Origin of the sequence: uncultured Salinicola sp. (assembly GCF_937921195.1) — a bacterium.
Lineage (GTDB): Bacteria > Pseudomonadota > Gammaproteobacteria > Pseudomonadales > Halomonadaceae > Salinicola.
This window is the reverse complement of sequence record NZ_CALFQK010000099.1, coordinates 54053-109128: the sequence shown is the minus strand read 5'-3', so window position 1 is coordinate 109128 and position 55076 is coordinate 54053. Positions and strand designations below refer to the sequence as shown.

Here is a 55076-nt window from a genome sequence, read left to right as displayed (position 1 = left end):
TCTGCTTTCAGATGTAGAGCCAGTCATCCGATGCTGGAATCCCGGATACCATCCCATCGGAGAGATCATGGACCGTCGAAAGGGCCTGATCCTGGATGCGGACGCATACGATGATGCCTGTTTCGTCGAGAACATCGCCGAGGAATCCAAGGTCGCGCCGTCCAAGACCTTCGGGCATCCGACGGTGAAGCCGCTGGAGATCATGCGGCGCCTCGTCCGGACGACCAACGGCGAGGAGATCGTCGATTCCTTCATGGGGACCGGAACGACCGGTGTCGCCTGCATCCTGGAAGGCAAGCGCTTCATCGGTATCGAGAAGGACGAGAAGCACTTCGAGACGGCCTGCAGGCGTATCGAAGACGCGCTGCGCAGTCTCGAGGCCACATGAAAACATGATGCAACCTGCGAAAATGTGGTAGACTCCATCCTGAAACCACATATTCAGGAGAGCCCGCGTGGATCCGGTACAGAGCGCCAAGACCTTCATCCGTCAATACGAGCGTCTTGAGGATCTCGACATGATGGCGAACGCCAAGGCGGGCGAGGCGAGACGAACCCACGATTTCGTCCGCATCGACCTGCCTCTCATGATCGATGCCTCGGAAGGACGCGATCCTCGCACGCGCGACGATCTGCACCCGCGTCAGGAGGCGCTTCTCGAGCTCTCACCCGCCGACATGTCGAATCGCATCAATTCAGACATGGAAACGGCACGCAGGGTCCTCGGCTGGAATGCACCGTTCGCCAAGGACGAGACCAGGGACTTCATCCTCGGCAAGGAGACCTTCACGCACGAACTCCGCAACGACTTCGTCGCGAAGCAGGAGATGCACCGCGATGCCGATCGCAGCGCCTCCTACGTGAACAGCCCGGAATCCCCACTCGATCCGGAGATGTTCGAGCAGGTCCGCTCGCAGGAGGCCCATGGAGGCTACTACCGGCCGGGTGACAGCGTGATCGCACCGCCCCGGGACAGGCAGCCCGACGAGGATCCCTTCTCCTTCTCCTCGAAGAAGATCGAGGAGGTGATGCTCTCGAGAGTGAGCCAGGATTCCCCCTCCTACTATTCCAGTTACAGGCTCGAAGGCGAGACCGACTACCGCAAGAGGTCGGAACTTCTCGACCCCCGGGGCACACAGCACTCCTATGGCGTCATCGCCGAGGGGGCGGGGCGTCTCTACTACATCGAGACGGAATCCCCGTTCGGACCGGTCGAACCCGAGAACATGGTCGCACGCGAGATAGCGGGCATCGAGAAGACCATGGTCGATCGCATCGAGAGAGACATACTCGACGATCGCAGCGACGCCCTCCAGAACGGCCTCTACACGCAGGAGGACATCCACGGACCGCAGATCGTGCCAAAGGACATGCGTGACGTACTCGGATTCGATTCCGCGACCAGAGAGCCGATCGCGGGTGAATTCACCTATCACGGGGTCGACGGCCCGAACGACAGGACCGGACCGATCGTCATCGAGGCCAGCTCCTGGCAGTCGGGTGCGGGAGAGGACGAGCGAGGGTGGGCCACCAAGGTGATCCGTGCCCATCTCGAGAAATACGAGTTCCCGTCCATGAGTATCGCCGAGAAGAGCGCCAAGGACCGTCTGAGCGGCATGAACACCATCAACGAGCCGCGCACGGAGACCATTCGCCACACCAGCCAGCAGATGGCCATCGCCGCCCAGATGGGCCGGGGAATGTGAGATCAGCGGGGCCTGCCCATCCTCTCCACCAGGAAGATCTCGCAGGCCCCGTCTCCTTCGTCCAGCCGTGTCATCGATGTCCGCATCATCCCTCCATCGGCGCGGCGCGCATCGACCAGATAACCCGAAAGACGCACTACCTCGCCTTCCTCCACATTCATGATGTCCCGTGATATCGAGGCGGACGAAGGTACGATGTGCCAGTTCGCCGAACCATGCCGGAACACCGACACGTCGATCGGTTCCGGGTCTCCCTTCTGCGACGGCACCTCGTATCGCCAGGAATAGCGGCGCCAGGGCTGCTGGATGCGGAATTGACTGCGCACGCCGAGCCGGGCGGCATCGCCCCACGCCACTGCGAGATCGACAGGGGAATAAGCGGACAAGGGATCATCCGCCCTCGTCTCGTATTCTCTCCTCGATAGCACCAGGACCTCCGCGTCGAAACGAGCGACGCGTATCAGACCTCCCTGCTCGATGGATTCCGCGGATCCTTCCCCGATCTCCACCTGGTGCGGATCCGGAAGAGGCCCGTCCCATGGGGACGAACATCCCGCCAATGCAATACCCGACAGAAGAATGAGGATGCGTTCCATCCTCCCAGAAAGGAAAAAACATGACCGAAGTCAATCTCAACGAGAACGGTGACGCCATCTTCGAGATCGTGACCACAACGAGAGTGATCGCACCCGCCGGCACCACATACGAGGAGTTGCCCGGAGGGCATGGCGCCCTGATCCTCCCCGACGGGACGCGTATCAAGAGCTTCGTCGTGTTCGAGCGCGGTGAGGAGGAGGACCTCGACCACGAGCAGATGCTCGAACTGGGATGCGAGGCCGAGGACATCTCGCGCGTCATCACGGAACGGGACTGAACGATGCGCGTCCACGAGGCCCAGGTCGTCATCGCCTGCACCTACAGACGGACACCCGACGAAGACGATCGCGGATTTCCCGATCCTCCCGACCCATGGGCGGGTGAATGGTCGATCAAGGACAAGGCCGCGGTCTCGGTCCACGACGATGCCCACGAATGCCTGATCGTCTACGAAGGCGTTCTTTCCGTCTGGGAACCCAACCGCGCAAAGGCGATCGAACGAGTCGAGGAATGGTGCAAGACGCTGTCCTGGAGCGAGACCGCACCGCAGCGGTTCGTCGCGGATCGATGGAACCGCAAGGACATCAGCGTCGTCTCCTGTCGCATCACCGGCACGAGGAAAGTCTCCATGGCGCACTCCATAGGACTTCCCTGGAGTCTGCTGGCCGATCCGACGCTATCGATGCACGGCAGTTCGGTGAAGCAACGATACAATTCGGTCAGGATCGACATCGCTCTCCAGGCGCTGCACGATCTCTATGTCAGCGCGGAGGGATACGACGAGGACGATCGCTGGGTGACATGGACCACCAGAGGCCTCCTGAGCGGCGGATGCCAGGAGCACGGCTTCGGCTACGGATGGAAGGTCGCTCCCGTCACTTCCCTGGACAGCATAGGCAGGCGCTTCCAGTATGCCCTGATGGCAAGAGGGCGTGAGGCCAGCCGGCGATGGAAGTCGGAGAACGGCATCACGCACGACGGGGCACATGTCCTGTCCCGAGCCGTGCCACGGGAGACGAAGGAGGGGACAAGTGCATCCGCGATCCAGACCCTCATGTCGATGAGAGGATGCCGCCTCGGGCACCAGCTGAACGGGATGCATCCAGGAGCGCGGATCATAACTGATTTCGGCATCGGCCTGACCGGGGAGGGAATCGTCGTCATGATGTCCTACGGTTACCAGGGGTCGTCCTGGACACAGATCCTGGCCAGTAGCCGGCTGGGCGAGCCGTTCATGGAAACACTCTCTCGGGGTGCAAGGCTCGCCAACGCACTCGTCCCCGATGCGAGACAACAGGTGTCGGATCTGGCATGGAAGAGAAGAGACGAGGAAAGGGAGAGGGAGTATGCATAGGAAAGTCGCACTGCTGGCGACCATGGCGGCCGTGACGATCGGTGCTGCGGCAGCAGCCGTCGCATTGATGGCGCTGAGCCGTCTCGACATCGACTTCGACGACATCGACTGGGGATGATCCTGGCAGGGGTGTTCGGACTCGAACCGAAGGCCTCTGGTTTTGGAGACCAGCGCTCTACCAACTGAGCTACACCCCTTCAGGATTTCTGGTCGGGGAGACAGGACTCGAACCTGCGACCCTCCGGTCCCAAACCGGATGCTCTACCACCTGAGCTACTCCCCGATAAACGGAAGAGCACGATTTCGCTGTCTGGTCTGGGAATTCTAACCGGACACGCTACCGACAGACGCGGGGCGTGCGGTCCCGCGTCTCAGTGGCTCGGTCGCCAGGGGAGGTTCCGGTTCGTGAACATGGCCGGCAATATGACCCGATGTCGGCTCTTCGTCAACACTCTAAATTCGTTAAGGGAAAAAGAACCCATCCTGTTAATAGGCTGTTTACCTCGTCCTCATTTTGAGGCTAGCATTCGTCGGGCGGGCAATTCCGCCCGTGAGCTACAGAAAGGTCAACACCATGCGTGAACTCAGCCAGGACGAACAGCGTCAGGTCGCAGGCGGAACCGGCAACACCGGCGCCAACGGCGGAGTCATCGGCTAAGACCGATAACCGGACCAAGTCCGACAACGAGGGGCGCGGGACCACGGTCTCCGCGCCCCTTTCCTTTTCCCCGTGCAAATCGTCTCACGGAGCGGCTTAGGGAAGAGGCGCGGATCATCCTATAAGCGCCCCATGAGCGACGACGAACTCTTCCGGAACAAGGCGGTCGAGGCCCAGAACGTGATGAACGGGAGGGTCCGTGTCGCGCCGCCGACGAGTTGGACGGCGACCACCGTGTTGTTGGGCGTCATCCTCGCCGGAGCCATCGCCTTCGCCTCCATGGCGACCTTCTCGCGCACCGTCGAGGTCAAGGGATCTCTCGATACCGTCGCGGCATCCATGCAGATCGTCGCTCCGGCACGAGGCAGGGTCAGGCTGTCGCACCGACAGGGGGACGATATCGAGGTGGGCGAGACCATCGCGGTGACAAGGCTGGAGACGCTGTCCGGTGATGACGGTCAGATCGATCGACGCAGGGACATTCTTCAGAGTGAGATAGATGATGCCCGAAGGAGGGCGGATGCCGCACGTCAGGCCGGAGAGGCTCGGGCAAGCGCGAACATCTCACGGGCCCGCGCGGCGCGACAACGCGGAGACGCGCTGGCATCCCAGCTCGAGCAGGCCCGCCGACAGACAGCGGTCGCGATCACCGATCTGGATCGGGCGAGGAGCATCGCGGAAAGGGGCTTCCTCTCCAAGAGGGATCTCGAGTCCCGCGAATCGGAAGTCAGCCGCAGGCGCCAGGAGGAGGCGCGCATAGCGGAGGAGATCGCGCGGGCTCACGGGGAGGCGCTGGAAGCCGAGGCACTGGCAACCCAGGCAAGGAGCGAATCCGTTTTCAGCGCCGAGGACGCACTGCAGGCCGCGAGTCGCGCACGCAGGGATCTCGCCGCTGACGAAGCCGTTCGCGAAACCCGTCACGACAGTGACATCGCAGGACGGATAGCCTCCTTGCCGGTCAAGGACGGGGAGACCGTCGATGCCGGACAGATCATCGCCATCGTCGTCCCGGAGGAGGACGACATGGTCGCGGTCATGCGGATGCCGGCCGGCTCCATGTCCGACCTCAGGGAGGGCCAGGAGATAGGCGTCTCGGTGGATGCATACCCCTATCAGACTTACGGGATGATCAAGACCAGGATATCGAGGATATCGAGGTTCGCAGTGGAGGGAAAAGACGGGCCCGAATACGAGATAGAAGCCAACATGCCGAAGACGATGATGGTCTACGGCGAACCAGTGGCGCTCCTTCCCGGTATGACCCTGACGGCCAGGATCACCACACGCAGGAGATCCATCATGGAATGGATCCTCGAGCCTCTCTATGCGGTCGGCAGACGATGAGCGTGCGTAGCGACATCCTCAAGGACGGTCCCATCGTCACCCTCAGACGCACGCGCAGGATCAGGACCATCCAGCAGACCGAGGTAGCCGAGTGCGGCATCGCCAGTCTGGCGATGATATCCGCCTACTGGGGCAAGGATCTCGGCATGGACGAGATGAGGCGCCGCTACCCGGTGACCTCCAGAGGGACGAGCCTGTCCGATCTCACCCGGATCGCCAGTTCGCTCCATCTCTCCACCAGGTCGTTGAAGCTCGAGATGGAGCATCTTCCCGAACTGTCCTACCCCGCCATCCTCCACTGGGGCATGAACCACTTCGTGGTCGCCGAGAAGGAGAAGGGCGGAAGGCTCTACATCCACGATCCCGCCCACGGCACGGGGTCCTGGCACGGTCGCGATTCGATCGATCGAAACTTCACCGGCATCGCGATGGAGGTCGAGCCCTCATCGGACTTCGAGCCCGAGACCCAGCGCCGAAGGCTCGGGCTGAGCGAACTGTGGGGAAGGGCCGAAGGTCTGGCCGCCACCATACTCCAGGCACTCGTCCTGTCCCTGGTCCTCCAGGCGTTCGTGCTCGCATCACCCTATTTCCTGCAGGTCGCCGTCGACGAGGCGATCCCGGCCGACGACACCGACTTCATCACCGCGCTGGGTCTGGGTTTCGCAGGGTTCGCCGTGATAACGGGAATCGCCTACGCCATGAGGGGCTTCGTGCTCCTGTCGGCCGGCACCATGCTATCCTATGCGATGTCGACCAACGTCGCCAGGCACATGCTCAGGCTGCCCGTGTCATGGTTCGAGAAGCGGAGCGTCGGAGACGTCCTCTCCCGCTTCCAGTCGATACAACCGCTCAGACTCCTGATGACGGAAGGAATGTCCGCAGCATTGCTCGATGGACTGATGGCCGGTCTCACGCTGGTGGCAATGATCGTCTACTCACCGATGCTCGCGACAATACCGATCGTCTCGATCGCAATATACTGCCTGATCAGATGGTTCACCCTCGACAGGGAAAAGGCGACGGAAGCGGAATCGATCATCGCCCTCGGGCGTGAGCAGAGCGCCATGATCGAGACCCTCCGCGGAATGACCACCATACGGCTCGCAGGACGTGAGTCCCTCAGGCAGGCCGCCTGGCAGAACAGGCTCACCGACCTGCTCAGCGAGCGGTACGCGCGCGAGAAGATAAAGACCGTGCAGCAGGCCGGCGGACACATGCTCGAAGCCATCGAGACGGTGGCCGTGGTCTGGTCAGGGGCGTTCCTCGTCATCGAGGGCGGCTTCTCGATCGGCATGCTCTTCGCCTTCGCCGCGTGGAGACTCCAGTTCTCGCTCGCGGCCAGGAGGGTCGTCGATCAGGGTGCGGAGTGGCGCAAGGCCAAGCTTCATCTCGCACGACTCTCCGACATCGCCTTCTTCGCTCAGGATCCGGGCTTCGACGAGCCGGAGTTCCAGCGCGACCCCCTGGAGGGCCGGATCGAACTCAGGGGCGTATCCCACAGATACGGGGAGTTCGAGGCCGACGTCCTGCAGGACATCGATCTACTGATCGAGCCGGGAGAGAACATCGTCATAACCGGGCCGAGCGGCAGCGGTAAGAGCACACTCATCAAGATAATCCTCGGTCTGGTGGATCCGACCGGAGGAGAGGTGCTCGTCGACGGACAGCCTCTCTCGCGATACGGTCGCAGGGCCTACCGATCACAGGTCGGAGCAGTGCTGCAGGAGGACACCCTCTTCACAGGGTCAATCGCGGACAACGTGAGCGGCTTCACCGGATCCGACCCCCAGCGCGTCCGAGAGGCGCTTGCGGGAGCATCGGTCCTCGAGGATGTCGAGGCGATGGCCATGCGCGAACACACTCTCGTGGGGGACATGGGGTCGACGCTGTCCGGAGGGCAGAAGCAGCGCATCCTCATAGCCAGGGCCCTCTACCAGAAGCCACGGATACTCATCCTCGATGAAGGCACGTCGCATCTCGATGCTGCGCATGAGTCAAATGTTAACGCAACTCTGGGAGCGATGGGGATCACCCGGATAGGGATCGCCCATCGCCGAGAGACCATAGAGGCCGCCGACCGGATCGTGACGATCGGGGGCGGCAGGATCGTAGAAGACAGAATTTCAGATACAAGGTGCTGAAGGGAAAACCCTTTCGGTGCCACAGAACCGAAAGGACCCGACATGCAGATCCTCAGAGCGCATGCCATCAAGAAGGCCGACAACATCGCCTATGCCATGGCGTTGATAGTCGCCCTCCTGTGTCTCGCCATCGGCTTCGGGACACAGATCGACGACATGCTCCGCGAACAGCGTCAGCAGATCCACAAGAAGGAGCCCACCGGGAAGATCGGCATCATCGCCATCGACGACCGCAGCATCGAACAGATCGGTGCCTTCCCATGGTCGCGCGCGACGCACGGGCGATTGATCGATAGCCTCCAGGGCTCGGGCATCGAGCGACTGGCCTTCGATGTCGCCTTCGTCACCGAATCACAGGATCCAGCGGCCGACGACAAGCTGGCCGCCGCCATCGGCGATTCGAATTTCCCGGTCGCCCTCGCGCTCCCCACCATCGACAGCGGCGACGTGGACAGCTCCGCCATGCAGGGCAACCATCCGATCGACAAGTTCACCGACAGGGGCGGCGTTCCGGTCTCCATCTGGTTCGAGATGAACGGCGAAGGCGCGGTCGAGGACATCCCGACGGGCTGGATGATCGACGAAAGCCTCACCCCGACAATCTCCGGATGGCTCGCCGACGTCCCGACACGGGTCGCCACGCTACCGATCGACTGGAGCATCAACGATCGGAACATGCCCACCTATTCCTATTCGGACATCCTCGAGAACGGTCCGCGACCGGAGATGGAGGGGATGTCCCTCATCGTAGGAGCGCACAGTTCGATCCTGGGCGATTCCTACGCGATCCCGGGTGGACGCATCACCCCGGGAGCCCGCATCCACGCAGTGGGAGCCGAGACCCTCATCAACGGGGCCATGCCGGTCGCTCCGGTATACGCGGCCGCCCTGGTCGCGCTGCTCCTGGCGGCCACGGCAATGCTCACCAGCCAGACCTACAAGCACTATGTCACCTACGGCGCAATCCTGGCCCTCCTTCCCATCGCGCAATGGGAGCTGGCCCGCAACGAGATCGTGGATATCAGCGTCGGATCGGCGATGGTCACCATGGTGTTCCTCCTGGCAGTCACGGCTCTGATCCACATGATCCGTTACTTCTACAGCCGGATGACACAGAACGAGGGCACCGGCATTCCCAATCTCACCGCCATGAAGCTCGGGTCGCACGATCTCGGATCCACTCTCGTGATGAGCATCAAGAACCATGTCGACATCATCTCGGAGCTGGGCCCCGAGGGGAGGGACCGCGTGATGGCAAAGGTCGCCAAGATGCTCGAGATGGGAAGCAACGGGCGGGCGATCTACCAGGTCGACGCCTCCACCTTCGCCTGGCGGGGAGGCAACGACATCGAACACGAGGTCACCCAGATCGAGAGCCTGCTCGTCATGCTCCGGAACGGCGTGAGCTTCGGGAACGGGAAGATCGACATCCACGCCGTCGCGGGAATCGAGAAGGACCAGACGCTCGGCATCGAACGGGCGGTCTCCAATGCGGCCATCGCGTCCAACCGCGCCGCCGAGCGCGGCATCTCCTGGGAGATCTACGAAGCCCATGACACCGAGGAGATGTGGAAGATCAGCGTGGTCTCCGAGATCTCCACCGCCATCGAGAACGAGGATCTATGGGTCGCCTATCAGCCTAAGGTCGACAGCAGCGACGGCACCATCATCGGCGCCGAAGCCCTCGTGCGCTGGAAGCACCCGACACGCGGTGACGTGAGGCCCGATGCATTCATCCCTCTGCTCGAGAAGGCGAACCGCACCGACGATCTCACGCGCTTCATGCTCAACCGTGCCGTCAGCGACTTCAGTCAGATGCCCGGCTGCACGGTGGCCGTGAACGTCTCGCCGCTCATGATCGGAACCGGTAGGCTGTGCGCCATGGTGAAGGAGGCCATCGCACGCAGCGACTTCGATCCGTCCTGCCTCACGGTCGAGGTCACCGAATCCGAGCGCTTCACGCGGGAAGAATCGATCAGGGAGCTGGAGGACATCAAGGCTCTCGGCGTGAAGATCTCGATCGACGACTACGGGATGGGCAATTCCACGGTCAACTACCTCAAGATCCTGCCGGCGGACGAACTGAAGATCGACCGGTCCTTCATCTCCAACATGCTCACCAGCCACAGCGATCGTATCGTGGTCGGCTCCACCATCCGGCTCGCGCACGAGATGGGCCTGAAGGTCGTCGCGGAAGGGGTGGAGAGCGCCGAGATACAGGCCTGCCTGCGCGAGATGGGGTGCGACTTCATCCAGGGCTACCACACCGGCAGGCCCGTGTGCATCGAGGAGTACATGGACTTCTCACGCATCGTCAATTCCCATCGGAGGAAGACGGCCTGAGGAAAAACGATCCCGGCCACTTGGCCTAACAGCATCGGACGTCCTAGAATACGCCCCTGAACACAGGACAGGGGAAGACGTTGATAAGGGTCGCATCCGATAATCGGGACAATCTGCGCTTGCGCTGGAAGGGTCACAGACTGGACGTGACGATGGAGAATGACGGATATCCCGTCATGACCCACGGCCTGGTCAAGGAGTATCGCGATCTCCAGACGGGGTTCTCGGACAAGCCCGATACCGCTCCGCACTGGATGGTCGTCTCCTCGCCCTCCGGCAACGGCTTCTGCTACGGGGGAGACGCGGGGCTCCTCATCCGCAGCGTAAGGAACGGAGACAGGACCCTCCTCCACGACTACGCGCATGACTGCATAGACATGCTGCTCGACAACCTGAACGGTGCGGACGCCGATGTCATAACCATCGGTGTGGTCGACGGAGATGCCTTCGGTCTCGGATTCGAGGCCGCCATGAGCTTCGACTACCTGGTGGCGACACCGCGTTCGCGCTTCGCCTTCCCCGACACAGAGTTCGGTCTCTTCCCCGGCATGGGCGCTCAGATGTTCCTCTCGCGGAAGATCGGCATGGCCGCGGCGAACCGCATGATCAACGAGGGCATCGTCACCGGAGCCTCCGACATGTGCGACCATGGCATCGTGACACACATGTCGGAGCCCGACGATATCGAGGCCACGGTGGGAGGCATAATCAAGCGCAACGAATCGCGTCGGAGCGCGATACTCTCAGCTAGGAGGGCCATGTCGAGAGCGTGCCCCATCGGTGAGAGCGATCTGCGCGACATCGTGGACATCTGGGTCGACAGCACCATGAAGACCAGCGGCGAGAACCTCGATCGCATCGAGGGCGCCATGAGGAATCCGGGGAACGCTAGCGCGATCTGACCATGCAGGGTCGATACGAGAGCGGCCGGGGCCCCGAAGCCGAACACGAGGTGGCGAGACGGCTCGAGTGGGATCCCTCCATTCTCCTCGCCCACTCCATCGCCACGATTCTCATCGTGGCCTGTGGCTCCCTGTCCATCTTCCTGTCAGAAGGGCCGGTCCTCGATCTCGTGGGAGCCGGATGGAGAACAGGTGCCGCTATCCTGCTGTGCTCCGCCGGTCGAACGGCCATGATCTCATGGAGGAGATGGAGCCGTGTCATTCCATCTCCCTCCTCCTTCCTTCTCCACCGCCTGCGCAGACTGGCACCGGTCCATCTCGTATCGTTCTCCCTGGTGGTCGCCGTGGTGTCGGCCTTCTCGCTCATGGGTATGCCGGATGAGGCGAGCTCCACGGGAGTCGCTCTCAACATCATTCCTCTCTGGCCCAACGCCTTCGCCGCACAGAACAATCCCTCCTGGTTCGTTCTCCAGGCACTGATCATCGGAAGCATCGCCGTCCCCGTCGTGTCCATGCTTCGAAGCGTGGCATCCAAGGTTCTGATCATCATCGTAATCGTGGCGACGGGGTCGGTCGTCCCCGAAGGGACGATATGGTCCGTCACGACCTTTCTGACCGCGACCTTCGTCATCGGAGCGCTGATAGAGAAGCAGGAGGGCTTGAGGCCCATGGCCCGGGCAGGGTTCCTCATCTTCTCCACGATACTGATGACAGCGGGTCAGGCCCTGTCCGAATTCCCCTCGCTCGGGACTTCCGGATCCATGGTCACAGCAATGGGGGCGGGTCTTCTCATCGCGACGATCCCCGCGGTCGGAATGATCGGCTCCATCAGGAAGCTGACCCGATACGCATATCCCGCCATCATGCTGCACTACCCCCTCCTGCGTTTCGGCGCGGTGACTGGCGGCCCTGTCAACGTGACGACCTCGGTCCTTGCCTTCATCATCCTCACATACGCAGCAGGACGCCTACTCGAGAAGCCCCACGCCAGGCAGAACCTGCGCAGGGCCATGATCCAGGAAGCCGGGCATAGAGCCATGGGCGACGAAATCACCGGGCTTCCATATCATCCTGAAAAAGGCGATAATCCGGGTGGACCGGAGAAGAGGAGTCGCGGGTCATGAGAAACAGGAAAGACGTCTACGGAGATCCCAGCGGGCGTGTGTTCGTAGCCCCGTTCGAGGACGAGGACGAAGAAGCCGCCTGGGTTGAGCAGGAAAAGCGCATAATGGAACAGCGGCCGCGTGCAGACGAAAGGCCGATCGCCGCCTGAGGAGCGCGGCGGCATACAGATACAGGACGGAAATACGGATGACAAAGAACGCGATCGCCATGGTCATGGCGCTACTGCTGGCCGCCTGCTCCTCGGAGGCGGAAGATCAGCAGGCAGCCGAAAATCCATGGACCGCGCAGGCAGGCGGCGCCGGGCAGTCCCAGGCTCCTTCCCAGGATTCCGCCGAGGACGAGGAAGGCGAAGACGGGGAAGATGGAGAGTCCGCCCCACGGCATCCCGCTGCTGACCCACCGAGGAAGAGCGGCAATTTCGGGAACTGCACGCACATGTTCCCGGGTGGCATCCCGCCGAGGATCGTCAACCCGGAATACGCCAATGCCATAACCCCGAAATACGACGAGGTCTGCTACCGCGCCTTCGCACTGGGTCATTCAGGTCTGACGCGGACCGCGATATGGTCCTCGGAGGTCCTGGACCCCCAGCGCATGAAGATGGCTTCGGGCATCGATCGCGACTCTAGCTTCGAGGCCGATCCGCAGATCGCAGAGGACCGTCGTTCCGAGCTCGACGACTACCGTCGCTCCGGATACGATCGAGGGCATCTCGCGCCGTCGGCGGACATGCCTTCACGCGAGGCCCAGCAGGAGAGCTTCAGGCTCTCCAACATCGTCCCTCAGGAAGGATCGATGAATGGCGGGGTCTGGAGGGAGCTCGAGATGAATGTCCGGCGCGAGGCGTGGAAGGGCAAGGTCTACGTCACCACCGGACCGATCTTCGAGAATGCCAACAAGGCCCTGCGCAAGCGGGTCCTCGTTCCCACCGCTCTCTACAAGGCCATGTTCACCGTCGACAAGGGCGCCGTGGTCTTCGTCATCAGCAACGACAAGGCCGCCGATACGAGAACGCTCAGTCTCGAGCAGTTCGCCACGATCTACGGGATCGATCCATTCCCCGCACTGACCGGACTGGTCCGACGCCACAACATCGCACTGGGACCCATACCCGAACAGGCCATCGCCGCGGACAGGGATGACGCAAGATCCGGATCGTCCTCCGGCAGGAAGGAATGCCGGGAGTTTCAGAGCGATTCCGGAACCTGGTACAAGGAGGACTTCTTCAAGATGACCTATGGGTCCGATGCGACGCCGAGGGGCATCAGGCCCTGTCAGACGCGATGATCAGAAGCAGGGAGAATACCTGATGAAGGAAAAAACCGAAATGTTCGAAAGGGCCCGACAGGAATCCGTGCAGGACATGGATATCACCTACGCACCCGAAGGTCTCACTCTCAGTGGTCACATGCGGATGCCAGCAGGACCGGATGGTGCACGGGTGGCACGTGAAATGGCGCGCCGGCTGGACGAGGCCGCAGACGGTCTCGAAGCCATGGAAGAGGTCAAGGACCTCCCGGCCGACACTGTCGATCCGAGATTCGGCAGGGCCTTCGACTAGAAAAAACGAGATCGGATTTCCGAATCCGGAAGAATCATCCTACAACCTCGTTAACCAGCACGGGAACACAAGCATGGCAACCGCAGCTCCCCACCCCTTCATCAGGGGGACGAAGGTCCACGGCATACGCCGTGAAGAGCCCCGAGTGGTGCCCTTGGCACAGACGCGTGAAGCGGAGCCCGTCCACTACGAGACCGAGGTCCAGCGTCCGGCAGGTCGAAGGGTGATCCATCTGGCAGGCGCCGCCGCGATCATGGTCGCTCTCGCGGGAGGGTCCTATGCCGCCTACAGCTACGGGAGCATGCCCGACGCCGGAATACAGTCGGCACAGGCCGGCGGGGTGGAACGCGTGGAACTCGCTGCGGCGGTTCCTGCTCCTGCCCTCGTCGGCAACCGGATCCCAGACGACTACCCGGCGATCTATCCCGGGGAACAGCTCGTCACCTATCATCTCACGCCTCTCCCCGGCGAGAGCACACTACAGGAAACCGACGACGACGGATGCCAGTGGCTCAGGGTCCAGGACAAGACCGAAGGCATCCTCGTCTATCCGATGCTCGGCACGGACGGTTCGCATCTCTGTAGCGATCCGTCACTGGCCATCCAGCCCGAGACAGCCCGAATGGTGGGCGGTTCCATACCCGCAGTCGCCGGCTCGTCAGTGCGCGTCGTGCAGATCAGGGAGGCCGCGAGCGGAAAGCTCTTGGCGGCGGACGGGACGGCACGGACCAACTCGACCCCCTTCCTCCCGAACTTCGCCGATCAGGGTTCGACGCGTGACATGATACGCCAACAGGTCGCACACCAGCTCTCGGCCGAGGGGTCTCCTGCTGCGGCCAGCGTCACGAGTCTGCCCTCGCAGGCCGCACCGGCCCGTGTCGCACGCATAAGCACTGCTTCGGACGAAGAGGCCAATCCGGCGCCCCGCGCCAGGACCCAGGTCGCAGCCGTCCGGAAAGAGACGCAGCGACCCGATCCGCGTCCGATGGAGCCGATCCGGCGTGCGCCGGCATACGTGCCCCCGGCCGATGACGAGATGGTCCCGATCTCGCAGAACCCGAACTACGCGAATGACACCAAGGTCCCCATGACGGACCAGGGGAGCGGACTGCGCGCCATACGGCCCGGGGATCCGCCGCGTCTTCCCGGTCAGCGACAGGCGGACAGCCCGGCGGGAAGTCCGCTGGAGGGATACGCCAGCATATCGGGCAACTGATCCGCCATTCATCCAGGAGAGGCGGGAGACCGCAATCCTCAAGGTGAAAGGAAAAGGAAATGGACAAGTTCCATCTGTCTGAACGCGAGTGCGTCGCCCAGGCAATCGAGGCCGCTGCGGCGGCCCCCGACCTCGGAGCCCTGTATCGCGCCATCCGGGACTACGAAGGACACGATCTCGCGGCCGGCAAGGACTACACGCCTTCCCAGCTTGCCGACACTCCTGACCCGATCATGATCGTGACGGAGAAGCCGGAGGACGAGGACCGCGAGGAGGGCCGTCCCTTCTCGGGGGAATACGGCACCATCATGCGCAATGCCGCAGGCCTCGTCGGTGTGGACCTCGACGCCTGCCATATCGCCTACGCGATCCACTGGACGCCCGATGAGGACAAGTCGCCGAACAAGACGCAGATCGCAGCGTCACGCCCGTTCCTCTACAGGGAGATCGAGCTGGTGCGACCACGGGCAATCCTCGCCCAGGGTCGCGCCGTCATCGAGTCCCTCGCACACTATCGCGGCAGCGTGCTCGAGATATATGGGCAGACGATGAACTTCCGCCGCGGCGATGTCGACGTGCAGATGTATATGACGGCACACCCTGCATACTGCATGTATTCGGGGACCTACTTCTCGACCTTCGTGAGCAATCTGAAGGAGTTCTTCTCGCGCTACGGACGCGAGGACGAGAGGACCCTGCCCGGGACGTTCGAGCAGAAGACCAGCGTCCATCTGGACGACGGCCCCATCTTCCCGAGGATCAAGGCCGCCTGAAGAGCGTCAGCGACCCTGGTCCATCCCCAGCGCATGCATCGCCGCCAGGCGCGACTGCCGCGTCTTCTCGCTCTTCACCATGAGACCGCCACTCTCCAGGGACGCCTCGCGGACGAGAATGTCGGAACGCTCGTATCCGCCGACTTCGGCCAGTCTGTCCAGGACGGGATTGAGGGCGTTACCCTTACCCTTCGCGAACAGCTCCCTAGTGCCTTCGGGCAGGTGGTTGTATCCGGCGAGCCACTGATCATAGTCCCTTCCGACGACCATGTCCTGCTCGATGGACCTCGCAAGAGCGCGGGCCTCTCCCGGAGAATCCTCCGATCCCGACCGATCCATCTCGACAGCGGCCGGGATATGCTTGTAGAAGAGACGAGCGAGGGAGGCATCCGTCATCGGAGAATTAACATCGCGTTCGAAGACGCAGAAATGGAGGGCGACCTGACGAGCACGATCGTTCCAGCCATCATCGAGAGAAGGGCCCGACCGCCCGCCTACGCCTTCGCCCATCCTGACAACATTACCCATCCGAAACTCCTGCGAACCCGCCCGCACAGGGCATGAAACTTGCAACCACCGGCATTCTAGCACAGATACACCGGTAATGGACAAGGGCTTAAACGTCCTCTGCGAGCACGCGAAACGCCGACGATCATCCAGCAATACATGACAAGGAAAAGAGGAATAATGCCCGAGAATCCCAAGGACTGCAGCTTCTGCGGCAAGAACGAGAACGATGTCACTCTGCTGGTGGCTGGCCCCAAGGTGAACATCTGCGACGAGTGCACGGAGCTCTGCGTCGAGACCATCGAGGCCGAGACGAGCAAGCGCATCAAGCGCAACGGCAAGAAGCCGGCGAAGTGCGAGATCGAGTTCGACATGCCGAACCCCCGCAAGATGGGCGAGATGCTGGACGGCTTCGTCATCGGGCAGGAGGATGCCAAGCGAACCCTCAGCGTGGCCGTCTACAATCACTACAAGCGACTGCGCAGCGAGAACGAGGACGTCGAGATCGACAAGTCGAACATCCTGCTCATCGGGCCGACCGGCACCGGCAAGACGCTGCTCGCCCAGACCATCGCAAGGCGGATCGGTGTTCCCTTCGCGATCGCGGACGCGACCTCCCTCACCGAGGCGGGATACGTCGGTGACGACATCGAATCCATCCTCACCAAGCTCCTGGCTGCATCCGAGGGCAATGTGGAGAAGGCCCAGCAGGGCATCATCTACATCGACGAGATCGACAAGATCGCACGCAAGTCGGACAGCCCCTCGATCACGCGCGACGTCTCCGGAGAAGGCGTCCAGCAGGCGCTGCTGAAGCTCATCGAGGGGACCATCGCCAGTGTTCCGGTAACCGGAGGGCGCAAGAACCCGCAGGAGACGATGCACACCATCGACACCAGCAAGATCCTCTTCATCTGCGCCGGCGCATTCCCGGGGCTCGAGAAGATCATCCAGGGACGAACCGCGAAGAAGGGAATCGGCTTCGGTGCGCACCTCGCATCCAATGACCAGGTCGCGAGCCTCAACGGCGCGACACCCGAGGATCTGGTGAAATACGGGCTGATCCCGGAATTCATCGGCCGTCTGCCAGTCACCACGGTCCTGAACGAGCTGACCCGCGACGACCTGCGCACGATCCTCACCGAGCCGCGCAACGCCCTCATCCGCCAGTATCAGGAGATGTTCCGCCTCGACGATGTCGAGCTGGAGTTCACGGAGGAGGCCATCGATGCGATCGCCGACGCCGCAATCAAACGCAAGACCGGCGCACGCGGACTCCGCTCGATCGTCGAGAACGTATTGCAGCGGCCCATGTACGATGCGCCGGACAGCGACATCGCCCGGGTCGTCATCACCAAGGATGCCGTCACAGACAACGGCGTCAACGTCGACGGCATCGAATATCACAACCGGCTGAAGGCCGCCTGAGGAGAATACGAAATGGCAGTTCCCAAGATGCCCGAGACCGGTCTCGGGCTCATGTTCATCCACGCCTCCTGGTGTGGCCCCTGTCAGAAAACGAAACCCGGCATCGCCGAGATCGACACAGAGCGAGATGACCTGACCGTCGTCATGATCGACGGGGACGAGGACCTCGACACGCCTATGGCGGTAGGCCTCAAGACCTATCCGACCATCATCCTCACCAAGGACGGTGAAGAGCTCGGAAGGCGCGGTTCCGGCGACAAGGCGGAAATCGATGCTTGGATCAAGGATACTCTTCCCGATTGATCCCAAGGAGGGGTGAGAGAGAGATAGAAGGAAAAACGGATATGCATCTCCCCGCAGGCGGTCATCCCGATGTCGGGAGATGCATCAGAATGCGAAGCCCCGCTCCATGAACACGGGGAAAGCACCGCCGGCGAAACGGCCGATAGCGAGACTCGCACGCATCCTTCTCGAGCATCTACGCGATACGCAGTCCGACGCCTTCCAGGACATCGTCGACCAGCTACGCACGACCGGTCACGGCTCGATCGATCTTCCAGGCTATTCCGTCTCGATGAGTTCGATCGTCCAGCGAGAGGGTGAGATCACGGCAGTCCTCTCGGCTGCCGGCACCGCCTGGCGAGGCTTCGATTTCGGCGATCGCTCTCCGATAATCAGGGACAGAGGTGGCGCCATAGTCGTGGCCCTGCCCTCGACCATGGATCTCCCGGCCGCCTTCAGGACGAAATTGCTGGAGACCGGAGGAGACGGCACCCTCCTGGGACATGTCTACACGACGGGACTTTCAGCCCTCGATTCCCTCGAGGTGGATCGGGTCTCGGAAGACAACGGAGACCTTCTCCTGCATAACGGAGACGAACAGGAAGGATAGGGCATGGATCAAAGGATCTGGCGAAGCGCATGCCGTCACCATTCCATACTGACCGGGGGCACGCCTCTCTTGTTCGGTCTCACCCAGAGAATACTCGATGGCATCCAGAGCGCACAGGGAGAGACCAGGAAGGCGATCCACGGGTCGATCATGCGGCTCGTGGATCGTCGGATCGAGAGGTGGCATGAAAGATCCAGTGGAGCGGTAGAGTCCAAACGCTTCACGAAGGCGATTTCACGGGCCGGGGGGACGCCTCTCGTATTCCGTCAGGACGTCTCCGGCAACATCACGGTGTCGATCGAGATCGACGGGAGTATCATCCGGCCAGGATCCATCCTGCTTCCCATAACCTTGCCCCAGACCACGGTGGCAGGACTGATCGGAAAGCCGATCGCCACCGTGATCGATGACGCCACCGGCCTAGTCGACACCGACAGGATCATAACCTCGCATCACGAGCGCAACGGCTGGAAGCGCCGCAGTTGTCTCGTGACGACATCGGAACCGGAGGTAGAGGCCGCATATCGCGATCTGATCGACGACCCGGAGTCACGCTACGACGTCGGTGACCACCTCGCTCTCTGCGCATGAACGGGAAAGACCCGCTCTCCTTCGAGAGCGGGTCCATTCGGGCCGACCGGTTCCCTCCGGCCCTGGAGTGTCCGAATTTTCCTGATCAGTCGAGGACGGTTACGGCCCGACGGTTCACCTGGATGTCCCCATACTTGTCGATGACGGGGCTTTCCTCGCCGAAGGTGACGACGGTGATCCGCTCGGAACGGATGCCCTTCGAAATGAAGAAGTCCTTGACGGCTTCCGCCCTGCGCCGACCCAGTCCCAGATTGTAGGTCGAGGTCGCACGCTCGTCGGCATGCCCCTCCACCTTGAAGTTCACGTCCCGGTGGGTCACCAGCCAGAGAGCCTGGCGCTCGAGCACATCACGTGCCTGCGGCGTGAGGACGGATTCATCGGTGTCGAAGAAGACAGTGTTGGTCCCCGCCGCGGCGAAGAAGTCCTCGTCAAGGGCGATGTCGGGGACATAGACCTCAGGGACATACTTGCCCGGAGGCGCTACCGGCCCGGAGACGTAGTAGTCGTCATCCATGCCGCCGACACACCCGGCAAGAGCGACGGACGGAAGAATGATAGCCAGAAACTTCGAACGCATGGACTGCCTCGCTAGACGTTGAGAAACCTGTTCGGAAGTTTTAGGATGAAAAGACCGGAGCGCCAAACGCCCGGACCAAAAAAATCACAGCGTCCTGTATGCGACGTAGTCCGAACCGTCCTGAAAGCACCCGAGGGCGCCGACGGGTTCGGCTGGAATGCCTTCCACGAGAGCCCTCGCATTGACGGAGAGGCAGACCCTTTCGTCGACGCCCTCGATGACGGCCGACGGAACCGTGCGCCCCTCCACATCGAGACTGCGCCATTCGTTGGACCACGAGCCGCCATGCCTGACGGGAGGGAGGTTCTTCAGGGCGCCCGAGCCCGTCTCCGGCAGGATCGCGGCCATGTCCGCCGGACGGCTGCCGGTCCTCATCTCATGCACGCGATAGGCGGTCAGCACGTTCGTCAGGCCGTTCTCGACGTTCATGGCGTCGCCGTCGTTGTAGGCGTCGAGGTAGTAGTCCCCGCCATAGTTGACGACGATGAGGGCCGCCGCAGCAGCCAGCATGATACCGATAACGCCGAGAATGAGATGTGACATGGTGCCATCATATGCACCATCATCCTGAAAACGACAAGCGGAATAGACCCGAAGACATCGATTCCCGGAGGAAACGAGTGGAAAGGAAAAGCCAGTGGTCCTGACAGCCAAGATGCCGACATCCGAGCCCCTCGCCCATGCCAATGACGACACGGAGGAAACGATCGAAGTCCAGGGTCTGACCTTCACCCGGCGGCAGATCGAGGACGGATCGCTCTACGACGAGCACTGCGATCGCATCGCGGACTCCATCGCGGAGAACATCTGGTTCGAGCGCTATCAGCCCGAGAACCGGGTGCGGGACCTGGCGGAGACGGCGGAGGTCGCGGAGGCGCTCTTCGACCGGCACAGCAGGGAGCCGCGGAACGACGCCCTGCGCAAGCTGGGCCAATACGGCAACTGCACGCACTGGCTCTGCGAGGAGGAGATACGTCCTGCCGTGACATCGTTCAGGGAGGAGATCGAGTCGAAGTCGGACGATCTCGACTGGAACACGGACTTCGAGATGGACGAGGACGAATTCGACTGGGCACTCGCCGATCTCGTCCAGGACAAGGTCCTGGAAAGAGACAAGAGCAAACCGACCGACATGCTGTCGAGCTGCGACAGGGTCGAGGTCGCATTCGTGTTCATGCCCAGGGCAAAAAATCTATACCCAGATGACTACCATGTCAGCAGCCACAAGGCGTGGTCCGACTGGGAGCATCTAGGCATCGACCAGGGGCTGCTCGAGGCGCTTCCCCGATTGGGTTACACACTGGGTGAATATCGTAGGCACAGCGGAAACCGGCACAAGCGCCACGAAGCCCTGAGCCATTATCCTCGCCGGCGCCCCATGGCGACCCTCGACGAGCTCCAGGAACTGGTCGAGAACGCCTGCTCGAGCCACTTCAACTTCGCGATCTATGCACAGGTGCCGCTGGAGCAGCTTCTCAATACGGACCTGGACCGACCGGTCGTCCTCGATCAGCACTCGCTGTCCGTCTTCTCGGGAATTTCAGGCACCTTCCACAGTCTCGATCAGAGAGGTCCGGTCGTCCTCAATCCCGAGGACGGCATCTGGAGATCGTTCGGAAAGAGCGGACCGAGCAATTGGTGCGGAATGAGCGGACGATACCATCACGCAGACATCCGGAACTAGAGAGCATGCAACTAGGTCCTGACACATTCAATTAGGTTCGGACACATAGAACTAGGTCCTGACACATCCTGATTCCACCATCGAATTTGGTTCTGACATCCGGCAACCGACACGAACCAGTCCAAGGAGACGAACATGGCGAAACGCGAGATCACGCAGGCGCAGATGCGCCGCGAACTCAAGGACATGGGCTACGGTGTAAGGACCCGACAGGGATCCGAATTCAGCACCGCCACCGTCACGCTCGATGGAGACAAGATCAACGGCGGCAATGTCCTCACTCCCGAATTCCTGAACGAGCACCGCGAATTCTTCGACTGGAAGAACTCCGTCAGCGTGATCGATGACGGATGGAGGACGATCCTGTGAGCGGCGTCGCATCGAGGAAGGTCGACGTCGACGAGAAGGCCGTACTCCGGACGCTCGTCGACAACACCTATCAGGAGACCGGCGATCTGCACGGTATATCCCGTGGCAAGGTGTACAGCATCGCCCTGGCGCATAACGCCCGCAAGAACGAGGAGCGCATAGCCGAACGGAAGGCCGAGCGCCTGAACAGGCAGCGGGAAATGCTCGAAGAGATGATGGAGTCCACGCAGAAGGCCGACGTGATGGACTATCTCGAGAGCCTCCCTCCCGCCTGCACGGATCTCGTCGTCACATCGATCCCCTACGGGCTGGGGGTGAAATACGGCGGGCACCGGGATTCCGATACGATGGCCTTCGTGAAATACGTAGGCTGGATGACCATGATCATCTCGGAGATGACCCGCATCCTGAAGCCGGGCGGAGTGCTATTCCTGCAATGCGGATCGACCAAGGACGACGAAGGCACGCTCATGCCGCTGGACATCCTGCTCTTCGAGACGGTGCGCAAGACAGGCCTCGACTACCAGAACCGCATCAGCTGGATCATCCCGCACGGCCTGACGCCCAGGCGGCGTCTGTCGGAGCGACACGAATCGGTCCTGGTCTTCTCCAAGGGGCCTCCGGCCAGTTTCAATCCGGACCCCGCAAGGACGCCGCAGAAGCAGCCTGAGAAGCGGGCCTACAAGGGACCGAACCGCGGCAAGCTCTCCGGGCATCCCTTCGGCGCGTGGCCGAGCGATGTCTGGCAGATACCGAACGTGGGCCACAACTGCGGAGAGAAGACGGGACACCCCGCACAGTTCCCCGAGGCTCTCGCCATGCGCGCCATACAGCTCTACACCAGACCGGGCGATCTGGTCATCGATCCGTTCTCCGGAAGCGGCACGACCCACGTCGCATGCAAGCGCAGCGGCAGGCGCTTCAGCGGTGCGGACCTGTTCTACGACGAGATGGCCAACGAGAGGGCCGGACATGCGACGATGGACGACGCGTGCGTCCTTCCGGGGGTCACGGACAAGTCGATAGCGGTATGGCAGGCCGAGGCAAGAGCGACAGGGATGACGCCCTCGTCAATCGCGGAATCCATGCAGGAGGAACTGTTCACATGAGGAAGTGGGGCCGCGTGGAGATCGGGACCGTGGCGACGATCTCGACCGCACACATCTCGCAGGACGAACTCGACATCCTGAATGACGTCTATGAGCACAGGACGAGGGAGATCGACGATCCTGATCACTGGATAAGCGATCTCGTGTGGGCCAGCCACCCCTACGGCTACATGGTCACCACGCCCGGTCTGATCAGACGGGCCAAGGAGAAGCCGGACGAAACGCCGCGGTTCCTAATCGAGGCGGCGGAGCTCGCAAGTGATCTCGGTCTCGCCTGGATCGTCTACGACCAGGACGGAGAGACGATCGAGGGAATGACGAACTACTACGACGAGCAGCACTGACGCAACGCAGTTCCGCTCGTCGGCCGAGATGACGCTCCCCATGAGGAGCGGAACGTTCACCCGAGGATGAACGGAAAAAACACGGAGGAAGAGCGAGGGCGAGAAGGCGGAAGGGCGTGCGGGACGAGAGCGCGACGATACAGGGGAGACCTCCCCGATAAAGGACCATAACGGAAGAGAATGACGATCCACGGCTTGCATGCCGGGATCGGAGAATGCAGAACTTCTTTGAAGAACGGATTGGGTGATCCCCAATTCCGGGGGGAAAAGAAGGATGCAGTAAAATGGATATCCTGCAGGGCGGCGTAGCCGTAATAGCAGTGATCGCAGTGGCAGCCCTTGCCTTGGGCGCCCTGGGAATGATCTTCAGAGCCGGCGTGACCGCCTATGTGTGGACCGGCATGGCCTTCACCATCCTGGCCGTGGCCGTCCAGATCCTGCCCGGCCTCCAGGCCGGAGACCGCGCGATGGCACGCCTGGCGCAGGCGGACCAGACCTCGGACAGCCGCGCAGTGGACCGCATGAGGGAGAAGGTGCGTAGGGACATCGTCGCCCGCACCGGCATGTTCCTCGCCTATCCGCACGAGACCGTCCGCGTCACCAACCACATCCGGCGCGGGTGAGCACATGGCGATGAGGACCGGAAGAGGCACGCATCCTCGCCGACTTCCGGTCGATTCGCTTGTCGAAACAAGAAGACCCATCCTATAAGCGTTCCTGCAATGCTATGCAGGAGCCTCAGATGGAATTGAAGAAGGGCGACATCGTCGCCGTCGTCGCAGAAGTGGTCGCAGAACGCGACGGAAAGATCATCATCTCGATTCCCGGAGCGACGGTGAGCGAAGATCTCATCATCGCCCCGCGCAAGCCCATAAAGATCCTCGACCGGGCGCCCTCCCCGGGGGACGAGGTCCTCTACAAGGGAGACATGCGCTGCATCTTCCGCAGGAACGAGACGCAGAGCGTGGTCAGTCTCGTGCGCGATGGAATGCCGCACGACGACCCCTCGTCCTATCTCTTCGCGAACATCAGGGACATCCGCCGTGTCGACCAGTCTGGCACGGTGAAATTCGTGTCGGTCGAGAAGCCGGTCCCCAATTCGGAAACCGGCCGGGAGGTCATGGACCGCCTGACCGCCGCAGACGAAGATGCGACCGTTCCAGCCGTCCCGGAACAAGCTCCTATCGAGAAATCGTTCGAGGTCGACGATCAGGCCTTCACCCGCCCCCAGGCGGATGTCCTCACCGAGGATCGGACGGACGACACGAGGCCCCGCGACGAGGCCCTTCAGGAAGACACGCTTCCGGACGAAGTCGTTCAGGCTTCCCCGGAAGGCCTCACGCTCGATAACGAGGAGGCCCCCACACCTGAAGCGGAGAGGCCCGAAAGCGAAAGCGACAGCGACAGCGACAGCGACAAGATCACCATCGAGATGCCGGAGGGATTCGCTCCCCGGTATCCGGCCCCAGTCGATGCTCCCGTTCCGGCTCCCGTCCCGGAAAACCCGGTGAGCACAAGGTCGGAGCCGGAAGATCAGGAGTCCGCCGATTCCGAAGTGATCTCCAACGAAGCGTCAGAAGACACCGTCACGACTTCCGACGAAGCAGTCGAGGATACGCAGTCCGAGAATGGCGCGGAGGAAACCGATCCCACGGATTCCGTCGTGGATGATTCCGTAGTCCATGACGGCGAGGAAGAAGCCTCGACACATGACGAGATCGAAGAACCCGCACAGCCGGAGATGACCGAGGAGGAGCGCCAGCAACGCGAGTTGAGGCTCCAGAAGCTGCGCGACCAGACCCTGCCCCAGCTCAACGGCAATGGCGACGCACAGCCGACAGCCGACAAGGGCAACGACATCTTCGACGACATCGACGATCTCGACAACTGATCGTCTCATCCGAATGCAAAAAGGGCGGCCAGTGGCCGCCCTTTTTGATGCCGCACTCGCCTCACATGAACTTACGCGGGTCGAGCGCCTCTCCGCGGTATCTAACCTCGTAATGGAGATGGTTGCCGGTCGACCTGCCCGTCGATCCGATGCGGCCGATCATCTGCCCCTTCCTCACGCGCTGCCCAGGCTCGACGAGAATGGCTGACAGATGCGCAAATCGTGTCTCATGGCCGGAGGGATGCCTCATGATGACGATCAGACCGTAGGACCCCCAGGAATTGGCACGCTCCACCCATCCGTCCCCGGTGGCATAGACCGGTGTGCCATAGGGCGCGGCCATGTCTATCCCCTTGTGAGCGCGTTTCCCTCCATGGAAGGGATCGGCACGCGTGCCGTACTCAGACGTCACTTGCTGGGCGAGACCAGGCAAGGGAATCGACACGAGGACAAGCGATAGACCCGCGACCATGAAACGACGGAATGACATGATCGATTTTTAGGATGAGAACCGGAATACGAGAAGCATTCCTCAGACAGGTCTGCCTGCCTATGGACAAGACGTGCATTTATAGCGATGAGGCGATCACGTCATTCGGAACCAGCGGACACACGGCGAATCGCGCCAGCGAAGCAACGATGGCCTATGGCATCCAGTGTGATGATCTGAAAGGGAAAGGTGGCGGAGGCGAGATCTGACCTCCGCGTAGTTCCGTCTTTATCGCATGCCTAGCATGGGACTTCGAATTTACGTCGATCCCTGACGCGGAACTCCTCTCGTATGCATGATGACTTCGGGCATTGCAAGAGAATTCTTCTGCCTTCCTGCCGAAGGCGGCGAATCCGTGAGGGGATAGGAAAAATTGAACCTCTACGGGCTCAGGCCAACCATACGCACCAGGAGGGATCCATGATCCTGAAAGAGAATGCGTCGGGTTCGGCTCCGGGATGCTGCGGCGCAAGGCTTAGACGCTGGACCGCGCGCGGGCGTCCCGGAGTCCCGTAGACCGGCACCGAGACCCACATACAACAGCGCCGCAACGCATTGTGGTGCACAAGGTTCCCACCGGAACTGATAATTTTCCGGATGGAACGGTTCGCATAGGCGACCAGTCGAATCCAGACTGGTCGCCTTTGTCGTTCTTCCATCCTAAAAACGCAAGCAGGTCCTCCCGACCCAACAAGCAGTCACGACATTCAATCAGGGAGCACCAGACGCCTTGGAACCGCGCGGGCGGTCATTCGGACGAGCCGACATGACCGTGACCGTTCGCCAGGGCGCAATGGACTTTTCGAGACAATGAAATTCACTGCACTCGCAATCGCGGCCGGACTGGCCGCGACACCGATCGCCCACTACGTCGCCGACCAGGGCCCGACGGAGGGAGCCGACGCACAGATCGTCCTCCCGTCCGCCGAAGAGACTCCATGGTATGAGCAGGCGGAAGCGCTCGAGCAGGACGGACATGGTATCGTCATGGTCCGCAACGAGGTCGTCCAGGCGATTCCGGAGGAGACTGAAGAGAACCTCACCGTGCATGCCACGGAAGCCGAGATAGAATGCCTGATGTCGGCCGCCTACCATGAAGCGAGGGGAGAACCACGCGAGGGAAGGGTCGCGGTCGTCGAGGTCGTCCTCGCACGGCGCGATTCGAATCGCTGGCCCTCCAATGCATGTTCCGTGATCGCGCAGCGGTCCCAGTTCAGCTTCGTCAGGCGGGGGCGCATCCCGGATGTCCCCGATTCGAGCGAGAGCACACTGCGCAGCCTCGTGATAGACGTCCTTTCGGGACGCGAGAGCAGTTCGGCGAAGGGCGCCACTTTCTTCCATGCGACCTATGTGAGACCGACGTGGAGGCACCGCCTGAGGCAGGTCTCACAGATCGGCCGGCACATGTTCTACACGACCTGATCAGTCGGCCGCGAACGCCCTCGTTCCCATGAAGCGGGCGCCCTCGGCGTCGCGGCCGACCACGAACCGGAGCTTGCCCAGGATCCGGTCGGTGCCCACCATCCCTATGCCTCCGGCGGACACGGGATACCTCGAGTCCAGACTGTCGTCCCTGTTGTCACCGAACAGCGCGACCTTGCCGTCCGGGACCGTGAACTCGTCTATGAAGTCCGAACGTGCCGGCGCGATGTCGAGAACGGGGAACGACGTCCCGCCCGGGAGCGTCTCCACTTCCCTCAGGAAGCGGCAACCCTCCTCCCCCGTCACCGTCAGAGCTCTCTGATCCACGACCGACGGGACCACGACGCAGTCTATGTCGCTGTCGAGAGGAGCGACGAAGTCCGCGATCCGACGATGGCTGACCTTCCTGCCGTTGATCGATATCACGCCATCCTCAACCGCGATGCGGTCGCCCGGTAGCCCGATCACCCTCTTCACGAAGTTCACATCAGGATTCGACCGGGGCGAGAACACCACGACATCACCCCTGGCGGGAATATCCGCGAACAGTCTCGGTGACCATGGCGCCATCGAGGAGAAGGAGCGGGGGGAGATCCCGTAATCCCATCGAGAGGCGATGAAGAAGTCGCCTTGCCTCAGGCTGGGCATCATGGACGAACTCGGAACGTAGTAGGGAGCGAAGAAAACGGAACGGAAGAGCCAGGCGGCAAGCGTGGCGAAGAACACGACCCGCGCCAACAGCGCGATCCGTGACCCGAGACCCGCGGGCCCGGAGGATGTCACAGATTCTGAAGCCAGTGTCGCCAATGCGATCCCCCTTGGAAGAGCCGGACGCTCTCCAGTGGAACATGCATACACCCATCAGGGTCCGAAAGATACGGAAAGTAGTTGAGAAAGGAAAAGCAATGGAAACTCTGCAATCCCGACGTGCACACCGTACCCCCGTCAACCTCGAAGTCGATGTCGAGACGGTCCTGGAACGTCATCGCGGTCGCATCACCGATCTCAGCGAGAACGGCGCGAAGATCGAGGGCGACCCCTTCCAGGTCGGTCAGAAGATCAAGCTGACCGCCGAACAGGGGGTCATGTGGGCCAAGGTCCGCTGGGCCGAGGCCGACCGCTGCGGCGTGGAGTTCGAGACGCCCATGCCCGAGCAGTTCCGACGCTTCCTCGACAGTCAGGGCGCGGCGAACGACCGCGCCAGGCGCGTCTTCGGTCGCAAGGTCGCCTGAGCGTCATGACCGACATGAGGGACAGGAAGACCATCCTATCGGTGGCATACGGAGGACTGCTCGTCCTCTGTCTGCTGCTGGGGACGAAGGTCATCTCACTGGGCCCGCTCGCTGCGGACGGATCTCAGCTTCCCTATGCACTGATCCTGTCCATCGTGGCGATCGTCACCGAGGTCCAGGGCGAGAAGGCGGCCAAACGACTGATATACGCAGGTCTGGCCTTCCAGGTCGTAGCCCTGTGCATGATCGGACTGACCATGGCCATGCCATTCTCATCTGATGCCGATCCCGCACGTGTGCGGGCATTCGAGCTCCTCGTCGGTCAGAATGCGAGGATGATCATCGCCGGAATGACATCCTATCTCGTGGTTACGACCATCATCAGGAAAGTGCAGTCGGCGCTCTCCCGCAGCAACGCGATGACACTCGGCAAGCGCAGCATGGCCTCAAACCTCATAGGTCAGGCGGCAGATACGGTCGTCTACCTCGGGATCGCCTTCTACGCCATACATCCCCTCGGCCCTCTCATGGCCGGGCAGTTCATGGTCAAGGCCGCGATCGGCATTCTCCTTGTGCCGGTCATCGTTCGGTTCGGGAGCCACTGGTTCGCAGGAACGGGCGAACTTCCGAACCGGAACTGACAACGAGGAACCGCCATGGACGAAAATCCCTTCACCGCACCCGCGCGGCCGAGGATCATCGTCGGACTACCTCATCTCAGTGACGGAGCTCTCCTCGCCAACGCAGAACGGAACGGCTGGCCCGTCATGGTCAGTGCCAGCAGTCTGGCGAAATGGCAGACGCTCGAGCACAGAGGGCAAAAGACCAGGCAGTGGACAGGCTGGAACAGCAGGCCTCTCGACAGGATGACCGAACGGGACGTCGAGATACATCTCGATTCCGCGGGATTCGTAGCGATGGCGCTCAGGGGCGGATACGACTGGACTCCCGAGAGCTACGTGTGGGATCTGGCCAGCCACCCGGCCATCTCCAGATTCTCCTCCATGGACATGTGCGTCGAACCCGAGGTCGCACCGGACAGGACGGAGGTGCGCGAACGCATCGCCCGGACCATCTCCCTCAACCGCCGCTGCTCGAGAGCGGCTCACGACATCGGCGCGAACGATCGCTTCATGCCCGTCATCCAGGGAGCCACCGCACGGGACTATCTGTCCTGTTACGAGGCTCTCGCCGATATCGTTCCCTCCCATGGAACGATCGGCGTGGGATCGATGTGCCGAAGGCCCACTTCCACCCCAGACGGCAGCATAGCCATCGTGGAGGCCCTCGACAGCGAACTCCCAAAGAACATCACGCTCCATCTCTTCGGGGTGAAATCCGACTCCTACGAGGCCATGGCCATGTTCGGATCGAGGATCGCGTCGGTGGACAGCCAGAGCTACGGCACCAGGGCGCGCTGTCTCGCCAACGAGAAACGGAAGACGGATCCCGCATTCTCCAAGACCGACGCCTTCGTGGCCGGAGTCATGAGCCAATGGCACGCTAGACAGTCCGCCAGATTCGACAGTCCACGACCCTTCCACAGGCAGACGTCATTGCCGATAGAAGCAGAAGACGCCCCATCGACGGTGCTCGATGCCGCGATCCTGAAGGCGAGAATGCAGATAAGCGACCTGATCGAGGATGGCGGCATGGATCACGATGCGATCGTGGGACCGAGAATGCTCGAGGAATGGGTGGCCGACATACTGCAGGACCTGGCCCCGGGGGTCGGTCCGACGGATCCATGGCAGGGCGAATGGCAGATACCCGAGAGGGTCGATTGAAACGATACGCCGTATGGGCGGAAAAAGACATCTCCCGAGGAGGAAGACATGAGAGACATGAGTGAGTTGCCGATCGACGAGACCGGCAATGGCGAGCGCCTTCGCACGCTGACCTATGATTTCGCCGATGCCGCCATGCTCTACCACGCGATGCTGATCGGCGCCAACACGGTCCTCATGTGCGGAGGCGGGAAGGCCGAGAACCGCATGCGCTATTACCAGCAGAGGTTCCGTGAGGCCTGCCCTCCCGGCTTCGAGCACTTCAAGCGAGAGGAGGACATCGCCAACATCGCCATCATGATGATGGACGCCGACAGATGCACCTTCCAGCGCATCAAACGATGGTCATCGGATAAGGACGCCGCGGTGGAGATCGTCATAGGCGACAGGAAGTGGACCAACTGGAGCAAGCCGCTCGAGGAGTGCGAAGCGATACTCTCGTGCCTGCGTGCGATCTGCCCGATGACCTGCGAGATCGAGGTGCTCGAGGACAAGGTGGAGGGCCGTTGGTGATGGATCTCTTCGGACTGGGCGAGCCCGCCAACGACCAGGGCTTCGACTCCTCTCTCGGACAGTGGATGACTCCGTCATGGGCCGCCCAGGCGATCGTCGAACATGCGCTGCCTACGTTCGAGGACGGGGCCGTCGTCATCGAGCCATCCTGCGGCATCGGTCGCTTCCTCGACGTGCTTCCGCGCAGGTATCGGAATATCGGAGTCGAGTTGGATCCTCAGCTCGCCGCGCTCGCCCGCGATGCCGGACACGAAGTTGTCATCGGGGATTACCGCACGGCGAGACTTCCCGTGGATCACGCCGACGCCGTGATCGGCAATCCGCCCTTCGAGTTCGAGGTGTTCGACGGATTCCTCGACAGGAGCCATCCGTTGCTGGACGACGGAGGACAGGTCATCATGCTGTTGCCGGCCTACTTCTTCCAGACCGCTGCCAACGTGGTGAGATGGAACGATCGATGGAGCCTCAGTCAGGAGATGATGCCCCGCAACGTGTTCAAGGGTCTCTCCAAGCCGCTGATGCTCGCGCGCTTCACCCGGGACCCTGCTCCTCGCCTCTCCGGCCTGATCCTCTATCACGAGGCGGCAGCCGTATCGGACATGCCGAGAATATACAGGACTGCGCTCGAGGAGGGCAGATCGGGGTGGGCTGCGGTGGTCGACAGGGCCATCGAGAACCTGGGCGGTCGCGCCGGTCTTCCGCAGATCTACCGCGAGATCGAACCACGCCGGCCCACGAGGAATCGATTCTGGAAGGAGAAGATCCGCCAGACGCTCCAGCGGAGCTTCTCGAGGGACGTCGACGGGCTATGGCTGAAGGCCGCTTGACGGTTCCATGTCGTATTTCAGCGAACTGCAATAAAGTTTCTCCATCCTGAAACTATCCGATTGACAGTCTTGCGGCGCACGCTAGATGGGCGGCCACAAGACGGGCACAAGCCCGCATGACGGGAGAGGGATTCAGCAACCCCGAAGAGGAGAATCCCTCATGCGCAAGTATCTCAACAGTGCCGTGGTCCTCACCGCATCTGCCGCGATCTCGCTCTCGATGATCTACGTCATCGTCTGAGACTTCGCCGGCACGGCGATCCGACATCGTGAACGACAGGTCCGGCGCGGGAAACCGCGGCCGGACTTTTCGTATGCAGCGGTTGGATACGACTGACACAAGGGGAAAAGACATGGATCAGACAATCAGCCGACCTCCCGAGCTCAGCACGCAGGCACGAAGGCTCTCGGCGATACCCATGATCCAGAATCTCGGACGGCACCGCGCCGAGCTCTATCGCGCGCCGCGCGCCTTCACTGCCCAGGCCTGCCGGGAAGTCATCGCGTTCGCGGACGGACAGAACCGCCCGAGCACGGTCGCGGACTCGAACGGAGACCACGAATTCCGCACCAGCACGACCAGTGACATGCCCAATGATCATCCCGTCGCACAGCACATGGCCGAGATGATAGCCCGGCTGCTCGGTCTCCCTCTCGGGAACGCCGAGCAGATGCAGGCGCAACGCTACGACGTCGGCCAAGAGTTCAAGCCGCACTGCGACTGGTTCCGCCCCGGAAGCGAGAGCTATCGGGAGCAATGCCTCAGGAGCGGACAGCGCACCTGGACCGCCATGGTCTACATGAACGACGTGGAGATGGGAGGAGAGACGGCCTTTCCCCGTCTCGGCGTCGTCCAGAAGCCCGAGGCGGGCACCATGCTCATGTGGAACAACCAGACCAGCAAGGGAGAAGTCAACCCGTGGACGATCCATCACGCCATGCCGGTCCTGCAGGGCAGCAAATACGTCGTCACCCTGTGGTTTCGCGAGAAGTCATGGCGATGAGCGTAGACCGGGTCGCGGCCGAGCTAACGAGCATAGGCATCGAGACGATCAAGACACCGGACGCGAGAGGCTTCCTCGAGGACGTCCGGATCCACGAAGGACGCATACTCTACCGCCCTGGTGCCCGGGTATCTAACATCCTGCACGAAGCCGGTCATCTGGCATGCATCCCGCCCATGTTCCGCAAGCAGGCCAGCGACGACCTCGATGACATAGCGATGGCCATGTGCGATTACGCCGAGGCACGCATGGCGCACACCCATGATCCGGAGGAGCCTCTCCTCAGGGCCATCATGCAGTGCTCCGACACGGAGGCGACGGCATGGGCATGGGCCTTCGGACGGCATCTGGGTCTCGACCCAGAAGAGATAATAGAGGACCAGGACTATGATGGCGCCGGAGCGGATGTGCGACTGCAGGTATCCACCGGGATGCACCTCGGGATCCACGGTCTCAGGGCAGCGGGAATGATAGGAAGCGTGCGCGACTGGCCCCGCTTGTCGAAATGGCTCCAAGACGCCGAGGAGGAAGAAACGAATGCATCGTGATCATCATCTCGGCTATCTCCCCGAGGAGAAGGAGAACATCGTCCGCTGCGTCAAGGAGACGGTCCGTCGGTGCGGCGAGACCATCGCGGACGACGAGATAAGCTTCCCCGGACTGAAGAAGGACGGATATTCCACGGATTGTCTCCTCCTTCAGCACGAAGCGACCAACCTCTATTGCGAGCACCCTCTCGCCTGGCGTGAGGGCGACGGCCCCAAGGTCCCGAGACCCGATCTCCACGAGACCGTCTTCAGGTATCTCCAGGAGCGGATCTGGAGGGACCTCAAGAGCAGGTGCCTCGCCAACGACTCCACGCCGCATGCGCATGACGATGGAACCCGGAACACCATATGGAACGAGCGCCACATCTCCAGGAACCCCGACCTCCAGACCGGAATGAGCAAGACCGGCGGAGAGATGCGCATGACCACACGGATGGGAGCCGATGGATCGATACTGGTCGCGCATGATACGATCTCCATCCGGTCAGACATTCCCGAGTCCGCCATCGTGGGACACACCCTCAGGCCCCTGAAGGATATAATCAGGCTGCCTCATTGCGGAGACGACCAGGTTCAGGTCGACTTCGAGGAGCAACTGGTCTTCGCGATGGAGCGCAGCGGCGACACCGTGATCCTGAAGACGAGCGGAATCCTTCTTCCCGTCATGGGCACGCAGGGAGTCTATCCTTGGCGCGATATGCGCAAGATGGCACGCGATCAGATGGTGTTCGCGACCAACCATGATCCGGTCACATACGACATCGAGGGCGACATAGCCCGATACATCAAACAGACCGGGGACTTCTTCGAGAGACACGGCATACCCGAAGCTCATTATCGCGTCAGGATGGCGGCATGAGCCGGCCGGACAGCCGCTTCTACGCGGCCGCCAGGGAGCGACCGATGCTCGTCGCCCGGATCTGCGGATATCTCAGGCGGGGCACCGATTGTTCTATCTGCCAGGACGAGATAGTGGACGGAGAACGGTATCAGCCGGCATGTAGGCTACTCGCGGAGGAGGCAGTCGCCGTCGTTATGGAGGCCGTCGACCGGGGCCCAGAACAGGTGAGGCAGGACCGATGAAGCTCAGATCGCCCCACAAGCCATGGACGCACATGGTCCGCATCGTCGATGTCGACGAATGGGCAAACAGGATGCTCGTGCAAACCCTCGAGGAAGGAGGCTCCGAAGGGCCCGAGAAGGTCATGGGCTATCCACGCATGACGATCATCACGGAACTTAAGGGGCAGACCGTGCCCGTGGCCATCGAGGAAGACGACTGGATATCGCAGATCCATCCCGGATACACCTCCATCGATTCGGTATCCCTGTCTCTCATGAGAATGCTCGGCGTCCCGATGCCGGCACTCTACCGCTTCTGGATGACGACCGACTGCATATCCCCCAAGCAGCTGTTCGATTGCGATGACGAATCATCCATAGAATACGCAGGACGGCGCTATCACTGGAAGGGCGAGAATCGCGGAATCGTCTTCCAGACCAATTCCGTGAGCTTCGATGGCGAAACGCCGCAATCGACACTCCTCTCCTGCAAGATGAAGACGCTGCGCGAGGTCGTCGACCATCCTTCCATACCCAGGAAGGCGATAGCCACCGGAGGATGGAGCTCGGAGGGAAGGACGACGATCACGTATGACGTGGAGGACGTCTACCTGGAGGAAGTCTTCGGAAGTCTCACCCGACACGCGATGATGAGAGAGGGCCGAATCTTCGAGAGCGAAACGGAAAAAGAAGGAAATTCGAAATGAACATGCATGCAGGAAGCCTCGACCAGTTCCTGCTCATGAGCCGGATGCAACGCGAGATAGAAAGACAGAAGGACCTGCCACCGCGCTGGAAGCGGCCCATGATCTTCCGCTCGCCGGAGCAGGCCGCGGATTTCGTGGGCAGATGCATTGCGCGCGAGACCATGCATGGAGAACCCTGGAACCGGGCCAAGGCCATACTCGCATGCACCTACGGATACTATTCATGGCCGCAACAGGCGGAAGAAGTGATGCGTCGCATCGCCGGAATGGATGCCGATGAAGCCTCCGACGAGGTCACTCACGGCGGAATGAGGATAGAGATCCGACGCATTCATGACGAGACCGAGATCGTCTTCCATGTCGCGGAGGAGGTCCACCCCTACAGGTTCCTCGATTACGAAGGAGCATGCGTCCCCGTCCAGTGGGAAGTTGGACCCGACGATGACCCGTCCTAGAAGAACGTCATGCCCCACCATGTGAACAGGAACAGCGCCACGGCGGATATCTGGTCCCAGCGGAATGTCGTCATAGCCTGCGTCGCCATCGCTGCCGCCATGCTGTTCGGCGCATGGATGATCCTGCATGACACTACGGCCGAGGCACGAGACATCCGGAATCGCATCGACAACCTTCCGGCCGAATGCCGAAGCTACGCATCAATGAGTCTGCGCCTGGGGATCATCACGAACTCCGGCCCCATAGACAGAGACCAGGTCTCGGACATCCTCGACTCCATAGAGGAACTCGATCCGCAGGACTGCACGAGAATAAACGAACAGATGGACGCCATCGCGCAATAGGAGAAGACCATGTGCACAAGCGGGATATCGAGGAACATTCCCGCTTCGCACAGGAGCCCTCTGCTCGATCGAGCCTCGGACATCTCCAAGTGGCCGGGAGAGCGGCGCATAAAGGCCGTGGTCACGCAGGGGAGACTGAGGGTGACCTATGATGGTCAGGGCGGCTACGCCTGTCTACGGATACATCCGGATGACGATTTCGAGGAGAGGCTGATCGCCATCGATCGGCTCATCGAGCACGACAGGCGAATGGCACGCATCAGGGCCAGCCTCCTCAGAATGAGACTGGAATGCGATCATGATCCGCTCATCGAGCAATGGGTCGATGACGACATGCCCGATATGGATGCCCCTCTGTGGTCATGGAGCGTCCCGGAGGAGATGGCGGCGGCATATCGCAGTGACACACCCGGCGGGACCAGGTCCTGGATCGATCGTGAACTGGACAATCTGCGAAGGCACGTCCGCTACAATCCCATCAGCGAGACATTCGGCGATACGCGTCTGACCCTGAGAGCGAGCGCCTGGGGCCAGATGCACGAGAGAAACGGAGAGATCGAACTCTTCTCGGTGAAGAACGATGCCGGCATCCTCTCCTGGAACACGAAGAACAGATATCTCAAGATCAGGACCGACCTTCCCCAGACTATCGTATCGTCCCTCGAGGGAAGGACGATAAGGGGCATCGTCGAGCATCCCTTCCTCCATCCCGAATCCGTGGTGCGACGGGCGCGGAAGGAGAAGGACGGTCTGCTCATCGAGCTCTGGCGTCAGGCGGACACACTCCAGGACGCGCCGGTGCGAACGCTCGACGAGACCCTCTCCATACATGCCGAATACAGGAGCGCGGAATGACACAGACCATCAGCTGCTGGAATGCCAGGCTGTGGCGCCATCTCACTTCCGCAGAGCCGCTCTCCGGAAATGCTCCGACCTTCTTCGGGCATCTCGTGGTTGACGATGAAAGGGTGCGACCCGAGGGAAGCTACATCATAGGCGGCATCGTCCTCGAGATACGTGATTCCTCCCTGAGTATCCCCGCCACGTCACAGGCCCTGGCAATGGCATGCGAGGGCCGCCTGCTCCGGGAGATCATCGAGATACCGCCCTGCGGCATGGAGGCCGTCGACACCGGAGCCGATCAGGCTCTCGTCAGCAGCGCCTCACATGACAGGAAGAAGAACTCACTCAGGCTGACCTACGTGAGCAGGAGGCTGCCATGGAGCGACATCATCAAGGAGAACACACCATGAGGGACTCCGGCATCACGCAGGAACGCTATCGCGAGACCAAGGCGATGATCGACGATATCATCGTCGATGGCGATTATCGACGGTCCGACGAACCCTACTACGATCCGGACGTCACCATGCTCGAGGTCCTCCGGGTGATGTTCGCCTACAACATGGCGAAGAGCTCGAAGAAGCTCCGCTCGCGCGAGCAGCTCGAATCGTTCGTCGACAAGGAGGGCATCCGGACATGGCTCGACTGGGTCCACAAGACACGCAACGGTGGAGTCGACAACGGGTACGGGCATCTGATCGAGAGCCCGGAAAGCTATCGTCATAGCCCCGGCATTACCCGGTGGGTCAGCTTCGGGATGTTCATGCACAACGGACAGATCTCCGGACCGGGGCGCACCGACCTCTATTACAATCGCATCCTCAAGCGATTCCAGGAACAGCGCTGCCGGTTCGACGATGACATCGTCACAAGCATGACGCACGACATCGAGCGGGGCGTTCGCGAAGGTGCGACCCCAGGACTCGTCATTCCCGACATCAAGCAGATCCGTGAGAATTTCCAGGACCTGATGAAGGAGAGCTATCGGAACAGCATGGCGGACGTCAGGATCCCGTTCGGAGCCAGAGGCGCAACAATGTCCCTGCAGCATGACCCCTTCCTGTTCGGATACGGGGATCTTGTGAAACAGGCAAGGATACAGACCTCCGAATCCGAACGGTTCAGGATGCTGTCCGATACGATCACGGATATCGTCTCCACCGCCAAGTGGCCGGACGACGCCCGGTATGAGGTCACCTTCAGCGTGACCGGCGCCACCTGCGGCGAGGCGGACGACGCCGATGCGACACGAAGGATGGTCATCCAGTTGCGCTTCCGGCAGCTCGACCATCTCCTCGAGAGCAGGGACATCATCCACTACCTCGGTGGCATGGACTATTCCATCGATCTGACGGCAGGGCAGCTCGTCGAGAAATTCATGTCCCAAAAGGACCGCGGAACCCTTCTCAGCGACGAGATCGCCAAGACGGCCAAGAGAGAGGCCAGCAAGATGGCGCGGCGCAAGCGAAAGGCCGACCGGATCGGATCCGGCAACATCGACGTGGATCATGTCGCCGTGCATCTTCTCGATCTCGTCAAGCAATACAATCCCGAGGCTCATGAGGAGATAACGGCGGGCAGGAGGGTCAGCATCGGCCTTCCTCTCGATATGCTGGAAGGCTTCATCGGTGGCAGGAGCCCGAAGGACAACGCGAAATCCAGGAAGAAGAGGAAGAAGGAAAACATCTCCTTCATACTCCACGAGGGTCAGATGCGTTCGCGCTTCCACATCAATGACGACATATACTGGGACAAGGGTCGCATGAAGGTCGGAAGACTGCCTGAGACAGCCATGGCCGGCCTCATCGGAAAGCCCGCGAGAGCAGTGGTCGACCATCCCATCGCCGACCTTCTCGGTACCGTCAGCAAGGCCTATCCGGCAAGATGGGGCGACTCCACGTGGATCACATTCACGCCCCTCATCGAGACGACGTCGGTCAGTTCCACATGAACGACACGCTCAGGCACCGAACCCTGTATGGACGCATCCGCAGCGGCATCACCGAGGCGTGCGAGACCATCAAGATCCAGTGTCGACGCGGAAACGGCCCGATGGACGGTAAGAGGATCGATCAACGCGTCCTCGAGCACTTCGATCGATACAGCCATGAAGAGATCGATGAACAGGCCCGCAGTCTGCTCTATCAGGCCGACGACGGGACCGGGCGCATGCGGGAGAGGATCGAGATGAACAGAGGGCAATGGTGGCACCAGGCACTCAGGACGCTGGACGAATCCGCGAAGCCTTCCATAACCGATATCGCGAGGTGGAGAAGGCATACGACCATCTGCGCCTTCAGGCTGGAACGGACCGTCTCCACGCTCCTCGTCAGGGCAAGCCTCGAGATGACCGGGACCCGTGAAGAATGCGAGGACGCCTGCAGGATGCCGGGATGGGCCCAGAAGGCCGGCGTGGTGGCAAGAAACGCCGCGGACTACGACATAATGGGCCTGTCATGGAATCATGGCAGCGACATCAGCATCGCAGCGGACACGGTCCAGATCCGTAGGACGCCCCCGTCCTCCTACGTCGCCTCCCTTCCGGGAAGACATCTCGAAGAGCTGGTGGATGCGCCTTTCCTCAGGGATTCCGGCATCAGGATAATCACGGCCGAGCAGATGAACGAGATACTCTTCGTCGAGACGGACGCACATGATGAGCACAACACGGTATCGTTCCTCGATGACCCCGAAGGAAGGCTAGCGGCCTAGCCCCTGACCCAAGGCAGCCATCATGCCCGGCCGCTGCATGCGGGAATGCCGACCTCCGGTCAGCGCATCGAGATCGCGTTTCTGATCGCTGTCCCGGGCCGCCTTCTCCATCGACTCCGCGAGACGCTCCGCGCCCCTGCCTTTCAGGATCTCCTGCCCCGGCACCGGATGGTAGCGGATCTGGAAACCAGCGCCATAACGCTCGGCCGACTTCTTCGCATGGAGAGTCGACCAGCCTTCAGCCTTGCTCCACTTCTCGCGGCCCTCGTCGGTGAGGGTGCGCATGTCAATGCGCTCCACCGAATCGACGCGCACCACCACCGACTTGCCCTCCATCTCCCTGTCCTCGTAGAAGCGCACGAGGTCCCCACGCTTGAGCTTCCCCCAGCGGTCGGAATTCTTCCACTTGTCGAAACGCGTCGTCGAGGTCCTCTCCCCATCGAGGATGGCGTCGAACGTCGTCTGCGACTTCACGTCGGGGCGTGCCTCCCACCCGAAGGCGAAATACATCGAACCCTTCTCGGCGATCGGCTCGCCCTTGAACGTCCTCTCATCCTCCTCCTTCTGACGGAGCGGATCGCGGGCACGCTCGGCCGCCGCCTTCAGCTCGAGATCCGGATCGGCCGCCGTCAGGTCCGCGAAATGGGGATCGACCATAACCCTAGGCGACGGAGACCTGGAAAGAAGACCCGAGACCGGGATGCGTCCCTCCGCCATGCGCGCAGCGACGAAGCCCCATGCGCCGGAACGGCCACGGGCCCAACGACCACCCAGCGTCACGTCGGCTCCCTTCTTGAGACGGTTCAGGTCCGCGACCGCGCGATGCGCGTCACGGTTCTCCATCTCGTCCGACTTGAAGTGGACCGGAATCGCCCGACCACCGGGCTCCTCCTGGACCGACATGGCCACCACGACCTTGCTGCGGCCGGCAGAGAACGCCGTGTCAAAAGAGACATCGGGCTTATCCACGATCTTTCCGAGCAGGTTCTTGCGGATCTCCCCGTCGCGCTTCTTCGCGAGAACAGACGGATTGTCGGGGGCCGGCCCATCCATCCCAGTATCTCGGGAGACCATCGCACCGGACGGCTTGGCGAACATCGCCACATCGACACCCTTGAGAGCCTCGTGTACGAGCGGCTCCACTTTCTTCCAGTCCAATCCGCCGTTACCGCATCCTGGCGGCGTGATGGCGACGGACTTGTATCCGCCTTCCCGGAGCTTGTTACCAAGCTCCCTCAGGCCGCTCTCCACCCATTCCATCCGTGAGTCGCTCTGCCAGTCGTCCTTGGTGGCGAGCGCCGCCCACTTGCGCCCATCGGGCAGATCGAACAGGATGGCCCGACCGGGACGGAGTTCTCCGGATCTGATCGCCGCCTCATAGGGCCGCATGACCGCGGCTCCCCATTTCTCCTTGAACGCCTTAGCCACCCCGGCGCCCATGACGCCCTCACCATTCCTCTTCAGCCTGCAGTTCACGGTGTTGACGAGAACTTCGGCGTCGTGTTCGACGATATTGCCGGAGGTGTATTCCAGCGTCTCGAGCGGCTGTTTCTTGAAGGCCATCGGAAATCCCTGCGTCAGATCCATCCTGAAAGCGCAAGTATGACATCCCGACGGGCGACGAGACAAGGATATTGATCAGGCAAGAGAAGGAAAAAACCGTGTTCGGTGAAGACAGACTCCTGAAGGAAGACCAGCTACGAGCATATGCCGGCGGTCTCCAATGCAAGACAGACGACGAGCTCGTCGAGGAATCCCGAAGTCAGATCCACAGCGCCGCCCTTCTGGTCCGGCATTCGACTCACGACCAGAAGGCGACGAAATGCTGGGAGGAGAGCGAACGCCGCGGGCGTCCCTGGCTCTACCAGCGCGGATACAACCGCGCCGTCAAGGAGGCCGGTGGAGAGATCAATGCATCCGATCTCTTGTGCGCCACCGAAGAACATCATGCGGAGAAACGGACATGAAGACATACCTGCAAGAAGCCGGGAGAATAGCCCTCGGTCTGATCATCATGGGGTTCGGTGCCGCGATGACTACGATGATGATCGAGATGGGCATTCATGCTCACTGGGAGATCGCGACCATCAAGGACATCGCATCCTACGTCTTCAGTCTCGGCATGGCGATCGCGATCCTGGCCGGCGGATCTCTGCTGACCGTGAACCCGAAAATCCACGGCGCGAGGATATGGGAATGGGAATGACGGGAGAAGCACACGAAGCGCGCGAGGCCTTCCTTCCACAGGACATCAGGAAGGTCGCAGCCGGCACCTATGAGGCCGATCTCGTCAGGGAGGCGTTCGAGAGCGGACATGCCGTCGACAGAATAGCCAGGACCACATACAATCCCAAGAAGAGACTGCCATTGGCACCCTTCGGGTTCGGAATCGGCCTGGTGATATCCCTCCTCGGCCTGATGCCTGTGCTCAAGTATCTCGTGGAGGACGGAAGATCAGACATGGCCCTCGTCGGACTGGGAATGGTCATGGCCGGCACCGTCCTCCACGTCTTCTGCATGATCGTCGACGGACGACAGGAGAAGGACGATGAAGCATCGTTCCTAGAACATCATGGGCAGGTCAGGCAGAACCTGCTCTCACGATTCATATGCGAGGACGGCCAGATGACCGGACCGCGGAAAACGGAGGAAACGACGAATGGATGAAGGAGAGGCGGCGATCGCGATCGGGGATGCCCTCAAGGACGCGGACATGAAGGTCCTCGCGCTCGATACGGGAGAGATCTTCGTGGAGATGCCGGACGGCAGCAGGTTCGCGCTGAGCGTCGAAGAGGTCGATGAATTCCCCGTCGACCTCGATGAGGACGATCTCGATGAGGACGATGGTACCAGCGGTCAGGATCGAGAATCCTACAGCGATGATCAGGATCGCGAATCATATCACGCGGGAGATGACTGATGGCGCGCTGGAACGAGACCGATCACGGGCTGAAGGACAAGCGGACACCGCCTGACTTCCGCTGCATCGAATGCGGCAGCGAGCCGAGACTGACGGACGGACGGGAGATCTATCCCCATCGCCCCGATCTCGCATCCAAGCGGTTCTACAAGTGCGACACCTGCCCCTCCTCCTATTGTGGCTGCCACCCGAACACGACTACCCCGCTCGGTTACCCCTGCGGCGCCCAAACAAGGAAGGCACGGGGCGAGGCACATGCAGTGGTCGATCCGATATGGCGCGACAGGATCACGAGCCGACAGACGGTCTACTTCGAGCTCGCAAGACGCCTGCAGATCCCGCGCGAGGAATGCCACATCGCATGGATGACCGCGGACGAGGCGCGAGACGCCGCACTCGTCGCAAAGGATATCCGGGCCGACCTCGAAAAACGGCCTCCGCGATGAGCAGGCCATCATGGGGACACACACCGCGCAAGTGCCTGAGATGCGGACGGGTCGGTCCGCGTGTCTCCCATGGCGGGGGATACATCCACGCCTACTGCCGCACCGACGACGAGAAGAAGGCGGACCGACAGAAGCATCGTGACAGGCGCAAGGCACGCATCGCATCACAGAAGGAAAAGACATGAAGGACAAGCGCGATCTCGTCCTCGTGCGTGAACACGATGGCGGGCATGAGTTCATCCTCGTGGACACGTCCAAGGGGACCATTCCCTCGCTCGAGGGAGATAGGACCTACAACGATGTCGTGGCCTTCCCGTTGAAGGACACCCTCCGGGATGAAGGCATGACCTATCCGGTCGTCTATGACGACAACACGATCGGGATCAACAGGCAGAAGGCGAAGGTCAGTAGCCAGGCCGCGATGCCGATGAGCGTCAAGCGCCGATACGAGCGATGGGCGGAAAAACAATGAGGCAGGGGACCACCTGGAAGGAGGAAAGCCTGATCACGGCGCTCCGCCCCTTCGCCATCATCGCCGCGCACATGCCTGCGGAGGCACTGGAGAAGGACGACTTCTTCGCCGTCGACGACGAGCATCCCGACATCGTCCTGAGGACGCGGGATTTCCGGCGCGCCTACGAGGTCGTAACGAGGATCGATCCCGCTTTCAGAAGGGACCTGATCGGCAAGGAGACGCTACTCGACAAGACATTCGGCAGCCCCCGTTGGGGATGGCTCGCCTACACACTGCTCGGCCTCACCGGAGGGATCGTATCCGCGCACGCCCATGGATGGGCCGAAATGACCAGCAGGGCACTGCAGAACCTGCTCGCATCCTGACAAGGAACATGAGATGACCGAACAAAGAAGCGACCGGCAGCTGCGCCTGGCCGGCCCCGGAGACTGGCCGGCGGAACGCCTCGTCGAGCTCTCGACGCACGTGCTGACGGGCCCTGAATTCAGCGATGCGGTCAAGCTGATCGATGAGGCAATCGGCGGAAGCCTGCCACAAGGCAGTCTCTTCGCCTACCTCTTCCGCCGGTTCGGTTTTCCGAACACCGGATCGGACGACTACAAAGAGCTGTGCCGCTACTACCTCACGACGACGCACCCGGGAATGATCATGGGCATCGTGCCCTATTCCGGCGGGGATTCCTCCATCTCGATATCATTCATGGTCTCCCACGAGACCCGCACCGCCTGCGAGGATTGGTACCAGAGATCACGGAAGGCCCGGCACGAGCGTTTCATCGCCTGGATCGAGGAACAGGGCCGCGTGCCGGAATGGTCGGAACGTTTCCTTGCCGAACTCAAGGCGCAGGGATGGCCCGTTCCTGCCGGACATTCCGGCTGGAGGAGGATCATACCCGCACTCACGATGCTGTCCGGGCTGCGCGAAAGATCCGACCGGATCATGGACGCAACGGAAGAGACCTCCTGGTACGACGAGATCAAGAAGGACTACGCCAAGATCGAGACCGAGGGCGATCCGGGTGTAGACTATCGTGATCCGGACTGGCGGAACTGGGACGAAGACGATCCCATGAAGCCTTACGCCGAAGCGATCCATGATACGCTGCAGGACCTCAGACGACCGGTCTGGATCAGGGACTGCGCCATCGATCCATGGGGCCCCTGCGAGGAACCCGACGAGGACGGAGACACCGAAGAGCACGAGGAAAGGGGAAAAGGCCTCGCCTCCGCCGAGTACGCGGATGTCGCTGGATATCCCTGCGGCGCTCTCGGAAACTTCGATCCCATCGGCTACTGCAGGCTGCAGGACACGATAATGGAGGAAGGCGCAGGCGATCCCGTAAAAGGCATAGCGGCCGTGCAGGCCATCCTCGATGCCCGACGCAAGGACGAAGGGCAGAACGACTGACACTTTCGGGCCGGAACCAGCCCGTCGGCTTCAGACCGCGATAGCGGTCGGCTCTCCATGAGGAGGGCCAGGCGAACGGTTCCACGACAAGACGACACACGCATAAAACCACGAACAATGCATCTCACCCATCCGGGGAGACGCGGTTCGCGAGGCGTGGTCGCAACGAAGCCCCGACCACCCGCGATGCGCATCGCCGGCCATCGGCCACAGACGCACATCCGCAACCGCGCCTCCCATACGGAGAAGTGAAATGAAGACAGAACTGCACAAGGAAATCGACGGAATCCATGCTGCTCTCAAGGCACGCGGCGTCGATCTCAAGCGATCCGACGTCATCGAGAGCGTAGCCATCGCCCGCGGACATCGCAACGCGCACGAGATGATGGCGGCAGCGCAGAAGACGCAGGAGGAGGAGCACCCCTTCGCTGATCAGACCACGAAGCTCCGCGAAGACGGAGACAGCGATCTGCGGCATCAGCTGCGCCTGCGCACCCTCGAGGTGGAGCAGCTGCGGGAGGACATCAAATGCACGGAGATGCGCTCGAACTTCGACTGGATCGGCTGGAAGAAGACCATCAAGGCCATGAAGAAGGCCGCGCACCACGGCAAGGACCCGATCAGCGACGAAGATCTGATGCTCATCCGAATGGCGGTCTCCGACAACCACTGCAAGTCCAGTTCAGCCGAACGCAGTTCAGCCGAATACCGCGTCATGGAACTGGCCAAGAAGCGCCTTCCCGCCATCCTGTCACGGCTCGACGCCGCAGAGGAGCTGCTCGGGAAGGGAGAAGTCGTGACCGGTCCGATCCTCGAAGCGATCAAGGACATGGTCGAGGTCGAGGCCAATCGGGACGGAGACCTGTTCGACGACTACTTCCTGCCCGACCCGGACAGCGATCTCGACGAGGACCAGCAGGGCGTGCTGCGCGCCGCGAAGGCGTTCTCGATCGACGACCTCCACACCCTCAGCGGCACGGACGAGGACGACATCCTCGAACGGATCGAGGAACTCGAAGCCGACATGGACAGCTGCCAGACCGGACCTGCGAGCGTACGCATCAACGTGGCGGAAGCTGTCGAGGCTCTGCGCCGAGGAGAAGGTTCGATCCTACTCCACAGGGAACTGATGGCCATGGCCCGGGCGGTCGATATCGACCCGCGCGGAACGAAGGGCGTCATCTACCCCAAGCACGAAGGCTGACAACGAAGAGGGGAGGGCCACGGTCCTCCCCGACATCAAACGGGGAGATCGACAATCCCCTGAGAAAGGAAAAAGCAATGGCCATGCAACCGCTGGACCCCAACACCCATCCGAGCTGGCTGCAGCGTCATATGCAGAGCTTCCGGAGCGACATGCATCAGGCAGCGGAAGCCGCACGGAAGGAGACAGATGCCGACAAGGCGCTGGCACATGTCGGCGAACTCGCCGATCAGGTCGAATACCTCGGCTCAGTCGTCGCCGCACTGGTGAATCACGTCGCGCGCCAGCACTGAGGAGATCTGCATTGACCGACAATCTTCCCATCCCCTCGAAAGGGACACCGTTCAAGCGGGAGGACGCCATACTCCCGCAGGGCGGGCAGTACTGGATCTACAATCCCAAGGAAGATGAGGGTCGAGGCCATCCCGTCAAGGGCAGAGCGTATCTGGTCAAGCAGGTCCACGTCATCGATGGGGAGATCCATTCGCTCGAGACGGCACATCATCCCGAGTCAGGTCAGGGCGGCGTTCGCATCTCGATCGACGAGTTCCTCGAGAAGTTCGAATACACCGAGCAGGGGGAAGCAATCCGCGCGGCAGAGATAGGGAAGGTCACCGCGACGATCTCCAAACTCCAGCGCCTCCTCGCCGACCACACACGCGAAGCCTCCGGCCCTCCGCAGGACGACAGGGCCGGCATGCTCACCGGTCCGCGGGTCAATTCACCCGACACGGTCAACGCGCTCGTGACATCCGGAAAGAGCGTCGCAGAGATGACGCAGGGCATAGAGGCCAGGCGCCAGACGATGCTCGACATCTCGGAGCGCATCACCGAAACGGCCAAGTCGATCGAGACCGAGACCAAGAAGCTCGCGCGCTTCTACCAGGAGAAGGCCGGAGCTGCGCTCGCATCGGTCAACGACGTCCTGCTGCAGGCCGAGCACCTCAAGAAGGGCATCACCACACTCGGTCTGTTCGCCGGTGACGGGGTGGAGGTCAACCTCGTGCGCGACGGAAAACCGGCGACGGGCGAAAAACTCGCCTTGCGCCAACTGAAGCTGCATCTTGACGAGGAGCTCGTCTGCCACATCGATGACGAAGGTGGCGCGGACTATACCGCGATCAACGATCTGGGCGCGTTGTTCGACCGCGATCCCGACCTTCTCGACCGCATGATCCCGGAGAAGCTGGGCGTCGTGCTCATGCGCTTCAGGCGCAATGACAAACAGTATTCCTTCTCATGGGCCCGAGGCATCAACTCTGACATCGCCGACATGCTCGCGAACATCGAGGAGAACGCGCTCAACAAGGAGCAGGTGCTGCTCGTGCGGAACGGCGAGAAGGTGTGGGAGGTGCGGGCTACCGATGCCCTGCAGAACATACCACGCCTCTTCCCCCGGGAGCGCGATCTGGATGACGTCTACCGTCAGCGTTCCCACGCGTTCCGCGGCATCGAATCCTCGATGATCACGCCCAAGGATCTCCAGTATGTCGAGGCGCGCGGCAAGTTCGAACAGATGGCGCTCGAGTACCGACGTGTGCTCGTGCTCCTCTGGGGCCTCGACCAGCGCCTCCAGCTCTTCGGACACTTCTTCGACCGGCAGCGCCACCAGACCTTCCTCACCGCCGAGTTCCAAGAGGAATGCCTCAAATTCATCGCGGACGAAGAAGACGTCCTCGTGGAAGGAAGGCCCTCTGTCCACCGCTACCGCGAGACCCTCAATCTCGACGTCGAGGCGGGCAGCCGGATCATCGTGAGATGGCGCGACATGATCAACATGGAGAGCTGTCCTGCCATGGTGGAGATCAACCAGAGGACCTATGCTGAACAGCTGAAATACAATCTCAGGCAGGAGCGGGAGCTCGTCACCGTGGAGCGCCGGGGCGGGAAACTGATGGTTCCGGTCGAAGCCACGCATCCTTGGCGCGACACGGTGCGCAAGTTCTACGTCGACATCGACAGGGGCGACCTCCACAGCTACATCACGCTCGATGCCATGCGCACCGAGGACATCAGATGGTACCTCGCCAACCGTGTCGCACGGGCGGACTACCTCTCCTACATACGAACCTTCCTGATGGCCTACGACGTGCTCAAGCCTCAGGAAGAGGCGGAGGCGTCAGCCGTCGAAGACATGATCGAGAGATCCGGTGGTCCCGCGAAACGCACCGCGGTGATGAAGGCGCTGACCCATTGGCGCATCTCCTCGGCTGATAAGGTCCTTCCTGTCGGAGAAGAGGGCGCACTGGAGAAGACCAAGAGAACGATACTCGAGCACGCCGAACTGCTGTCGGGTAACATCCCGGACGAGAACCTCGAGATGGCCCGGAAGATATCCGATCAGAGCGGCTCCTACCGCGTGGGCCTTACGATCGGCGGGGAATACGTCGCCACGCGCGATCATCCGGACAGACCGGCGAACGTGCCGTTCCCCTGGGTGCAGGAGCAGATCTTCAGCAAGAACGGCAAGCTCATCAGGGAGCGGTTCCACCGTGCCAATCTGGAGCGGACCGATGTCGTCCAGCTCATCGAAGGCAAGTCGACGCCTCAGGACCAGACCATCGCAAAGATGCGACGGCGCGAATACGACGGGGAGGATGACCCCTCGTCGATCATCGCGGTCATGAAGGCCATCAACCAGCCCGAGACGACGGACGCGTGGCGCATGATCATGGAGCCGGAGACGATCGCAGAGGAACGGGATTCGCATTTCCGTATGTCAAGGAAGCCCAAGGGCCGGAACGAGCCGGTGCATTGTGATCTTCCACTCGCGATCACCCGACACAGGGACTACGTAAGCGTCCTCTACCTGTCGGTCCGCCCAATCGACGCCATGGCCGCTCTCGGAGGGGAATCCGGTGCGCACGCCCGGCAGTTCTACGACACATGGTTCGCATTTCCAGAGAAAGCCTGGGGCAACCTGATCGATCGCGGCCCCATCGGCTTCGAGACGAGTTCGCTCACAACCCGCCTCGATCTCAAACCGGCGCTCGGCAACGGCGGTCACATGGACCGACCGGAATACGCCCTGAAGGATGCGGAAGTGCTCGAGAAGACGGCGCGATACGATGAGATCATGTCCCGATTGATTCAGCTCGGATGGATGAAGCCCGAGAAGGAAAAGAACTGATGGCAGGATTCGTAGACCGGCGCCTGATGACCCGCGACATGGCACTCGCCGAGGTCGAGCAGATGGACAGGCAGCTGGCTGGATACGCCGAAGAATACGGTCTGGCCGGCGACAACCTCCCCAGGGTCATAGGCGCCAGCGACGAGAACGCCTGGGTCGAGACCAAGTACCTCGTCGCATGGGGATGCGAACTCAAGGCGTGGAATGAAAGGGAACCACAGAACTACACCATCCACTACCAGTCTCCATGCGACCCTCAGGACCTCGGCGGTCTCCGGGAATTCAATCTCCTAGAGGGGACGAAGGTCAACCCGTCCGACCTGCGCCGCATCGCCCTCGCCGTAGGCAGGCGTCGCGAGATGCAGTCGATCGGTGTGGAGCCACGTACGAATCCACTGTGGAGCTTCGCGGCCAGCACCTTCGCGAAGGCCGTCGTTCTCGACCACCTGGACCGGCACGGGCGTCTCGATCTCAATAGCAGGAGCATCGAAATGAACGGCCCCGTCATAGGCCTGTCGTTCCGAGCGGAATGGAACCAGAACCTGCAGTACATCGACGAGGGCAGGATGAGCATCAGCGGAGCTCTCCATGTGCCCGAGGCGGTGAAGCTCGGGATCGAGAAATACGAAGGACGACCGCTGTCGAGCCTCATCGAGGGCAAGTCCTACGAGAACATCACCATCGAAAGCATCCATGTGCCCGAGCGATATGATGACGACGATGATGACGGCGAGACGTCCATCACGATCTCCTTCAGGGGTGGCATCGAACGCCTCGGCAAGACTCCGTCGACCATTCCGGACGGCAATCCCCTGACGCGTTGGCTCGAACTCGCGCGCGACTGACAAGGAACGACAAACATGAAGAAGACCTACACTATCGGCCTGACGCGGACCGTCAGTCGCACGGAGACCGTCGAAGTCGAGATCGAGGCGTCAAGCCCCGAGGAAGCACGCCAGAAGATGCTGGAGCTTCCCGAAGAATGCAACGACAGCTGCCCTGACGGCGTTATCGAGGGAGATGCCGACGAGATCGGCGACTGGGCCGTCGAATCCGTCAACAGCGACAACGCCGACCAGTCCGAATGCCTCCAGATCCTGCTCGGCCGGAAGGCCGCCTGAAACGACGAAAGGAAACAACGACATGAACGACAAGACTCAAGAACCCATCGCCGACTTCGACCGGTCCATCTCCGATCATCTCAACATCCATGGGGAGGAGATCCGCGAAGCCGCAGACATGATCGATGACGAAGACGGTGACCGTTCGGACACGCTCGACGACATCATCGGCGATATCAAGAGCCACCTGGGGGCGAAGGCCGCCAACACCGTCGGTGACGACGAGGCGGAGGACGCCATCGAGACGGCGGAACGCTGGACCACGAACAACGTCTCCAACTCCACGACCGACCGGCGCGTCGCTGCGGCCTATGCCATGCTCGGGCGGGAAGAGGCACGCGAACGTCTGGGACTCGACACGAAGACCTGGCGCCTCACGATCGACGAGGTCCAGCATCATCGCCGGATCTACACCGTGAGCGCCGCCACCAAGGAGGAGGCCATCAGACTCGCCGAGCAGGGTGAGACCGAGGCCGAGGAGGACGTTCGTCTGGTCGGTGTCATCTCGCGGGACAACGCCGAGATCATCGAGGACTAGATGCCACCCGATCGGCCTCTTCGATGAGCAGGGACGGCGTCAGGACCTGAGGAAGTATCCTGGCACCTCCCCTGCCGTCGTAGAGGACGTAGAACGGTATCGCATTCCGCCCGTTCTTCTCTAGGAACGCCGTGATTGCGGGATCACCGTCCGTCCAGTCACCGGTCATCACCACAATGCCCGCATCATCCAGCGCCGCACGGACTTCGTCCCTCTCGAGAGCCACCTTCTCGTTCACCTTGCAGGTGAGGCACCAGTCGGCGGTGAAATCGAGCAGGACCGGCGTTCCTTCGGACAAGGTTCTCTCCAGGAGCGACTCGGAGAAGACAAGGTCACCGGACTCCGGTGACTGCATTTCCGCTCCCTGCGAGGGCATCATCGGAAATGCAGCGATCAACACGACGGACAGGATGGCCATCAACGCGGCAGGAGCACGTGCGCTCCTGCCCGACTTCTGGTTGCGGCCGATCATACGAGCGCCGAAATAGAGCATGACGACCATGAGAGTCGCCATGACCAGACCCGTCACGTTCTCCTGCTTCCAGAGGATCCAGGCCAGCCACATCGCCGTCATTCCCATCGGCACGGCCAGGATACGCCGCAGACCGACCATCCACCTGCCCGGCTTCGGCAGCCTGCGCCTCAGAGGTGGCGCGAGCGCTATCATGAGGAACGGGAATGCCATTCCCAGTCCGAGGCCGGCGAAAACGGACATCGCCGACATCGTGGGGAGCACGAGAGCCGCGCCCAGCGCTCCCGCCATGAAAGGACCGGCACAGGGTGACGCTATGAGGGCCGCCATCGCCCCGGTCCCGACGGAGCCACGAAATCCGGGGGCGACAATACCAGATGTCCGGCCGAACTGGGCGAGTTCGAAGCCACCTGCCAGATTCAGCGTGATCAGGGACACCAGAGCCAGCATGGCAAGGACGAAGACAGGCGACTGCAGTTGGAAGGACCATCCGGCGGACGCACCAAGATCGCGAGCCATGATGACGAAGGCTCCCATGGCCATGATCGTCCCCATGGTGCCGATCGTATAGCCGATGCCTTCCGTTCTTGCGGTCTTCTCACCCGACGAGGACTTCGCAAGTGAGAGTGCCTTCAGGGAGAGGATCGGAAAAACGCAGGGCATGAGATTGAGAAGAAGCCCTCCCAGGAATGCGGCCAGAAGGACACTCCAGAGCGACGTCGCAGTGGAGGAGGAACCCGAAAGAACGGGAAGCATCCCATAGGCGCTTCCCCGGCCCTCCCGAGGCTCCTCGGCATCCGTATCCGTATCCGGAGAGGGAGAGGCCTCTTCCTCTATCGAAGCGACATCGACTTCGGTCTCTGACGGTGCCGAAGGAGCGACGGAAGGAGGGGACTCGATCGTCTCGGACGGAGGCTCCACCCATCTGGCCGACACCTTGTAGGCCGACGATCCATCCCGGATGACACCCGAGAATGCCGTCCTCTTCATCTTCGGAGATGCAGCGAGCGATATGAAGCTGCTGCCTCCCTCCGACCTGACGCCCGGTGTTCCGGAGGACTCCAGCCATCCCTGCTCCGACGGGAAAACAGTCGGCGATCTTCCTGAGACGCGAGGAATGCTCAGGATGAATCGACCATCCTCATAGGTGAAGGTGCCGTTGACCGTCCTGTCCGGAATCCGCGCCTCGGCCTGCCTGATCCGGGAAAGACCCGGGTAGTCGGTCTCCCCCTCGCCTACGACGAGCACCTTCTCAAGTGTCCTCGACTCCGGAACGCACTGGGTGCTCGAGCAGGCCAGCCAGCTCACCTTGGCAGTCAGTGGAATGGGCTCTCCGGCCGTCAGGCCGCTCGGAACCCTCATCGTCGTCAACAGCGCGAAGCTGCCCTCGTGAACGAAGGATGCGATCCCCTGCACATCGAGAATCTTCGGGGCCGGATGGCGGAGGTCCGAGAAGATGAAGTCTCCCGGCACCTTCCATTCGATTCGCGGCGGTGCGCCAACCTCTCCGGGATTGGTCCAGTATGCGTGCCAGCCCGGCTTCGCATCCATGACCAACGCGATCCTGACGATCGACCCTGCCTTGGGGCTCAGCGTCTCGAACGCCAGGGACGGCTCCACGCCGCGCGATTGCGCATGTGCCTTACCCTGAACAGCTGCGAGCATCAGGATCATCAGAAACAAGCGCAGCATATTCATTCAGGCACATCCATAATTGTAAATCCAACTCAGGCCGTCTTGAGACCTGAATCTTAAGTCAGCCTTATAGGATGAACGACCTGCGTTCCCAATGAACGGCACGCATCATCCGACAATCCCAGGAGAAGCAGATGTCGCAGCAAGACCTGTTCAGGGAGCCCCTGAAACGCCCACCCGTCGCGGTGGCATGGGGTGCCGGTGTCGATTCGACCGCCATGATCATCGAGATGCATCGGCGGGGAGAGCCCATAGACATCGTCCTCCACGCCCTGACGAAATGGGAGAATGCCCTCACGGACAGATACGTCGAATACTTCACGCAGTGGATGGACCAGCAGGGGATACCCAATGCACGGGTGCAGAACTACCCCAAGCGAATCAAGCCCGGCGTGCCCATGTTCGACGGACTCTACGAGAAGTGCCTGGCATACTCTGTCCTGCCCGGCGTCGCTCTCGGTTACCATACCTGTGCCGCGTGGGCGAAACTGACGCCCCAGAAGAACTGGTATCGTTCATGGGAGACGGGACAGCAGGCCATACGCGAGGGAACACGCATAATCCAGTGCGTCGGCTTCGACGCTGGGCCCCGCGATTCGGTCCGGTATGCCGACCGCGAGGGATACGACGACCCCATGTTCGAGATGAGGTATCCTCTCAGGGAATGGAAGATGGATCGCGAGGCCTGCGAGCAGGTCATACGCAATGCCGGTCTCGATGTCCCTCCCAAGTCCAGCTGCACCGGATGCATCGCCACCCAGCCCTTCGAACTCGAGTCATTCCCGACGTCGGAACATGCGCGACTGGTTCTTCTCGAAGCCCGTGCCGCACCGCGACTGAGGAACTGCGACGGCCTGTGGAGAAAGCCCATCAAGGGTCGGAACGGCGCCACTCCCAGGCCCGGTTCCATGACGGAGCACATCGTGACGACCGGATCCCTGTCACAGGAAGTGGTGACGCAGATCCAGCAACAGGCCGTCCCCATGCTCGACAGATGGTGCTCGGGCATCGGCGACGAGCCGGTCGAACACAGGCCATGCATCGGAGAATGGCTCGAGATGTTCGACGCAGCACACTCCCAGATGGATCAGGGAGGACGATACGTCCGCTACCAGGACCAGATGAGTATTCCCGCCAAGGCCGCATGAGCGGTCGGCCACCGAAACCGAAGGAGAGAACGAATGAACACACGTATCGAATACGCCTATCGCGACGGAGCCAACTACAAGGCGGCGGGACATGTCATTCTGACCGGCGAGGCCGACGAAGATCTTGTCCGGCGACTGCGGCGTGCATGCATGAACGAGGACGATCATGCCTTCTTCGTCCCTGAGTCCGTCGGCATGGCGCGGCTGCCCACCTGGGATTGGGACGACGAGGTCGATCACCCTTTCCACACTCTCGAGGACGTCGTCATGACCACGGAGGCGGCGACGGAGGCACGGTCGATCAATGATATCGTTAGGGATTTCGAGAACAGGGACTGGGATAGAGAGAGCGTCGAACATCCGATGGTCTCCGGCGCGGCGCATACGATTCCCGTCCAGCGGCCCGATGCACGGGCGATCACCAACATCATGAGGTGAGAACGAGAAATCGGGTCGAAGAAGACGGATGAGGAATGGAATTATCGAGAACGGAAAAGAGATGAAGATCAAAGTCAGGAGCTTCCTCGCGCGCCTGAAGCGCTGTGAGAAGGGCAACGTCCTCCCGATGATGGCGGCCGCCCTGGTGCCTGTCCTGGTCACCATAGGGGGCGGCCTCGACTACGCACGGGCGAGCCTGGCGAAGGCCAAGCTGCAGGAGGCCGTCGACAGCGCGGCGCTCGCGGGACGACGGGGCATGAGCCGCGACGACATCGCGACGGCCCGACCTCACGTCGAGGCCTTCATGCGATTCAACTACCCCGATCAGACATACGGCACGGAAAAGCTCAAGCTGACCATCACCAAGCCCGACACCGGCGTCGTCAGGGTAAAGGCGGACACTTCCATCAGGACGACCCTCCTCGCCCTCGTGGGCATCGAGAAGTTCGACATAAGTGCACTCGGCGAGGCCACCCAGAATCTCGACAACGTCGACATCGTGCTCGTCCTGGACACCACCGGCTCGATGAACGAAACACTCGGCGGACAGAGAAAGATCGAGGCGCTCAAAGATGCGGTCAGGGGGCTCTACGACGAACTCGAGCCCGCGCAGACTCAGCTGCGATCCCAGAACCTGCGTCTACGCATCGGAGTCGTTCCCTATTCCAGCACGGTCAATGTAGGCAGGCAGCTCATCGCTGCGGGATCGATGAACGTCCGCAGCAGAGATGCGAAATACTACCACTGGTACAATGACCGGGCGAACAACCGCGACAACTGGAAGTTCGGACAGCGCACCTACAATCTGGAAGGATACGTCGGAACCGGCACCTTCGGCACGAGGAACGGTCATAGCAACAATTCCAATGTCCGGTGGAAGGGCTGCATCGAAGAGCGGGGTACCGTCGCAACGATCACGGCAAACGATTCTCGCAACGCGCCCCCAGAGGGAGCGCTCGATCTCGACATAGACGCGATTCCCGGATGGGACGAGAACACGCAATGGCAGCCATACGTCTTCGA

The 55076-nt window shown here is 61.4% G+C and carries 67 protein-coding genes and 2 tRNA genes (2 of these 69 running past the window's edge); 59 read left to right on the top strand and 10 right to left on the bottom strand.

The annotated features are described in order from the left end of the window. Both Q0602_RS10085 and Q0602_RS10080 read left to right on the top strand, forming a co-directional pair. Nucleotides 1-388, top strand: the 3' portion of a protein-coding gene (locus tag Q0602_RS10085; protein ID WP_298842425.1) for a site-specific DNA-methyltransferase. It extends 359 nt beyond the left edge of the window; only the last 388 of its 747 coding nucleotides appear in the window; the start codon falls outside the window, past its left edge; its stop codon occupies nt 386-388. A gap of 67 nt (nt 389-455) precedes the next feature. Next, on the top strand, nt 456-1706 hold the full coding sequence (locus Q0602_RS10080) for a hypothetical protein (protein WP_298842422.1): 1251 nt from the start codon (nt 456-458) through the stop codon (nt 1704-1706). A 2-nt stretch (nt 1707-1708) separates the two neighbouring features. On the opposite strand, the gene Q0602_RS10075 is transcribed toward Q0602_RS10080, so the two are convergent. Further along, nucleotides 1709-2302 carry a hypothetical protein gene (locus Q0602_RS10075; RefSeq protein WP_298842419.1) on the bottom strand — a complete coding sequence of 198 codons (594 nt, stop codon included), beginning with the start codon at nt 2300-2302 and terminating at the stop codon, nt 1709-1711. Between the two features lie 20 nt (nt 2303-2322). On the opposite strand from Q0602_RS10075, the gene Q0602_RS10070 reads away from it, so the two are divergent. The 3 genes from Q0602_RS10070 to Q0602_RS10060 are packed head-to-tail and all read left to right on the top strand — an operon-like array spanning nt 2323 to nt 3775. Continuing rightward, nucleotides 2323-2580 carry a hypothetical protein gene (locus Q0602_RS10070; RefSeq protein ID WP_298842416.1) on the top strand — a complete coding sequence of 86 codons (258 nt, stop codon included), beginning with the start codon at nt 2323-2325 and terminating at the stop codon, nt 2578-2580. Between the two features lie 3 nt (nt 2581-2583). Beyond that, entirely contained in the window at nt 2584-3657 is a 1074-nt protein-coding gene (locus Q0602_RS10065) for a hypothetical protein (RefSeq protein ID WP_298842413.1), read from the top strand. Further along, nucleotides 3650-3775, top strand: coding sequence for a hypothetical protein (locus Q0602_RS10060; protein WP_298842410.1), 126 nt, complete (start codon nt 3650-3652; stop codon nt 3773-3775). Before Q0602_RS10065 ends, Q0602_RS10060 begins: the two co-directional genes overlap by 8 nt. A gap of 3 nt (nt 3776-3778) precedes the next feature. Here the strand turns inward: Q0602_RS10060 and Q0602_RS10055 are convergent. Beyond that, nucleotides 3779-3854, bottom strand: a tRNA-Trp gene (locus Q0602_RS10055). 10 nt (nt 3855-3864) lie between these two features. After that, nucleotides 3865-3940 (bottom strand) — tRNA-Pro (locus tag Q0602_RS10050). Between the two features lie 507 nt (nt 3941-4447). On the opposite strand from Q0602_RS10050, the gene Q0602_RS10045 reads away from it, so the two are divergent. The 10 genes from Q0602_RS10045 (at nt 4448) to Q0602_RS10000 (ending at nt 15720) form a co-directional block, all read left to right on the top strand. Beyond that, the gene (locus Q0602_RS10045) at nt 4448-5659 is read left to right on the top strand and encodes an HlyD family efflux transporter periplasmic adaptor subunit (RefSeq protein ID WP_298842407.1); all 1212 of its coding nucleotides are present in this window, start codon (nt 4448-4450) and stop codon (nt 5657-5659) included. Continuing rightward, on the top strand, nt 5620-7800 hold the full coding sequence (locus Q0602_RS10040) for a peptidase domain-containing ABC transporter (RefSeq protein WP_367276959.1): 2181 nt from the start codon (nt 5620-5622) through the stop codon (nt 7798-7800). Before Q0602_RS10045 ends, Q0602_RS10040 begins: the two co-directional genes overlap by 40 nt. A 42-nt stretch (nt 7801-7842) precedes the next feature. After that, the gene (locus tag Q0602_RS10035; RefSeq protein ID WP_298842404.1) at nt 7843-10143 is read left to right on the top strand and encodes an EAL domain-containing protein; all 2301 of its coding nucleotides are present in this window, start codon (nt 7843-7845) and stop codon (nt 10141-10143) included. Nucleotides 10144-10295: 152 nt separating this feature from the next. Further along, on the top strand, nt 10296-11045 hold the full coding sequence (locus Q0602_RS10030; RefSeq protein WP_298842401.1) for a crotonase/enoyl-CoA hydratase family protein: 750 nt from the start codon (nt 10296-10298) through the stop codon (nt 11043-11045). 50 nt (nt 11046-11095) lie between these two features. Further along, a complete protein-coding gene (locus Q0602_RS10025) occupies nt 11096-12169 on the top strand; it encodes a hypothetical protein (protein WP_298842398.1) in 1074 nt (357 codons plus the stop codon). Beyond that, on the top strand, nt 12166-12318 hold the full coding sequence (locus Q0602_RS10020) for a hypothetical protein (protein WP_298842391.1): 153 nt from the start codon (nt 12166-12168) through the stop codon (nt 12316-12318). The genes Q0602_RS10025 and Q0602_RS10020 overlap by 4 nt, the downstream gene beginning before the upstream one ends. Nucleotides 12319-12356: 38 nt before the next feature. After that, nucleotides 12357-13457 (top strand): DNA/RNA non-specific endonuclease, encoded by a 1101-nt coding sequence (locus Q0602_RS10015; RefSeq protein WP_298842388.1) that lies wholly within the window; start codon nt 12357-12359, stop codon nt 13455-13457. Nucleotides 13458-13497: 40 nt separating this feature from the next. Beyond that, nucleotides 13498-13731, top strand: a complete 234-nt coding sequence (locus tag Q0602_RS10010; RefSeq protein ID WP_298842385.1) for a hypothetical protein — start codon at nt 13498-13500, stop codon at nt 13729-13731. 73 nt (nt 13732-13804) lie between these two features. After that, nucleotides 13805-14947: a hypothetical protein gene (locus tag Q0602_RS10005; RefSeq protein ID WP_298842382.1), complete on the top strand. Its 1143-nt coding sequence runs from the start codon at nt 13805-13807 to the stop codon at nt 14945-14947. A gap of 59 nt (nt 14948-15006) precedes the next feature. Then, nucleotides 15007-15720, top strand: a complete 714-nt coding sequence (locus Q0602_RS10000; RefSeq protein WP_298842379.1) for a uracil-DNA glycosylase family protein — start codon at nt 15007-15009, stop codon at nt 15718-15720. 6 nt (nt 15721-15726) lie between these two features. On the opposite strand, the gene Q0602_RS09995 is transcribed toward Q0602_RS10000, so the two are convergent. Then, the gene (locus tag Q0602_RS09995) at nt 15727-16248 is read right to left on the bottom strand and encodes a hypothetical protein (RefSeq protein ID WP_298842376.1); all 522 of its coding nucleotides are present in this window, start codon (nt 16246-16248) and stop codon (nt 15727-15729) included. A 138-nt stretch (nt 16249-16386) separates the two neighbouring features. Here Q0602_RS09995 and clpX point away from each other — a divergent pair, with 138 nt between their 5' ends. From clpX to Q0602_RS09975, 4 genes are all read left to right on the top strand, one after another. Continuing rightward, nucleotides 16387-17655, top strand: a complete 1269-nt coding sequence (clpX, locus tag Q0602_RS09990) for an ATP-dependent Clp protease ATP-binding subunit ClpX (protein ID WP_298842373.1) — start codon at nt 16387-16389, stop codon at nt 17653-17655. A gap of 12 nt (nt 17656-17667) precedes the next feature. Continuing rightward, entirely contained in the window at nt 17668-17958 is a 291-nt protein-coding gene (locus Q0602_RS09985) for a thioredoxin family protein (RefSeq protein ID WP_298842370.1), read from the top strand. Nucleotides 17959-18064: 106 nt separating this feature from the next. Further along, on the top strand, nt 18065-18547 hold the full coding sequence (locus tag Q0602_RS09980; RefSeq protein ID WP_298842366.1) for a hypothetical protein: 483 nt from the start codon (nt 18065-18067) through the stop codon (nt 18545-18547). Nucleotides 18548-18550: 3 nt separating this feature from the next. Then, nucleotides 18551-19138 (top strand): hypothetical protein, encoded by a 588-nt coding sequence (locus Q0602_RS09975; RefSeq protein ID WP_298842363.1) that lies wholly within the window; start codon nt 18551-18553, stop codon nt 19136-19138. An 85-nt stretch (nt 19139-19223) separates the two neighbouring features. Here Q0602_RS09975 and Q0602_RS09970 read toward each other — a convergent pair whose 3' ends face one another. Both Q0602_RS09970 and Q0602_RS09965 read right to left on the bottom strand, forming a co-directional pair. Further along, complete coding sequence (locus Q0602_RS09970; protein WP_298842360.1) at nt 19224-19715, bottom strand: OmpA family protein; 492 nt, start codon at nt 19713-19715, stop codon at nt 19224-19226. 84 nt (nt 19716-19799) lie between these two features. Then, on the bottom strand, nt 19800-20258 hold the full coding sequence (locus tag Q0602_RS09965; protein ID WP_298842357.1) for a hypothetical protein: 459 nt from the start codon (nt 20256-20258) through the stop codon (nt 19800-19802). Between the two features lie 94 nt (nt 20259-20352). On the opposite strand from Q0602_RS09965, the gene Q0602_RS09960 reads away from it, so the two are divergent. The 6 genes from Q0602_RS09960 to Q0602_RS09935 all read left to right on the top strand — a co-directional run bounded on the left by Q0602_RS09960 (nt 20353) and on the right by Q0602_RS09935 (nt 25112). Beyond that, the gene (locus Q0602_RS09960) at nt 20353-21399 is read left to right on the top strand and encodes a hypothetical protein (RefSeq protein ID WP_298842354.1); all 1047 of its coding nucleotides are present in this window, start codon (nt 20353-20355) and stop codon (nt 21397-21399) included. A gap of 135 nt (nt 21400-21534) precedes the next feature. Beyond that, nucleotides 21535-21768 carry a hypothetical protein gene (locus tag Q0602_RS09955; protein WP_298842351.1) on the top strand — a complete coding sequence of 78 codons (234 nt, stop codon included), beginning with the start codon at nt 21535-21537 and terminating at the stop codon, nt 21766-21768. Then, on the top strand, nt 21765-22877 hold the full coding sequence (locus tag Q0602_RS09950) for a site-specific DNA-methyltransferase (protein WP_298842347.1): 1113 nt from the start codon (nt 21765-21767) through the stop codon (nt 22875-22877). Before Q0602_RS09955 ends, Q0602_RS09950 begins: the two co-directional genes overlap by 4 nt. Then, nucleotides 22874-23221: a hypothetical protein gene (locus Q0602_RS09945; RefSeq protein WP_298842344.1), complete on the top strand. Its 348-nt coding sequence runs from the start codon at nt 22874-22876 to the stop codon at nt 23219-23221. Before Q0602_RS09950 ends, Q0602_RS09945 begins: the two co-directional genes overlap by 4 nt. 284 nt (nt 23222-23505) lie before the next feature. Beyond that, nucleotides 23506-23844: a hypothetical protein gene (locus Q0602_RS09940; RefSeq protein ID WP_298842341.1), complete on the top strand. Its 339-nt coding sequence runs from the start codon at nt 23506-23508 to the stop codon at nt 23842-23844. A gap of 119 nt (nt 23845-23963) precedes the next feature. Next, nucleotides 23964-25112, top strand: a complete 1149-nt coding sequence (locus Q0602_RS09935) for a hypothetical protein (protein WP_298842338.1) — start codon at nt 23964-23966, stop codon at nt 25110-25112. A gap of 61 nt (nt 25113-25173) precedes the next feature. On the opposite strand, the gene Q0602_RS09930 is transcribed toward Q0602_RS09935, so the two are convergent. Then, nucleotides 25174-25584, bottom strand: a complete 411-nt coding sequence (locus tag Q0602_RS09930) for a M23 family metallopeptidase (protein ID WP_298842478.1) — start codon at nt 25582-25584, stop codon at nt 25174-25176. Nucleotides 25585-26412: 828 nt separating this feature from the next. Here Q0602_RS09930 and Q0602_RS09925 point away from each other — a divergent pair. Beyond that, a complete protein-coding gene (locus Q0602_RS09925) occupies nt 26413-27024 on the top strand; it encodes a cell wall hydrolase (protein WP_298842335.1) in 612 nt (203 codons plus the stop codon). Here Q0602_RS09925 and lepB read toward each other — a convergent pair whose 3' ends face one another. Beyond that, nucleotides 27025-27831 (bottom strand): signal peptidase I, encoded by an 807-nt coding sequence (gene lepB, locus Q0602_RS09920; protein ID WP_298842332.1) that lies wholly within the window; start codon nt 27829-27831, stop codon nt 27025-27027. Nucleotides 27832-27929: 98 nt separating this feature from the next. On the opposite strand from lepB, the gene Q0602_RS09915 reads away from it, so the two are divergent. From Q0602_RS09915 to Q0602_RS09840, 16 genes are all read left to right on the top strand, one after another. Then, nucleotides 27930-28256 (top strand): PilZ domain-containing protein, encoded by a 327-nt coding sequence (locus tag Q0602_RS09915; RefSeq protein WP_298842329.1) that lies wholly within the window; start codon nt 27930-27932, stop codon nt 28254-28256. Between the two features lie 5 nt (nt 28257-28261). After that, nucleotides 28262-28897: a queuosine precursor transporter gene (locus Q0602_RS09910; RefSeq protein ID WP_298842326.1), complete on the top strand. Its 636-nt coding sequence runs from the start codon at nt 28262-28264 to the stop codon at nt 28895-28897. Between the two features lie 15 nt (nt 28898-28912). After that, a complete protein-coding gene (locus tag Q0602_RS09905; RefSeq protein WP_298842323.1) occupies nt 28913-30043 on the top strand; it encodes a hypothetical protein in 1131 nt (376 codons plus the stop codon). 48 nt (nt 30044-30091) lie between these two features. Beyond that, a complete protein-coding gene (locus Q0602_RS09900) occupies nt 30092-30556 on the top strand; it encodes a hypothetical protein (protein WP_298842320.1) in 465 nt (154 codons plus the stop codon). Beyond that, nucleotides 30553-31383: a class I SAM-dependent methyltransferase gene (locus tag Q0602_RS09895; RefSeq protein WP_298842317.1), complete on the top strand. Its 831-nt coding sequence runs from the start codon at nt 30553-30555 to the stop codon at nt 31381-31383. Before Q0602_RS09900 ends, Q0602_RS09895 begins: the two co-directional genes overlap by 4 nt. 353 nt (nt 31384-31736) lie before the next feature. Next, entirely contained in the window at nt 31737-32387 is a 651-nt protein-coding gene (locus Q0602_RS09890) for a 2OG-Fe(II) oxygenase (protein WP_298842315.1), read from the top strand. Further along, nucleotides 32378-32935 carry a hypothetical protein gene (locus tag Q0602_RS09885; protein WP_298842312.1) on the top strand — a complete coding sequence of 186 codons (558 nt, stop codon included), beginning with the start codon at nt 32378-32380 and terminating at the stop codon, nt 32933-32935. Before Q0602_RS09890 ends, Q0602_RS09885 begins: the two co-directional genes overlap by 10 nt. After that, nucleotides 32925-33794, top strand: coding sequence for a hypothetical protein (locus Q0602_RS09880; protein WP_298842309.1), 870 nt, complete (start codon nt 32925-32927; stop codon nt 33792-33794). The genes Q0602_RS09885 and Q0602_RS09880 overlap by 11 nt, the downstream gene beginning before the upstream one ends. Continuing rightward, nucleotides 33791-34018 (top strand): hypothetical protein, encoded by a 228-nt coding sequence (locus Q0602_RS09875; protein ID WP_298842305.1) that lies wholly within the window; start codon nt 33791-33793, stop codon nt 34016-34018. Before Q0602_RS09880 ends, Q0602_RS09875 begins: the two co-directional genes overlap by 4 nt. Beyond that, on the top strand, nt 34015-34704 hold the full coding sequence (locus Q0602_RS09870) for a hypothetical protein (protein ID WP_298842302.1): 690 nt from the start codon (nt 34015-34017) through the stop codon (nt 34702-34704). Before Q0602_RS09875 ends, Q0602_RS09870 begins: the two co-directional genes overlap by 4 nt. Further along, a complete protein-coding gene (locus tag Q0602_RS09865; protein ID WP_298842298.1) occupies nt 34701-35159 on the top strand; it encodes a hypothetical protein in 459 nt (152 codons plus the stop codon). The genes Q0602_RS09870 and Q0602_RS09865 overlap by 4 nt, the downstream gene beginning before the upstream one ends. Before the next feature lie 9 nt (nt 35160-35168). Beyond that, nucleotides 35169-35504 carry a hypothetical protein gene (locus Q0602_RS09860; RefSeq protein ID WP_298842295.1) on the top strand — a complete coding sequence of 112 codons (336 nt, stop codon included), beginning with the start codon at nt 35169-35171 and terminating at the stop codon, nt 35502-35504. A 141-nt stretch (nt 35505-35645) separates the two neighbouring features. Next, the gene (locus Q0602_RS09855) at nt 35646-36359 is read left to right on the top strand and encodes a hypothetical protein (protein ID WP_298842291.1); all 714 of its coding nucleotides are present in this window, start codon (nt 35646-35648) and stop codon (nt 36357-36359) included. Beyond that, a complete protein-coding gene (locus tag Q0602_RS09850; protein ID WP_298842288.1) occupies nt 36356-36757 on the top strand; it encodes a hypothetical protein in 402 nt (133 codons plus the stop codon). Before Q0602_RS09855 ends, Q0602_RS09850 begins: the two co-directional genes overlap by 4 nt. Next, the gene (locus tag Q0602_RS09845; RefSeq protein ID WP_298842286.1) at nt 36754-38298 is read left to right on the top strand and encodes a hypothetical protein; all 1545 of its coding nucleotides are present in this window, start codon (nt 36754-36756) and stop codon (nt 38296-38298) included. Before Q0602_RS09850 ends, Q0602_RS09845 begins: the two co-directional genes overlap by 4 nt. 101 nt (nt 38299-38399) lie before the next feature. Continuing rightward, nucleotides 38400-39059 carry a hypothetical protein gene (locus Q0602_RS09840; RefSeq protein WP_298842283.1) on the top strand — a complete coding sequence of 220 codons (660 nt, stop codon included), beginning with the start codon at nt 38400-38402 and terminating at the stop codon, nt 39057-39059. On the opposite strand, the gene Q0602_RS09835 is transcribed toward Q0602_RS09840, so the two are convergent. Further along, nucleotides 39048-40646, bottom strand: coding sequence for a macro domain-containing protein (locus tag Q0602_RS09835; RefSeq protein ID WP_298842278.1), 1599 nt, complete (start codon nt 40644-40646; stop codon nt 39048-39050). The two genes, Q0602_RS09840 and Q0602_RS09835, sit on opposite strands and share 12 nt — an antisense overlap. Before the next feature lie 74 nt (nt 40647-40720). Here Q0602_RS09835 and Q0602_RS09830 point away from each other — a divergent pair, with 74 nt between their 5' ends. From Q0602_RS09830 to Q0602_RS09765, 14 genes are all read left to right on the top strand, one after another. Continuing rightward, complete coding sequence (locus Q0602_RS09830) at nt 40721-41026, top strand: hypothetical protein (RefSeq protein ID WP_298842276.1); 306 nt, start codon at nt 40721-40723, stop codon at nt 41024-41026. Next, entirely contained in the window at nt 41023-41265 is a 243-nt protein-coding gene (locus Q0602_RS09825) for a hypothetical protein (RefSeq protein ID WP_298842271.1), read from the top strand. The genes Q0602_RS09830 and Q0602_RS09825 overlap by 4 nt, the downstream gene beginning before the upstream one ends. Continuing rightward, nucleotides 41256-41726, top strand: coding sequence for a hypothetical protein (locus Q0602_RS09820; RefSeq protein ID WP_298842267.1), 471 nt, complete (start codon nt 41256-41258; stop codon nt 41724-41726). Before Q0602_RS09825 ends, Q0602_RS09820 begins: the two co-directional genes overlap by 10 nt. Continuing rightward, nucleotides 41719-41979, top strand: a complete 261-nt coding sequence (locus Q0602_RS09815; protein ID WP_298842264.1) for a hypothetical protein — start codon at nt 41719-41721, stop codon at nt 41977-41979. Before Q0602_RS09820 ends, Q0602_RS09815 begins: the two co-directional genes overlap by 8 nt. Continuing rightward, the gene (locus Q0602_RS09810) at nt 41979-42425 is read left to right on the top strand and encodes a zinc-finger-containing protein (protein WP_298842261.1); all 447 of its coding nucleotides are present in this window, start codon (nt 41979-41981) and stop codon (nt 42423-42425) included. Before Q0602_RS09815 ends, Q0602_RS09810 begins: the two co-directional genes overlap by 1 nt. 181 nt (nt 42426-42606) lie before the next feature. After that, entirely contained in the window at nt 42607-42897 is a 291-nt protein-coding gene (locus tag Q0602_RS09805) for a hypothetical protein (RefSeq protein ID WP_298842258.1), read from the top strand. Continuing rightward, nucleotides 42894-43265: a hypothetical protein gene (locus Q0602_RS09800; protein ID WP_298842255.1), complete on the top strand. Its 372-nt coding sequence runs from the start codon at nt 42894-42896 to the stop codon at nt 43263-43265. The genes Q0602_RS09805 and Q0602_RS09800 overlap by 4 nt, the downstream gene beginning before the upstream one ends. A 13-nt stretch (nt 43266-43278) precedes the next feature. Further along, the gene (locus Q0602_RS09795) at nt 43279-44307 is read left to right on the top strand and encodes a hypothetical protein (protein WP_298842252.1); all 1029 of its coding nucleotides are present in this window, start codon (nt 43279-43281) and stop codon (nt 44305-44307) included. Between the two features lie 253 nt (nt 44308-44560). After that, nucleotides 44561-45511: a hypothetical protein gene (locus Q0602_RS09790; RefSeq protein WP_298842249.1), complete on the top strand. Its 951-nt coding sequence runs from the start codon at nt 44561-44563 to the stop codon at nt 45509-45511. Between the two features lie 77 nt (nt 45512-45588). Then, nucleotides 45589-45804: a hypothetical protein gene (locus tag Q0602_RS09785; protein ID WP_298842246.1), complete on the top strand. Its 216-nt coding sequence runs from the start codon at nt 45589-45591 to the stop codon at nt 45802-45804. An 11-nt stretch (nt 45805-45815) separates the two neighbouring features. Next, nucleotides 45816-48641, top strand: coding sequence for a hypothetical protein (locus tag Q0602_RS09780; protein WP_298842239.1), 2826 nt, complete (start codon nt 45816-45818; stop codon nt 48639-48641). Then, nucleotides 48641-49486: a hypothetical protein gene (locus Q0602_RS09775; RefSeq protein ID WP_298842237.1), complete on the top strand. Its 846-nt coding sequence runs from the start codon at nt 48641-48643 to the stop codon at nt 49484-49486. The genes Q0602_RS09780 and Q0602_RS09775 overlap by 1 nt, the downstream gene beginning before the upstream one ends. Before the next feature lie 15 nt (nt 49487-49501). Then, a complete protein-coding gene (locus Q0602_RS09770; RefSeq protein WP_298842234.1) occupies nt 49502-49762 on the top strand; it encodes a hypothetical protein in 261 nt (86 codons plus the stop codon). Nucleotides 49763-49784: 22 nt separating this feature from the next. Then, nucleotides 49785-50300 carry a hypothetical protein gene (locus Q0602_RS09765; protein WP_298842231.1) on the top strand — a complete coding sequence of 172 codons (516 nt, stop codon included), beginning with the start codon at nt 49785-49787 and terminating at the stop codon, nt 50298-50300. On the opposite strand, the gene Q0602_RS09760 is transcribed toward Q0602_RS09765, so the two are convergent. Further along, nucleotides 50287-52446 carry a thioredoxin family protein gene (locus Q0602_RS09760; RefSeq protein ID WP_298842475.1) on the bottom strand — a complete coding sequence of 720 codons (2160 nt, stop codon included), beginning with the start codon at nt 52444-52446 and terminating at the stop codon, nt 50287-50289. The genes Q0602_RS09765 and Q0602_RS09760 overlap by 14 nt on opposite strands. A 155-nt stretch (nt 52447-52601) precedes the next feature. Between Q0602_RS09760 and Q0602_RS09755 the strand changes: the two genes are divergently transcribed. The 3 genes from Q0602_RS09755 to Q0602_RS09745 form a co-directional block, all read left to right on the top strand. Beyond that, nucleotides 52602-53615 (top strand): hypothetical protein, encoded by a 1014-nt coding sequence (locus tag Q0602_RS09755; RefSeq protein ID WP_298842228.1) that lies wholly within the window; start codon nt 52602-52604, stop codon nt 53613-53615. Nucleotides 53616-53648: 33 nt separating this feature from the next. Further along, nucleotides 53649-54053 (top strand): hypothetical protein, encoded by a 405-nt coding sequence (locus tag Q0602_RS09750; protein WP_298842225.1) that lies wholly within the window; start codon nt 53649-53651, stop codon nt 54051-54053. Between the two features lie 61 nt (nt 54054-54114). Then, nucleotides 54115-55076 carry the 5' portion of a TadE/TadG family protein gene (locus Q0602_RS09745; RefSeq protein ID WP_298842223.1) on the top strand. Its footprint extends 604 nt past the window's final position, so 962 of the gene's 1566 nt are visible here — the first part of the coding sequence; the start codon lies at nt 54115-54117; the stop codon falls past the right edge of the window.

Excerpts from the sequence above, each read along its gene's own strand:
- Q0602_RS10075 (WP_298842419.1), bottom strand. The coding sequence starts at position 2,302 with ATGGAACGCATCCTCATTCTTCTGTCGGGTATTGCATTGGCGGGATGT.
- Q0602_RS10070 (WP_298842416.1), top strand. The coding sequence starts at position 2,323 with ATGACCGAAGTCAATCTCAACGAGAACGGTGACGCCATCTTCGAGATC.
- Q0602_RS10065 (WP_298842413.1), top strand. The coding sequence starts at position 2,584 with ATGCGCGTCCACGAGGCCCAGGTCGTCATCGCCTGCACCTACAGACGG.
- Q0602_RS10060 (WP_298842410.1), top strand. The coding sequence starts at position 3,650 with ATGCATAGGAAAGTCGCACTGCTGGCGACCATGGCGGCCGTGACGATC.
- Q0602_RS10045 (WP_298842407.1), top strand. The coding sequence starts at position 4,448 with ATGAGCGACGACGAACTCTTCCGGAACAAGGCGGTCGAGGCCCAGAAC.
- Q0602_RS10040 (WP_367276959.1), top strand. The coding sequence starts at position 5,620 with ATGGATCCTCGAGCCTCTCTATGCGGTCGGCAGACGATGAGCGTGCGT.
- Q0602_RS10035 (WP_298842404.1), top strand. The coding sequence starts at position 7,843 with ATGCAGATCCTCAGAGCGCATGCCATCAAGAAGGCCGACAACATCGCC.
- Q0602_RS10030 (WP_298842401.1), top strand. The coding sequence starts at position 10,296 with ATGGAGAATGACGGATATCCCGTCATGACCCACGGCCTGGTCAAGGAG.
- Q0602_RS10020 (WP_298842391.1), top strand. The coding sequence starts at position 12,166 with ATGAGAAACAGGAAAGACGTCTACGGAGATCCCAGCGGGCGTGTGTTC.
- Q0602_RS10015 (WP_298842388.1), top strand. The coding sequence starts at position 12,357 with ATGACAAAGAACGCGATCGCCATGGTCATGGCGCTACTGCTGGCCGCC.
- Q0602_RS10010 (WP_298842385.1), top strand. The coding sequence starts at position 13,498 with ATGTTCGAAAGGGCCCGACAGGAATCCGTGCAGGACATGGATATCACC.
- Q0602_RS10005 (WP_298842382.1), top strand. The coding sequence starts at position 13,805 with ATGGCAACCGCAGCTCCCCACCCCTTCATCAGGGGGACGAAGGTCCAC.
- Q0602_RS10000 (WP_298842379.1), top strand. The coding sequence starts at position 15,007 with ATGGACAAGTTCCATCTGTCTGAACGCGAGTGCGTCGCCCAGGCAATC.
- Q0602_RS09995 (WP_298842376.1), bottom strand. The coding sequence starts at position 16,248 with ATGGGTAATGTTGTCAGGATGGGCGAAGGCGTAGGCGGGCGGTCGGGC.
- clpX (WP_298842373.1), top strand. The coding sequence starts at position 16,387 with ATGACAAGGAAAAGAGGAATAATGCCCGAGAATCCCAAGGACTGCAGC.
- Q0602_RS09985 (WP_298842370.1), top strand. The coding sequence starts at position 17,668 with ATGGCAGTTCCCAAGATGCCCGAGACCGGTCTCGGGCTCATGTTCATC.
- Q0602_RS09980 (WP_298842366.1), top strand. The coding sequence starts at position 18,065 with ATGAACACGGGGAAAGCACCGCCGGCGAAACGGCCGATAGCGAGACTC.
- Q0602_RS09975 (WP_298842363.1), top strand. The coding sequence starts at position 18,551 with ATGGATCAAAGGATCTGGCGAAGCGCATGCCGTCACCATTCCATACTG.
- Q0602_RS09970 (WP_298842360.1), bottom strand. The coding sequence starts at position 19,715 with ATGCGTTCGAAGTTTCTGGCTATCATTCTTCCGTCCGTCGCTCTTGCC.
- Q0602_RS09965 (WP_298842357.1), bottom strand. The coding sequence starts at position 20,258 with ATGTCACATCTCATTCTCGGCGTTATCGGTATCATGCTGGCTGCTGCG.
- Q0602_RS09955 (WP_298842351.1), top strand. The coding sequence starts at position 21,535 with ATGGCGAAACGCGAGATCACGCAGGCGCAGATGCGCCGCGAACTCAAG.
- Q0602_RS09945 (WP_298842344.1), top strand. The coding sequence starts at position 22,874 with ATGAGGAAGTGGGGCCGCGTGGAGATCGGGACCGTGGCGACGATCTCG.
- Q0602_RS09940 (WP_298842341.1), top strand. The coding sequence starts at position 23,506 with ATGGATATCCTGCAGGGCGGCGTAGCCGTAATAGCAGTGATCGCAGTG.
- Q0602_RS09935 (WP_298842338.1), top strand. The coding sequence starts at position 23,964 with ATGGAATTGAAGAAGGGCGACATCGTCGCCGTCGTCGCAGAAGTGGTC.
- Q0602_RS09930 (WP_298842478.1), bottom strand. The coding sequence starts at position 25,584 with ATGGTCGCGGGTCTATCGCTTGTCCTCGTGTCGATTCCCTTGCCTGGT.
- Q0602_RS09925 (WP_298842335.1), top strand. The coding sequence starts at position 26,413 with ATGAAATTCACTGCACTCGCAATCGCGGCCGGACTGGCCGCGACACCG.
- Q0602_RS09915 (WP_298842329.1), top strand. The coding sequence starts at position 27,930 with ATGGAAACTCTGCAATCCCGACGTGCACACCGTACCCCCGTCAACCTC.
- Q0602_RS09910 (WP_298842326.1), top strand. The coding sequence starts at position 28,262 with ATGACCGACATGAGGGACAGGAAGACCATCCTATCGGTGGCATACGGA.
- Q0602_RS09905 (WP_298842323.1), top strand. The coding sequence starts at position 28,913 with ATGGACGAAAATCCCTTCACCGCACCCGCGCGGCCGAGGATCATCGTC.
- Q0602_RS09900 (WP_298842320.1), top strand. The coding sequence starts at position 30,092 with ATGAGAGACATGAGTGAGTTGCCGATCGACGAGACCGGCAATGGCGAG.
- Q0602_RS09890 (WP_298842315.1), top strand. The coding sequence starts at position 31,737 with ATGGATCAGACAATCAGCCGACCTCCCGAGCTCAGCACGCAGGCACGA.
- Q0602_RS09885 (WP_298842312.1), top strand. The coding sequence starts at position 32,378 with ATGGCGATGAGCGTAGACCGGGTCGCGGCCGAGCTAACGAGCATAGGC.
- Q0602_RS09880 (WP_298842309.1), top strand. The coding sequence starts at position 32,925 with ATGCATCGTGATCATCATCTCGGCTATCTCCCCGAGGAGAAGGAGAAC.
- Q0602_RS09875 (WP_298842305.1), top strand. The coding sequence starts at position 33,791 with ATGAGCCGGCCGGACAGCCGCTTCTACGCGGCCGCCAGGGAGCGACCG.
- Q0602_RS09870 (WP_298842302.1), top strand. The coding sequence starts at position 34,015 with ATGAAGCTCAGATCGCCCCACAAGCCATGGACGCACATGGTCCGCATC.
- Q0602_RS09865 (WP_298842298.1), top strand. The coding sequence starts at position 34,701 with ATGAACATGCATGCAGGAAGCCTCGACCAGTTCCTGCTCATGAGCCGG.
- Q0602_RS09860 (WP_298842295.1), top strand. The coding sequence starts at position 35,169 with ATGCCCCACCATGTGAACAGGAACAGCGCCACGGCGGATATCTGGTCC.
- Q0602_RS09850 (WP_298842288.1), top strand. The coding sequence starts at position 36,356 with ATGACACAGACCATCAGCTGCTGGAATGCCAGGCTGTGGCGCCATCTC.
- Q0602_RS09845 (WP_298842286.1), top strand. The coding sequence starts at position 36,754 with ATGAGGGACTCCGGCATCACGCAGGAACGCTATCGCGAGACCAAGGCG.
- Q0602_RS09840 (WP_298842283.1), top strand. The coding sequence starts at position 38,400 with ATGGACGGTAAGAGGATCGATCAACGCGTCCTCGAGCACTTCGATCGA.
- Q0602_RS09835 (WP_298842278.1), bottom strand. The coding sequence starts at position 40,646 with ATGGATCTGACGCAGGGATTTCCGATGGCCTTCAAGAAACAGCCGCTC.
- Q0602_RS09825 (WP_298842271.1), top strand. The coding sequence starts at position 41,023 with ATGAAGACATACCTGCAAGAAGCCGGGAGAATAGCCCTCGGTCTGATC.
- Q0602_RS09820 (WP_298842267.1), top strand. The coding sequence starts at position 41,256 with ATGGGAATGACGGGAGAAGCACACGAAGCGCGCGAGGCCTTCCTTCCA.
- Q0602_RS09815 (WP_298842264.1), top strand. The coding sequence starts at position 41,719 with ATGGATGAAGGAGAGGCGGCGATCGCGATCGGGGATGCCCTCAAGGAC.
- Q0602_RS09810 (WP_298842261.1), top strand. The coding sequence starts at position 41,979 with ATGGCGCGCTGGAACGAGACCGATCACGGGCTGAAGGACAAGCGGACA.
- Q0602_RS09805 (WP_298842258.1), top strand. The coding sequence starts at position 42,607 with ATGAAGGACAAGCGCGATCTCGTCCTCGTGCGTGAACACGATGGCGGG.
- Q0602_RS09800 (WP_298842255.1), top strand. The coding sequence starts at position 42,894 with ATGAGGCAGGGGACCACCTGGAAGGAGGAAAGCCTGATCACGGCGCTC.
- Q0602_RS09795 (WP_298842252.1), top strand. The coding sequence starts at position 43,279 with ATGACCGAACAAAGAAGCGACCGGCAGCTGCGCCTGGCCGGCCCCGGA.
- Q0602_RS09790 (WP_298842249.1), top strand. The coding sequence starts at position 44,561 with ATGAAGACAGAACTGCACAAGGAAATCGACGGAATCCATGCTGCTCTC.
- Q0602_RS09785 (WP_298842246.1), top strand. The coding sequence starts at position 45,589 with ATGGCCATGCAACCGCTGGACCCCAACACCCATCCGAGCTGGCTGCAG.
- Q0602_RS09775 (WP_298842237.1), top strand. The coding sequence starts at position 48,641 with ATGGCAGGATTCGTAGACCGGCGCCTGATGACCCGCGACATGGCACTC.
- Q0602_RS09770 (WP_298842234.1), top strand. The coding sequence starts at position 49,502 with ATGAAGAAGACCTACACTATCGGCCTGACGCGGACCGTCAGTCGCACG.
- Q0602_RS09765 (WP_298842231.1), top strand. The coding sequence starts at position 49,785 with ATGAACGACAAGACTCAAGAACCCATCGCCGACTTCGACCGGTCCATC.
- Q0602_RS09760 (WP_298842475.1), bottom strand. The coding sequence starts at position 52,446 with ATGATCCTGATGCTCGCAGCTGTTCAGGGTAAGGCACATGCGCAATCG.
- Q0602_RS09755 (WP_298842228.1), top strand. The coding sequence starts at position 52,602 with ATGTCGCAGCAAGACCTGTTCAGGGAGCCCCTGAAACGCCCACCCGTC.
- Q0602_RS09750 (WP_298842225.1), top strand. The coding sequence starts at position 53,649 with ATGAACACACGTATCGAATACGCCTATCGCGACGGAGCCAACTACAAG.